Origin of the sequence: Streptococcus sp. IsoGale022 (assembly GCF_031142805.1) — a bacterium.
GTDB classification, from domain to species: Bacteria; Bacillota; Bacilli; order Lactobacillales; family Streptococcaceae; genus Streptococcus; species Streptococcus sanguinis_A.
Genome location: NZ_JAKZJI010000001.1, coordinates 230686 through 288356 on the forward strand (window position 1 = coordinate 230686; position 57671 = coordinate 288356).

60 protein-coding genes and 2 pseudogenes (2 of these 62 only partly in view) are annotated in these 57671 nt (G+C 42.0%); 6 read left to right on the top strand and 56 right to left on the bottom strand.

Annotated elements, in window-relative coordinates:
• The 4 genes in view from RG608_RS01005 to RG608_RS01020 are tightly spaced (at most 13 nt apart) and all read right to left on the bottom strand, a layout consistent with a single transcriptional unit that may run on beyond the window.
• On the bottom strand, nt 1–748 hold the 5' portion of the coding sequence (locus RG608_RS01005) for a carbohydrate ABC transporter permease (protein WP_268686605.1). 86 nt of this gene lie to the left of the window's left edge; only the first 748 of its 834 coding nucleotides appear in the window; its start codon is at nt 746–748; the stop codon falls past the left edge of the window.
• Nucleotides 749–761: 13 nt separating this feature from the next.
• Nucleotides 762–1628 (bottom strand): sugar ABC transporter permease, encoded by an 867-nt coding sequence (locus tag RG608_RS01010; RefSeq protein WP_308946430.1) that lies wholly within the window; start codon nt 1626–1628, stop codon nt 762–764.
• A 13-nt stretch (nt 1629–1641) separates the two neighbouring features.
• Entirely contained in the window at nt 1642–2901 is a 1260-nt protein-coding gene (locus tag RG608_RS01015) for an extracellular solute-binding protein (RefSeq protein ID WP_268686604.1), read from the bottom strand.
• A gap of 12 nt (nt 2902–2913) precedes the next feature.
• Nucleotides 2914–5076 (bottom strand): alpha-galactosidase, encoded by a 2163-nt coding sequence (locus RG608_RS01020; RefSeq protein WP_308946431.1) that lies wholly within the window; start codon nt 5074–5076, stop codon nt 2914–2916.
• Between the two features lie 102 nt (nt 5077–5178).
• Between RG608_RS01020 and RG608_RS01025 the strand changes: the two genes are divergently transcribed.
• From RG608_RS01025 to birA, 3 genes are all read left to right on the top strand, one after another.
• Nucleotides 5179–6009, top strand: coding sequence for an AraC family ligand binding domain-containing protein (locus RG608_RS01025; RefSeq protein WP_268686602.1), 831 nt, complete (start codon nt 5179–5181; stop codon nt 6007–6009).
• An 82-nt stretch (nt 6010–6091) separates the two neighbouring features.
• On the top strand, nt 6092–7093 hold the full coding sequence (locus RG608_RS01030; protein ID WP_061592857.1) for a LacI family DNA-binding transcriptional regulator: 1002 nt from the start codon (nt 6092–6094) through the stop codon (nt 7091–7093).
• A 16-nt stretch (nt 7094–7109) separates the two neighbouring features.
• Nucleotides 7110–8045, top strand: coding sequence for a bifunctional biotin--[acetyl-CoA-carboxylase] ligase/biotin operon repressor BirA (gene birA / locus RG608_RS01035; RefSeq protein WP_268686601.1), 936 nt, complete (start codon nt 7110–7112; stop codon nt 8043–8045).
• A gap of 52 nt (nt 8046–8097) precedes the next feature.
• Here birA and RG608_RS01040 read toward each other — a convergent pair whose 3' ends face one another.
• From RG608_RS01040 to RG608_RS01075, 8 genes are all read right to left on the bottom strand, one after another.
• Nucleotides 8098–8289, bottom strand: coding sequence for a DUF3272 domain-containing protein (locus tag RG608_RS01040; protein ID WP_002895701.1), 192 nt, complete (start codon nt 8287–8289; stop codon nt 8098–8100).
• A 38-nt stretch (nt 8290–8327) separates the two neighbouring features.
• Nucleotides 8328–9998: a DNA polymerase III subunit gamma/tau gene (dnaX, locus tag RG608_RS01045; protein WP_308946433.1), complete on the bottom strand. Its 1671-nt coding sequence runs from the start codon at nt 9996–9998 to the stop codon at nt 8328–8330.
• Complete coding sequence (locus RG608_RS01050; protein WP_308946435.1) at nt 9998–10495, bottom strand: GAF domain-containing protein; 498 nt, start codon at nt 10493–10495, stop codon at nt 9998–10000. The genes dnaX and RG608_RS01050 overlap by 1 nt, the downstream gene beginning before the upstream one ends.
• Nucleotides 10496–10634: 139 nt before the next feature.
• On the bottom strand, nt 10635–11735 hold the full coding sequence (locus RG608_RS01055) for an alpha/beta hydrolase (RefSeq protein WP_308946436.1): 1101 nt from the start codon (nt 11733–11735) through the stop codon (nt 10635–10637).
• 10 nt (nt 11736–11745) lie between these two features.
• Nucleotides 11746–12156, bottom strand: a complete 411-nt coding sequence (locus RG608_RS01060) for a helix-turn-helix domain-containing protein (protein WP_308946437.1) — start codon at nt 12154–12156, stop codon at nt 11746–11748.
• A 12-nt stretch (nt 12157–12168) separates the two neighbouring features.
• Nucleotides 12169–12789: a Type 1 glutamine amidotransferase-like domain-containing protein gene (locus RG608_RS01065; protein ID WP_268686596.1), complete on the bottom strand. Its 621-nt coding sequence runs from the start codon at nt 12787–12789 to the stop codon at nt 12169–12171.
• An 11-nt stretch (nt 12790–12800) separates the two neighbouring features.
• Complete coding sequence (locus RG608_RS01070) at nt 12801–13415, bottom strand: class I SAM-dependent methyltransferase (protein WP_268686595.1); 615 nt, start codon at nt 13413–13415, stop codon at nt 12801–12803.
• Nucleotides 13412–13993, bottom strand: coding sequence for a GrpB family protein (locus tag RG608_RS01075; protein ID WP_268686594.1), 582 nt, complete (start codon nt 13991–13993; stop codon nt 13412–13414). Before RG608_RS01075 ends, RG608_RS01070 begins: the two co-directional genes overlap by 4 nt.
• Before the next feature lie 193 nt (nt 13994–14186).
• On the opposite strand from RG608_RS01075, the gene RG608_RS01080 reads away from it, so the two are divergent.
• Complete coding sequence (locus tag RG608_RS01080) at nt 14187–14948, top strand: DNA/RNA non-specific endonuclease (protein ID WP_308946438.1); 762 nt, start codon at nt 14187–14189, stop codon at nt 14946–14948.
• 65 nt (nt 14949–15013) lie between these two features.
• Here the strand turns inward: RG608_RS01080 and RG608_RS01085 are convergent, their stop codons facing one another.
• The 20 genes and pseudogenes from RG608_RS01085 to udk all read right to left on the bottom strand — a co-directional run bounded on the left by RG608_RS01085 (nt 15014) and on the right by udk (nt 31293).
• Complete coding sequence (locus tag RG608_RS01085) at nt 15014–15751, bottom strand: DUF3307 domain-containing protein (protein ID WP_268686592.1); 738 nt, start codon at nt 15749–15751, stop codon at nt 15014–15016.
• Nucleotides 15748–16413 (bottom strand): SatD family protein, encoded by a 666-nt coding sequence (locus RG608_RS01090; protein ID WP_268686591.1) that lies wholly within the window; start codon nt 16411–16413, stop codon nt 15748–15750. The genes RG608_RS01085 and RG608_RS01090 overlap by 4 nt, the downstream gene beginning before the upstream one ends.
• Before the next feature lie 91 nt (nt 16414–16504).
• The gene (locus RG608_RS01095) at nt 16505–16822 is read right to left on the bottom strand and encodes a TfoX/Sxy family protein (RefSeq protein ID WP_268686590.1); all 318 of its coding nucleotides are present in this window, start codon (nt 16820–16822) and stop codon (nt 16505–16507) included.
• 154 nt (nt 16823–16976) lie between these two features.
• The gene (locus tag RG608_RS01100) at nt 16977–18497 is read right to left on the bottom strand and encodes an ABC transporter permease/substrate-binding protein (protein WP_268686589.1); all 1521 of its coding nucleotides are present in this window, start codon (nt 18495–18497) and stop codon (nt 16977–16979) included.
• Complete coding sequence (locus RG608_RS01105; RefSeq protein WP_268686588.1) at nt 18490–19218, bottom strand: ABC transporter ATP-binding protein; 729 nt, start codon at nt 19216–19218, stop codon at nt 18490–18492. The genes RG608_RS01100 and RG608_RS01105 overlap by 8 nt, the downstream gene beginning before the upstream one ends.
• A 14-nt stretch (nt 19219–19232) precedes the next feature.
• Nucleotides 19233–19316, bottom strand: a pseudogene (locus RG608_RS11625) (polyketide cyclase); the annotation flags it as partial.
• Nucleotides 19317–19483: 167 nt separating this feature from the next.
• A complete protein-coding gene (locus RG608_RS01110) occupies nt 19484–20263 on the bottom strand; it encodes an L-threonylcarbamoyladenylate synthase (protein WP_268686587.1) in 780 nt (259 codons plus the stop codon).
• Nucleotides 20264–20362: 99 nt separating this feature from the next.
• Nucleotides 20363–20953: a 3-isopropylmalate dehydratase small subunit gene (gene leuD / locus RG608_RS01115; protein ID WP_002930202.1), complete on the bottom strand. Its 591-nt coding sequence runs from the start codon at nt 20951–20953 to the stop codon at nt 20363–20365.
• Nucleotides 20954–20962: 9 nt separating this feature from the next.
• Nucleotides 20963–22345 carry a 3-isopropylmalate dehydratase large subunit gene (gene leuC / locus RG608_RS01120; protein WP_308946439.1) on the bottom strand — a complete coding sequence of 461 codons (1383 nt, stop codon included), beginning with the start codon at nt 22343–22345 and terminating at the stop codon, nt 20963–20965.
• Between the two features lies 1 nt (nt 22346).
• Nucleotides 22347–22613, bottom strand: a complete 267-nt coding sequence (locus tag RG608_RS01125; protein WP_002904327.1) for a DUF1294 domain-containing protein — start codon at nt 22611–22613, stop codon at nt 22347–22349.
• A complete protein-coding gene (gene leuB, locus RG608_RS01130) occupies nt 22610–23647 on the bottom strand; it encodes a 3-isopropylmalate dehydrogenase (protein WP_268686585.1) in 1038 nt (345 codons plus the stop codon). The genes RG608_RS01125 and leuB overlap by 4 nt, the downstream gene beginning before the upstream one ends.
• A 12-nt stretch (nt 23648–23659) precedes the next feature.
• A complete protein-coding gene (locus tag RG608_RS01135; RefSeq protein WP_308946441.1) occupies nt 23660–25228 on the bottom strand; it encodes a 2-isopropylmalate synthase in 1569 nt (522 codons plus the stop codon).
• A gap of 523 nt (nt 25229–25751) precedes the next feature.
• Complete coding sequence (locus tag RG608_RS01140) at nt 25752–26063, bottom strand: hypothetical protein (RefSeq protein ID WP_002933992.1); 312 nt, start codon at nt 26061–26063, stop codon at nt 25752–25754.
• An 11-nt stretch (nt 26064–26074) separates the two neighbouring features.
• Nucleotides 26075–26386 (bottom strand): hypothetical protein, encoded by a 312-nt coding sequence (locus RG608_RS01145; RefSeq protein WP_002900542.1) that lies wholly within the window; start codon nt 26384–26386, stop codon nt 26075–26077.
• Nucleotides 26370–28127: a DUF2974 domain-containing protein gene (locus tag RG608_RS01150; protein WP_308946442.1), complete on the bottom strand. Its 1758-nt coding sequence runs from the start codon at nt 28125–28127 to the stop codon at nt 26370–26372. Before RG608_RS01150 ends, RG608_RS01145 begins: the two co-directional genes overlap by 17 nt.
• A complete protein-coding gene (locus tag RG608_RS01155; protein ID WP_268686582.1) occupies nt 28120–28554 on the bottom strand; it encodes a hypothetical protein in 435 nt (144 codons plus the stop codon). The genes RG608_RS01150 and RG608_RS01155 overlap by 8 nt, the downstream gene beginning before the upstream one ends.
• A gap of 150 nt (nt 28555–28704) precedes the next feature.
• Complete coding sequence (locus tag RG608_RS01160; protein ID WP_268686581.1) at nt 28705–29160, bottom strand: hypothetical protein; 456 nt, start codon at nt 29158–29160, stop codon at nt 28705–28707.
• Nucleotides 29161–29238: 78 nt separating this feature from the next.
• Nucleotides 29239–29685 carry a hypothetical protein gene (locus RG608_RS01165; protein ID WP_268686580.1) on the bottom strand — a complete coding sequence of 149 codons (447 nt, stop codon included), beginning with the start codon at nt 29683–29685 and terminating at the stop codon, nt 29239–29241.
• Between the two features lie 141 nt (nt 29686–29826).
• Nucleotides 29827–30495 carry a YoaK family protein gene (locus RG608_RS01170; RefSeq protein WP_308946443.1) on the bottom strand — a complete coding sequence of 223 codons (669 nt, stop codon included), beginning with the start codon at nt 30493–30495 and terminating at the stop codon, nt 29827–29829.
• A 162-nt stretch (nt 30496–30657) separates the two neighbouring features.
• On the bottom strand, nt 30658–31293 hold the full coding sequence (udk, locus tag RG608_RS01175; RefSeq protein WP_032909529.1) for a uridine kinase: 636 nt from the start codon (nt 31291–31293) through the stop codon (nt 30658–30660).
• Nucleotides 31294–31372: 79 nt separating this feature from the next.
• Here udk and RG608_RS01180 point away from each other — a divergent pair, with 79 nt between their 5' ends.
• Nucleotides 31373–32383, top strand: coding sequence for a Gfo/Idh/MocA family protein (locus RG608_RS01180; protein ID WP_268686578.1), 1011 nt, complete (start codon nt 31373–31375; stop codon nt 32381–32383).
• On the top strand, nt 32373–33464 hold the full coding sequence (locus RG608_RS01185; RefSeq protein WP_268686577.1) for a DEAD/DEAH box helicase: 1092 nt from the start codon (nt 32373–32375) through the stop codon (nt 33462–33464). The genes RG608_RS01180 and RG608_RS01185 overlap by 11 nt, the downstream gene beginning before the upstream one ends.
• A gap of 93 nt (nt 33465–33557) precedes the next feature.
• On the opposite strand, the gene RG608_RS01190 is transcribed toward RG608_RS01185, so the two are convergent.
• The 24 genes and pseudogenes from RG608_RS01190 to RG608_RS01305 all read right to left on the bottom strand — a co-directional run.
• Nucleotides 33558–34955, bottom strand: a complete 1398-nt coding sequence (locus tag RG608_RS01190) for a polysaccharide deacetylase family protein (protein ID WP_268686576.1) — start codon at nt 34953–34955, stop codon at nt 33558–33560.
• 61 nt (nt 34956–35016) lie between these two features.
• On the bottom strand, nt 35017–35403 hold the full coding sequence (locus RG608_RS01195; protein WP_002895748.1) for a VOC family protein: 387 nt from the start codon (nt 35401–35403) through the stop codon (nt 35017–35019).
• Between the two features lie 113 nt (nt 35404–35516).
• Nucleotides 35517–36455, bottom strand: a complete 939-nt coding sequence (locus tag RG608_RS01200) for a ketopantoate reductase family protein (protein ID WP_268686575.1) — start codon at nt 36453–36455, stop codon at nt 35517–35519.
• A gap of 15 nt (nt 36456–36470) precedes the next feature.
• A complete protein-coding gene (locus RG608_RS01205; protein ID WP_124764847.1) occupies nt 36471–37862 on the bottom strand; it encodes a cell wall metabolism sensor histidine kinase WalK in 1392 nt (463 codons plus the stop codon).
• The gene (locus RG608_RS01210; protein WP_002895755.1) at nt 37852–38526 is read right to left on the bottom strand and encodes a response regulator transcription factor; all 675 of its coding nucleotides are present in this window, start codon (nt 38524–38526) and stop codon (nt 37852–37854) included. Before RG608_RS01210 ends, RG608_RS01205 begins: the two co-directional genes overlap by 11 nt.
• Before the next feature lie 103 nt (nt 38527–38629).
• Complete coding sequence (locus RG608_RS01215; RefSeq protein WP_268686573.1) at nt 38630–39112, bottom strand: hypothetical protein; 483 nt, start codon at nt 39110–39112, stop codon at nt 38630–38632.
• Between the two features lie 180 nt (nt 39113–39292).
• A complete protein-coding gene (locus RG608_RS01220) occupies nt 39293–40108 on the bottom strand; it encodes an SDR family oxidoreductase (protein ID WP_268686572.1) in 816 nt (271 codons plus the stop codon).
• A 3-nt stretch (nt 40109–40111) separates the two neighbouring features.
• Nucleotides 40112–40438 carry a multidrug efflux SMR transporter gene (locus tag RG608_RS01225; RefSeq protein ID WP_268686571.1) on the bottom strand — a complete coding sequence of 109 codons (327 nt, stop codon included), beginning with the start codon at nt 40436–40438 and terminating at the stop codon, nt 40112–40114.
• Nucleotides 40439–40493: 55 nt separating this feature from the next.
• Nucleotides 40494–40778 (bottom strand): helix-turn-helix domain-containing protein, encoded by a 285-nt coding sequence (locus RG608_RS01230; RefSeq protein ID WP_002906772.1) that lies wholly within the window; start codon nt 40776–40778, stop codon nt 40494–40496.
• Nucleotides 40779–41045: 267 nt separating this feature from the next.
• Nucleotides 41046–45236, bottom strand: coding sequence for a GbpC/Spa domain-containing protein (locus RG608_RS01235; protein WP_268686570.1), 4191 nt, complete (start codon nt 45234–45236; stop codon nt 41046–41048).
• A 163-nt stretch (nt 45237–45399) separates the two neighbouring features.
• Complete coding sequence (locus RG608_RS01240) at nt 45400–47940, bottom strand: M1 family metallopeptidase (protein ID WP_268686569.1); 2541 nt, start codon at nt 47938–47940, stop codon at nt 45400–45402.
• A gap of 165 nt (nt 47941–48105) precedes the next feature.
• On the bottom strand, nt 48106–48432 hold the full coding sequence (locus RG608_RS01245) for a hypothetical protein (RefSeq protein ID WP_268686568.1): 327 nt from the start codon (nt 48430–48432) through the stop codon (nt 48106–48108).
• A gap of 8 nt (nt 48433–48440) precedes the next feature.
• A complete protein-coding gene (locus RG608_RS01250) occupies nt 48441–48737 on the bottom strand; it encodes a hypothetical protein (protein ID WP_268686567.1) in 297 nt (98 codons plus the stop codon).
• Nucleotides 48738–48747: 10 nt separating this feature from the next.
• A pseudogene (locus tag RG608_RS01255) lies at nt 48748–50087 on the bottom strand (hypothetical protein).
• Complete coding sequence (locus tag RG608_RS01260; RefSeq protein ID WP_308946448.1) at nt 50078–50641, bottom strand: hypothetical protein; 564 nt, start codon at nt 50639–50641, stop codon at nt 50078–50080. The pseudogene RG608_RS01255 and the gene RG608_RS01260 overlap by 10 nt, the downstream one beginning before the upstream one ends.
• A gap of 322 nt (nt 50642–50963) precedes the next feature.
• Entirely contained in the window at nt 50964–51587 is a 624-nt protein-coding gene (locus tag RG608_RS01265) for a hypothetical protein (protein WP_002900569.1), read from the bottom strand.
• A gap of 188 nt (nt 51588–51775) precedes the next feature.
• Complete coding sequence (locus RG608_RS01270; protein WP_002900570.1) at nt 51776–52309, bottom strand: hypothetical protein; 534 nt, start codon at nt 52307–52309, stop codon at nt 51776–51778.
• Nucleotides 52310–52462: 153 nt separating this feature from the next.
• The gene (gene phoU, locus RG608_RS01275) at nt 52463–53116 is read right to left on the bottom strand and encodes a phosphate signaling complex protein PhoU (RefSeq protein WP_002895767.1); all 654 of its coding nucleotides are present in this window, start codon (nt 53114–53116) and stop codon (nt 52463–52465) included.
• A 14-nt stretch (nt 53117–53130) separates the two neighbouring features.
• A complete protein-coding gene (pstB, locus tag RG608_RS01280) occupies nt 53131–53889 on the bottom strand; it encodes a phosphate ABC transporter ATP-binding protein PstB (protein WP_009660526.1) in 759 nt (252 codons plus the stop codon).
• A gap of 75 nt (nt 53890–53964) precedes the next feature.
• Complete coding sequence (gene pstB / locus RG608_RS01285) at nt 53965–54768, bottom strand: phosphate ABC transporter ATP-binding protein PstB (RefSeq protein WP_002895769.1); 804 nt, start codon at nt 54766–54768, stop codon at nt 53965–53967.
• A gap of 10 nt (nt 54769–54778) precedes the next feature.
• Entirely contained in the window at nt 54779–55663 is an 885-nt protein-coding gene (pstA, locus tag RG608_RS01290; protein WP_002895770.1) for a phosphate ABC transporter permease PstA, read from the bottom strand.
• Nucleotides 55653–56570 (bottom strand): phosphate ABC transporter permease subunit PstC, encoded by a 918-nt coding sequence (pstC, locus tag RG608_RS01295; RefSeq protein ID WP_002895771.1) that lies wholly within the window; start codon nt 56568–56570, stop codon nt 55653–55655. The genes pstA and pstC overlap by 11 nt, the downstream gene beginning before the upstream one ends.
• Nucleotides 56567–57448 (bottom strand): phosphate ABC transporter substrate-binding protein PstS family protein, encoded by an 882-nt coding sequence (locus RG608_RS01300; RefSeq protein WP_268686565.1) that lies wholly within the window; start codon nt 57446–57448, stop codon nt 56567–56569. Before RG608_RS01300 ends, pstC begins: the two co-directional genes overlap by 4 nt.
• 130 nt (nt 57449–57578) lie before the next feature.
• A protein-coding gene (locus RG608_RS01305; protein ID WP_308946450.1) for an RsmF rRNA methyltransferase first C-terminal domain-containing protein crosses the window boundary here: on the bottom strand, nt 57579–57671 show its final stretch. Its footprint extends 1212 nt past the window's final position; the window shows 93 of its 1305 coding nt (coding positions 1213–1305); its start codon lies beyond the right edge, outside the window — the gene reads right to left on this strand; its stop codon occupies nt 57579–57581.

Consider the following 57671-nt stretch of genomic DNA (forward strand, 5'->3'; position numbering starts at 1 on the left):
CATAAGAAGCAAAGCTAGGTCCATAATCATTAAAGTATTGACCTGTGTAGTTATATTGGAAGAGTGGCAGAGTCCACATCTTGGAGTCTTTATTGAGTACCAAGAGAGGAAGCATGAAGTCATTCCAGAACCAGAGGGCATTGATAATCATGCTTGTCGCATGCATGGGTTTCATCATAGGAAAGATAATCTTGAAATAAGTAGTAAACTTTCCAGCACCGTCAATTTCTGCTGCTTCATCCAGACTGTCTGGAATGGAAATCTTAATGTAGCCTACATAGAGAAAGAGAGTCTGTGGAACAGCGTAAGCAAGATAGAGGATAATTAATCCCCAAGTGTTGGCTAATCCTAGCTTACTCATCATAACTGTAATAGGAATCATGATAACTTGAAAAGGAACGAAAATCCCTAAAATCAAGAGAGTATACATAATACCAAAAGCTTTTCTCTTAGACATATTACGAGCGATAGAGTAAGCAGCCATGGGAATAAAAATCATGACAACAGCCAAAGATAGAACCGTGATTACAATCGAATTCCAATAGTAGCCTCCGATACCATCAGCCAAAAGGCGTTGAAAATTTTCTAAGGTCGGTTGAGTCGGAAATCCGAAAAAATTATTAACGATGTCTTTGGTAGACTTAAAGGAACTGAATATCGTTGCTAAGAGTGGAATTAAAATGATAATAGACCCCAGTGTTAGCAAGATATATTTACTAAAATTAGCTTTTCTTTCTGCATTTTTCATCGGGCTTCTCCTCTTAGATTTCAAATTTCTTAGATACTCTCAACTGGATAATAGAAATAACCGCAATCAAGAGAAACAAGATAACAGCAATGGCATTGGCATAACCAAATTGATTGCTCTTAAAAGCATAGTTGTATACCAGAAGTCCTAGAGAGGTGGTCGCATTATTCGGACCGCCGCCTGTCATGGCAAAGACCTGGTCAAATGCTGTCAAACCACCTTTTAGAGCCAAGATAAAGACCATGGAAACGCTTGGTAGCAGATAAGGAAGTTCCACCTTCCAAAAGATTTGTTTGCTGCTAGCTCCATCAATTCGAGCTGCTTCAGTAATCTCAGTCGGGATAGACTGAAGACCAGCTAAGAAGATGATAATAGGCATGACTACCCCTTGCCAAAGCAAGACGAAGATTGCTGCAAAGATTGCACCGCCATTCGTTCCTAGAAGGCTGGTTTTAAGAAATTCAATTCCTAAGGCATTCCCTATAGCTGGCAATCCGTAGTTGAAAAGTTGCTTAAAGATAAGAGCCACAGTCAATCCAGATAGAACAGCGGGGAAGAAAAACCAAGCTCGAAAGAAAGTCTTTCCCTTTATCTTCGAGTTGAGAGCTCGTGCTATCCAGATTCCCAGCATAATCTCACCAACCACCATACAAATAGTAATGATCAATGTAAAGCCTATCGCGTTCATAAACTTAGGATCGCTCATGAGAAGCATAAAGTTATTGAGTCCGACAAACTTATAATTATAGGTCAAACCAGTCCAGTTTGTCAGGCTGTAGAAGGCACCTTGAAACATGGGCACATAGAAGAATACAGCCTGTAGTACAAGGGGAACAAGGACAAAGAGCCAGCCCCAATATTTCTCAATCAATTTTTTCATAGTAGATCTACTCCTACTCTACGTCTGCTTTCATCGGATTGAAGAAGGCATTTAGTGCTTTCGCCATATCCTCTTTGTCTCCAGTTGTAATATAATTTCCAGTCAAGGTATAAAAATCACTTTCACTGGTCCAGTCTTGAGCTAGCCAAACGAGGTGTCGGTCTGTAAATGCCAGTTCAGCAAGACCGGCTAGCGGTGCATCTGACCCAGCTTCCTTGACACCTTCAATAGCTGTTGGTGAGCCGTCCACATCATAATATTTCTGCATAACTTCTGGACGTGACATATATTCAACAAAAGCATTGGCTTCTTTCTTGTGCTTACTACTTGACGAGATAGACCAAGCTAGGTCTCCTGCTCCAATGGTCAAGCTTTGTCCTTTTTGCTTTCCAGGGAAAGGGAAAGTTCCAACATTAAACTTAGGATCTTGCGCATTGATTGCTGTGATAGCCCAAGAGCCATTTGGAGTCATCAGTGCATCGCCTCTAGCGAAGGCACCGACAACATCAGTATAGCCTGCTCCTTGCCAGTTGGTTTGCATGGCACCTTTTTTGCGGAATAAATCTAACAGCCTGAAATCATCTTTAAGCACTGAATCTGAAGACTTGATGGCATTTGGCTTGGAAAAACGTAGGTAATCATTCGCTTCCTTACCACCTCCTGTAGAAGTGGCAAGAGCTAATTGATGATAACCATTCAAGGTCCAAGTATCTGCTCCTGCAATGGCAAAAGGTGTTTCCCCTTTTGCTATAATCGTATCAACTAATTTTTCAAATTCATCCCAAGTCTCTGGAACTTTCAATCCCAGTTCTTTAAATTTATCTTTGTTGTAATAGATACCATAAGCATTAGCAGTATAAGGAATATTGTAAATCTTTCCATCTATCGCATATTTATTTGCATAATGATTCTTAACTCGCTTGAGATAATCTTTATTAGATAAATCTTCAAAGTACCCAGCTTTAGCCCATTCTTGGAATTCAATAGACTGTGGAAAGATATTGACAACATCTGGGATATCTCCAGCCAGAACGCGCGTTTTGAGTACTTCCCCAGCGTTAGGGACGTTCACCACTTTCACATGCACATTCGGATTTTCTTTTTCGAAGTCTTTGGCAATCTCACGAAGGGTATCAACCATTTCACCCTTCTGATTGAAATACTCAATCGTTACCTTACCATCTGTTGACTCCCCTTGGCTGCTGCAAGCTGACAGCCCCAAAAGGGACAGTCCTGTAATAGCAGCTAAGCTCATCTTTTTATACCATTTCATGGTCTAGCCTCCTTATTTTTTAATAAAATACAACTGTCTGCTAAGATAATCTCCTTGCGGAAGATTCATAGTGATACCAGCATACATGAGTTCTGCACCTGAGTAAACTGCGCCATTTCCCTGTAGCTCATAAAGCCCTTCTTCCTCTAAGTCTTTTAGTTTCAAGGTTGTTTCCATCGTTTCCACAACTGATAAGACTCGGACGTAGGTTACAATCGTTTGATCTTCATAGTTAAATTGAACTGCTGCTTCATTGGAGCCAACATCTGGATTGATTAGCCTATACTGACGTCCTAGCTGGACCACTGGCCGTAATTCTTTATACAACTTCACCTGGTCCGCAATCGCCGCTTTCTCCTCATCTGATAGACTAGTCAAATCAAGCTCATACCCCAGATTTCCCATCATAGCCACATGACCGCGAGTTGTCAGCGGAGTAATTCGTCCCATCTGATGATTAGGCACTGCCGACACATGGGCACCCATTGAAATAGTCGGATAAAGATAAGAAGACCCATATTGGATTGGCAAACGAGCTATGGCATCGGTGTTGTCACTAGCCCAGACTTGAGGGAAATACCGCATCATACCAAGATCATTTCGTCCACCACCACCTGAACAGGACTCAAAGAGAATATTCCCATATTTCTCTGTCAAATATTTTACAATTTCATAAAGCCCCAAGATATACTTATGCGACTGCATTTTGGTCGCCAGATAGTCAGTGCCATTCCCAAGATTGGTAATATTACGACTCATATCCCATTTTATGTAGTCAATATCGTGCTGACTCAACAGCTGATCCAGTGTTTCTTTGATATAGGCTACCACATCTGGATTAGCATAATCCAATACGAGTTGATTGCGAGAGTAGGTATGATCCCGATCGGGTACTTGAATAGCCCAGTCTGGATGTGCCCGATACAGCTGACTGTCTACGGAAATCATTTCTGGCTCAACCCATAAACCAAATTGCAATCCTCTGCTATGAACTTCTGCTATGAGCTCCGTCAAACTGCCACCTAGCTTATCTTCATTGACAAACCAGTCGCCCAGAGCCCGATTGTCATCAAAACGGTTGCCAAACCAGCCATCATCGAGAACAAAGAGCTCAATACCAACTTTCTGTGCCTCATCTGCTAACTCTAGCAACTTCTCTTTTTTGAAATCAAAGTAAGTTGCTTCCCAGTTATTGATTAAAATTGGCCGCTCTCGCTTCGCAAAAGCTTTAGGAATGATATGCTCTTGAACAAAAGCTTGGCTCTCATGACTAAGACCAGTCAAACCCTGAGCCGAATAATTCAACAGAGCAACAGGACTATAGAAAGTCTGCCCCGCTTCCAGTTTCCAAGCAAAGTTATCTTCATTGATACCGATACCCAGCCGAACTTCATTCAACTGACTTTGCTGAATCCAAGCTTCAAAGTTTCCGCTATAAAGGAGCTGAATTGCCCAAACTTGACCAGCCTCTTCCGTCGTTTCATTATCACAAAGGATAAGGCTTGGAGTCTGCGCGTGACCAGAAGCTCCTCGGTTAGAAGCTATTTTGAAAATTCCCTGTTCTAGCTTGTGACGACGAACTGTTTTTTCCCTAGCATAAGCTCCCTGTAAACTAATCACATCATAAGTACCTGCCGGCAAATCTGCCATTAAGCTCAAGTTCTTATGTATGACTGCTGCCTCTCTACCGATATTTTCCAGCTTAGTAAAGGTTGCAATGGTATTGCTATCCTCAAAAGCTGTGTAATAAAGAGTGAGGCGTAAGTGAGCTACTGTATCTTCTAAAATAAAGGCCAGTGTTTCTGCATCTTCTGTACTGTGAGGGCTAGGCAATCCTGGAACTTCCAAACCTCCCTTAATCAGCTGACTCTCAACAAACCGAAAATCTGTTACTTCATTATTAGCATGTTGGACTTGCAGAGAAGGTTGCCGGAAGTCTCCTAAACCATGCTGCCCCAAAACCTGCCGCTGGGTATCTAAGCTAAAACTCCGCTCATTCGACCTCGGATTACCAGAAAAAGCATGATCTCGCTCAAATACTGTATTGGAAAAATGATAGGATTCTATTTTTCTGCCTAAGTGTTTAAGCAAAAGGTAGCCATCCCTTTCCTCAATGATAAGACTAGAATTTTTTGTATTGATGTAGAATAGATGTTTGTCTATTTTGATAGCCATTTCTGAACCTCCATATTTACTAATATTTTACCTTATGAAATCGCTTCCTAAAATAGAATTATGTTAGGGAAATATGGTAAAATGTTAGGTAGGAGGTGAAATATGCTAGTTTTTTCAGAATACCAAACCGGAACAATTGATCTCGCACTTAGCTTCTACGGATACGAAGAGTGCACACCTAGCTACTCTTTTGGACCAGCAATTAGAGATACCTATGTGCTTCATTACGTTACCAAGGGGAAAGGAAGATTTCACTACAAAGGGAAAATTGTCGATTTAAAAGCGGGAGATCTCTTTCTGCTCAAGCCAAATGAACTTACCTTTTATCAGGCAGACAAAGAAGAACCTTGGTCCTACTACTGGCTGGGAATGACTGGAGGTAGGGTTTATGACTACTTCAATCACTCACAGATTTCCGAAGACTGCTACCTACTTGCTAACCAGGAACGAAAAACAGATAGGATTGGGAAAATTGTTGAGAACTTAGTTTACTTCGCCGAGCAGACCAAATCTAACCAACTAGCTCAACTCCACATTATGGGCCAACTTTATGAACTCATCTTTCACTTGGGCAGCGTTGCCTGTAAGCCCCAAACAAATACCCTATCTGCAAGCCAGCAACTCTATCTAGCCTGCAAGCAGATAATCGACACTCAATATCCCAATCCTAACCTCACCATTCAAGATATGGCAATTAAGTTATCCGTTCATCGTAGCTACCTAACAACCATTTTCAAGGAAGAACACCAAAGCTCACCAAAAGAATATCTAGACTATGTCCGAATGCACCGAGCCAAACAACTCCTAGAAAGTACTCACGAACCTATCCAATTTATCGCCTATTCTGTCGGTTTTTCAGACCCACTTTACTTTTCAAAGGCCTTTAAAAAATATTTTGGCTTTTCACCAAGCTCATTTCGAGAACAAAGTTAAGTTTTACTAAACATATCTTTGTTATTTACTAATTTTTGAGTTATAATTTATGTAGACAGTAAATTAAAAAGGACCAAATCAAATGGCTACTATCAAAGATATCGCCCAGACTGCTGGTGTTTCTCCCGCAACTGTTTCGCGGGTTTTGAACTATGACAAGTCCATGTCTGTCAGCGATGAGACGCGTAAAAAGATTTTCGATATAGCTGAACAGCTCAACTACAAAAAAAGCAAAAGGCAGAAAAAGACTTCACCTAAAACCCATCGCATTGCCATTGTTGAATGGTACACAGAGATGGAAGAGCTGGATGATCTTTACTACTACTCCATCCGCTTAGGCATTGAAAAGAAAGCCCAGAAACTGGGCTATGATATCGTACGGATTTTCAACAACGACTCTCTGAGCCAGCTAGAACAGATTGACGGCATCATTGCCATCGGAAAATTCAGCACCAAGCAAGTGCAGGAGCTGGAGCAATACAGTCCTGCTTTGGTTTTCGTGGATAGCGATACGCTCGACCAAGGCCATAGCTGTGTGACAACGGATTTTGAACATGCCGTTACTCATGTTCTCGACCATTTTCTTGAGCAGGGCATTCGAGAAATCGGTATGATTGCTGGACGCGAAGAGACAGCAGACGGGACGACAAGTCTTGACGATCCGCGCTTGGCCTGCTTCTGCCGTTACCTTAGTGACAATGGTCTTTATCAGCCGGCCTATGTCAAGATAGGCAAATTTTCCTCAGAGTCGGGCTACCAGTTGATGAAAGACCTCATCAACCAGCAAAAAGAGCAGATGCCCAAAGCACTCTTCATAGCCAGTGATGCTCTGGCAATCGGTGCCCTCCGTGCTCTTCAGGAAGCGGGAATAGCTGTTCCCCAAGATGTCCAGATTATTTCCTTTAATGATACCTCCATTGCCAAATATGTCTATCCGCCTCTCAGTACTGTGACAGTCTTTACAGAGGAAATGGGCAAGCAAACTCTGCAGATGCTGGACCAGATGATTAAAACTGACGAAAACTCTATCCCTTACATGATTAAGCTCTCTACTAAGCTGTCACTAAGAGAAAGCAGCCTTTAAGCTAGAAAGACCTCCTATGAAAACCTACGAAAAACTCTTTGACATCCTCAGCCAGGCTGACGACTATGTCAACGGCGAAAAAATAGCCCAAGAATTGGGCATTTCACGAACTTCTATTTGGAAGGCCATTCAAAAATTGGAGAAAGAAGGCATCCAAATTGAATCCGTCAAGAACCGGGGCTATCGATTGACAGCGGGTGACTTGCTAATTCCTGATTGGATTGAGACACACTCACCTGTTCAGGTCTCCTTCAATCCTGACTGCCAGTCCACTCAGATGGATGCCAAGGCTGGCATGGAGGCTGGACGCCCTGCCAACACTCTCTATCTGGCCGCTGCCCAGTCTGCTGGCCGTGGCCGCTTCGGTCGTGCCTTCTTTTGCCCCAGTCAAGGCGGCTTTTACATGTCTCTCCACCTCAAGCCCAACCTCCCCTTCGACCAGCTCCCCTCCTATACTATCTTGTCCGCGGGAGCTATCTACAAGGCAGTGAAAAATCTAACCCTCATGGAAATTGATATCAAGTGGGTTAATGACATTTACTATCGAAACAAAAAAATTTCCGGCATCTTGACCGAGGCTACAACTTCTATCGAGACGGGTCTCGTCACCGATGTCATCATCGGTGTTGGCTTTAATTTTTTCATAACAGACTTTCCAGCCGACATCAAAGAAAAAGCTGGCTCCCTCTTTGAAGAGAAACCAGCCATTAGTCGCAATGAGCTCATTGCTGAGATTTGGAAATGCTTCTACGAAAGTGACCCAGAAGAGCTCATCTATCTCTACAAGCAGCAATCCTTGGTGCTGGGACGGCAAGTAAGCTTCAGCCAAAAAGGCGCAGACTACCAAGGTTTGGCCAAGGACATCTCAGACAGCGGGCAACTCTTAGTCCAGCTGACAGATGGTCAGGAAATCTGGCTTAATAGCGGCGAAGTTTCTCTAAGCAGTTGGTAATCAAAAAAATCATTTCAAAAGGACTAAGTCATAAGACTCAGTCCTGTTTTCATTATTTCGGTCCTAAATGTTTATCGATTTCATCCACAATCCGCCCCATGACATAGGAAATCTGCAGATTGCGCAGCACCAAAACTGCCCAGAAAGCAGCCATAAAATAGCGCCCCGCCATGATGGATTCATTGAAAAAATAGGTTTCTAAGGCCGTAAAAACAGCCATTACAATAAATTGTCGTCTGTTCATAGATTTATTATAACACGAAAACCTAGAAAAATCTTTTTTTAGTCCTCTTGAATGGTAATTTTTTCTGCTAAAAAGTCAAATCCCTCTGGAATCAAGCTTTCCTCTTCCTTCTCTTCAACCTCTGCCTTACCATTGCGGCTGCGAGCCGAAAAATCCGCCCGAATCTTGGTCCACTCTTCCAATGAAATAGCCAAAATCTCTGGTGAAAATCCTGCCGCATTGCTGAGGATATTGCCAAACATGGTATTGAGATTGTCCCGCTTCATGGTCTGCTCAGCGTTAAAATTAGACTCAAAAGCTAAAATAGCATGGCTTTCGTTAGCCGCCACTGGCTGCGAGCCTGCCAGCAAGGCCTTATCAGCTCCAGCCAGACTTTCAATAATCTCACCCCAAGCATTCTGCAGCTTAGTCAGATTGCTGCGAGCCAGACTAGGATTGTCAAGAGCCTCCTCTAGGATAGCATTGACCTTATTGCGGTCTGCTCGGTAGCCCTTAGATTTCTGCGGTCGAATATCCGAAGTTTTGACAGCTGCTGCAGGTTTCCCATTGCCATTAGTCAGCTGCTGCTTAAGGCTATCAATTTCTTGCCTCAGTCCCTTAAGCTCATCGGCTAGATTATCTGGAATCGCTGCCGCTGCAGGAAGGCTGCTGGTCTCTGCCAGTCGAATGGTCATCATTTCTGTATAAATCTTAGGCTGCAGGCTGTTTTTGATATCTGCCAAACTCTTGGTCGCCATATCAATCATGGCAAATAGGGTATCCTGCGGTGTCTTTAGATTTTCCAGAAAGAGCTCACTGGCATGATGATTCTCCCCGCCAGTTCTGACAATAATCAAGTCACGCAGATATTGCAGGAGGTCCGTCACAAAACGGGCCATGTTTTTTCCGCTGTCAAAAATCAGATTGAGATTATCCAAGGCTGCAACTGCATCATGAGCAATCAAGGCTGCTACATAGGCATCCAATGCTCCTAAGCTGATAGAGCCGGTGATTTCTTCAGCTGTGTCTGTAGTCAAACGATTTTCCTGAGTTAAGCTAAGAGCCTGATCGAGGATAGACAAGGCGTCTCGCATACCGCCCTCAGCTCGACGGGCAATAATCTGCACACCTTCTTGCTCAAAATCAATGCCTTCCTGCTCTAAAATCCACTCAATATGAGTAATAATGTCCTGCGTCTTGATAGATTTAAACTCAAAACGCTGGACACGGGAAAGAATAGTTGCTGGAATCTTATGAAGTTCTGTCGTCGCTAGGATAAAGACTACGTTTTCTGTCGGCTCTTCCAAGGTCTTGAGTAAGGCGTTAAAAGCTCCAGTCGAGAGCATGTGCACCTCGTCGATGATATAGACCTTGTGCTTGGCTAGGCTGGGCGCATAAGTAGACTTGTCCCGAATATCACGAATCTCATCTACCCCATTATTTGAAGCAGCGTCGATTTCGATAACGTCTTCAAGGCTCCCCTCAGTGATAGCCTGACAGATATAGCAGTCATTGCAGGGCTCGCCGTTCTTTTGATTAGGACAGTTCATAGCCTTGGCAAAAATCTTGGCAACACTGGTTTTTCCTGTTCCACGTGGGCCAGAAAAGAGATAGGCATGGCTTATTTTGCCTTGCTCAACAGCCTGCCGCAGAGTAGTGGAAACTACCTGCTGACCCACCAGCTGACCAAAGGTCTGACTGCGGTACTTTCGATATAAAGCTTGATACATTAGGCTTTTTCTCCAAACATTTCAAAATTCCAAGTCGTTTTTTCAAGCAAAATCTGGACGAACTTTTCCAGATATTCCTGATCTACCTTATCATAATCACCTGTCAAGGATGAGTCTAAATCCAGCACTCCAAGAAGGCGGCCGTCTTTTACCATGGGCACCACAATTTCGCTCTTAGCCCGGCTATCACAGGAGATATAATTGGCATGCTGGGTCACATCATCTACGATAATCGTCTGCTCTTTTTCCGCAGATTCCCCACAGACACCCTTGCCTAGCGTAATATGGACACAGGAAACACCGCCCTGAAAAGGCCCCAAAATTAGCTCCTTCCCATCAAAAAGATAGAAACCAGTAAAAACCGAATTAGGAAGAGCTTGATTAAGCAGGGCGCTAGCGTTCGACAGATTTGCCAAAGCATTGGTCTCACCTTCCAACAAGGCTTCTAGCTGAGCCAATAAAAGTTGATAATTTGAATTTTTTTCTTTTGTGTTCATAGAGTCTATTATATCAAAAAAACAGTCTGATGACTGTTTTTGAAATAAAAATAAGAAGCACAACTAAAATATACTTTAAACTTTTCGTCAAGTGAAAATCCCAATAGATCAAGTAAAATAATCTCTCACCTTTAAGATTCTATTTACACCTTTTTTGTAAATCATCAATCGCCCGAATAAAAATCTCAGGTTTTTCAACATGAATATCATGCCCACTCTTGATATTATCTATTAGATGATTGTTCAACAAAAGTTTGTCTACTTGCTTAGCATCTTTGTCATCCATAGCACTCAAGAGAACCCCATTTTTATCATAGTATTTTTTCTGATTCAAAGGCCGAGCCACATGAAGCAATATAGATGGACATTGAACTTTTTTCAAGATTTCTTCCTGTTCAAATCCCTTGAACCAAGAAAAATCATAAAACGTTGTGCCAAAACGAAGATCGTAATTTCCTGTTCCATCCTGTAAATTAGCTGTTAAGTCATAGATGAGATTCACTTGTAATTCTGGCGGATAGTACCAAATTCTAGGAATCTTTCCTGGATGATTTTTCATATAGTTCAGAGCTGGTTTTTTGACAATTTTATTAAAATTTTTCTCACCAAAAAGTTTTTTTAAATAAGTATGTTCTAAAAAATAGACAGTATAATTTTTTTTACCGCTTTTTAAGAAATCATACATATCTTTAAATCCTAACCAAGAAAAAGTAGAAAATGCTCGACTAGGCTCTGTTGAAAAAAACGGTGCATCTTCTATCAATAGTCCTCTAACAGTATCAGGAGCTAGTGCAGCTACCATTGTTGCAAGAAGCCCTCCTGATGAATGTCCTGAAATGAACACAGGAGCTTTTATAATATTATGAATAAACCAAATGAAATCCTGACTATTTTCCAGTACTGAATATTTAGCAGGATTTTTACTAGACCCACCATGTCCATAACAATCTACTGCATATACATGATATCGCTTAGACAATTCTCCAAAAACCTTGGCGTAGTCCTCCCAAGATACTTGCTGGCCATGGATCAGGAGTAAAGGAGGACCATTTTTGGGACCTTCGCCATAATTTATAAGAGATCCATCTGGTAAAGTCACTTGCTTTTCTATCATCCCAGCTTGTCGGATATATTTAAGATTAGCCTTATCATAGTGAAGATTACGATAAGCAAACCACCCTGCACTTACCAATATAACAGCTATCAATATCAAAATAACTAACATCATTGTCCTTTTCATTCATTGCCTGCTACTTTTCTGAAAAATACTTAGGAGTTTCTAGAAAAAAATTCGGATCTAATAACGCCAATCCTTGATTTTCATCTCCTAGCAAAAGAAGCTGATCTCCCGCTTTTATTTGAAAAATATTTCGTGACCGAGGGGGTAAGTGGATTTCACCACGCTCACCCACCGTTACTGTTCCAAAAATATATTTCCCTTTGATACTAAGAGTTGTCAATAAATTGCTCTCTAAATGTACTAGTTCATCCAAACTCACATCAAAAAAATCAGCTATTTGAGAGGAATAAATCACATCTGGAACGCTTTCTCCTGCTTCCCATTTTGCTATAGTCTGCCTTGATACACCTATTTCCTCGGCCAGTTTTTCCTGAGAAATATTCTCTCTTTTTCTTAAAATAGCAATATTTTTAGAAATCATTGCAAAAATATTTTATTCCTCCTCCAAAACCTTCACTTCCTCATCCTCCACCAGCACTGCTTGGCGATTATTAAGGGGCAGCAAATTAAGCTTGTCTCCATAAGTATTTAGGATTGCCTGAGCACTTTCAGCAAAGGATTCTTCGCCAACATGAGGCAGGACATAAAAATCTGCCTCATGTAACGCCACCGTATCAGACAGTTCCCCTGCTACTTCCTTATCGTCCATAAGTCTGATATAGTCAATATTCTCAGCAGTGATAACAGCGCCAGCAGATTCTCCCACATAGACCATGCCGTCTGCAATTTGTTCTTTTATCAAGAACGAAAGCTCCTTTTTCTTTAACTCCTGCAGAAGATAAAAGGTATTGCCACCAGAGATATAGAGAAGCTTACTTTGGAAAATTTTTGCCTGAGCTGTTTCTCTATCACAAGCTGAAATATCCAAGACTTCTACTTGAAATCCCAAGTCCTCAAAGGTTTGCAGGGCTTCGTCAATATAACCCCTATAGTCTTCTACATTTCCAGCCGTCGGGATAAAAAGTACCTGATTGCCCAATTGCTTTTCAGACGCATATTGTCTGAACAAGTCCTTGACTCCCGCAAAATATGAACATAAAAATAATTGTTTCATAGGATACCTCCTTATTTTTTCTTAATTTTATAAAGAATCCATTGACCATTTCTTTGGCTATCGATGAGATGCAAGTCCAAATTAGACAAATAATGCTCCAGTTTTTCTTGCTTTCTAAAGTCTGGTAGGTAGTAAGCTAATTTGCTCCATTCACATGCCAGTAAGATGATTCCATCAGGCTTGAGAATTCTCTTTAATTCCAAAACAGCTTGAGTTAAATCTGACCAATGAAAATGGGTCTGAAATGCTGTAATCAAATCAAATTCCTCAACCGGAAGATTTGTATTCTCAACATTTTTCACCTCAAATGCTAGTCCAGGCCTAGCAGATTTTTCAGCTGCTCTGATGGCCGTAGAAGAAATATCAATCCCCAACACTTGGCTATTAGGAAAGTGCTTTTTCAAATATTTCGAGGAAGCTCCATTTCCAACTCCAACATCCAAAATAGCATTATATCGTTTCTTATGATTCAGCTGACTGACCGCCCAAACAACCATGGGCAGATAAACGCGATTCCATAATTTCATCATCCATAACCCAACCAAGCCGGACGGCCTTTTTGATTGGTACATTAAGTAAAGGAAAGCAAGAATAATCAAAAGGCTAATTATTGCTAGATAACTCATACGTCTTCCCTCTCATATCTTCCGCTATAAAGCCTTTTGGCTTCTTCTGTATACTTCTTGATAAAATTTGTTTTCGCCTCTGTATAGGCATCACGATTGTGCTCGTATTGCTTACACAAGGACAGCTTGAGCTTTTCATAGTCTCTAGCTACAGCAGGGTGTTCCTGCAAATAGTCTCTAAAGTACAGTTCATCATGATCGCCTTCATAGCGCAGATGCAGATGAAAAACCCGTTCGGCAAAACCACTCGGTGTGTAGCCTTTATTAAATGACATCCGCCCTTGGCTTTCTGACATGAGCAGATAACCATTTTTCAGCAGCAAGTCTCTCATTACCACCATATCTGTTTCTTTGGGGATTTCCAGCATGATATCCACTATAGGCTTGGCCCAGATGGTCTTTACCGATGTTGAGCCAATATGACTAAGACGGACGATCTGATGTTCTGTCAAAAAACTCAAAAGCCGAAGCCGTTCCTCTGCATACCAGTCTTTCCAATCAGCTTGATGCTCTCTCAGGAAAATTGGAAAAAGCTGCCACAGCTCCTCGAGTGACATTTCCTCTAAAGATGGACTCATAAGCACCTCCTTATGTAATTTATACAAGCGCTTTCTCTAGTTATGATTATAGGAAAAATACGCATCCGAGTCAAACCTCGCACTTATTGAACAGATATTTATTTTTGTAATATTTTTGAAAAGTTTTAGTTGTCAAACAATCTATTTTTTAGTAGAATGATGTCGGAGATATATTATTTAAAAGGAGTTCTTTATGAAAAAGTTTAGGTTTGGCACTTGGCTTGTCCTGTCAGCCAGCTCTTTGTTGTTACTTTCACAGGCTCTTCCTACAGAAAATGTTGCTGCGAATCAGAAGAACCAGATTAAGGTCCAGCTGCTCAACCATAGCGATGAAACAGCTATCGGCACTCTGGAGTTGAATGGAGAGTATCAGCTAAAGCTTGGGAAAAAAGACAAGTACGGTCGGGCTACTGCTGCTCATGTTCAAATGCAGGAGCAACACAAAGCTAAAAAGAAAAAGGAGACCAAGGTCACATACAATCCCATCGGTTGGCACAATTACAAATTTTATTACGGAAATGGAGATGATCGGGCTTGGCTCATGAATCGCGCTCACCTGATTGGCTTTACTTTCAGCGGCCTCAATAACGAAGGGAAAAACCTCGTTCCGATGACCGCTTGGCTCAACTCTGGCAGTTTCCAAGGACTGGATGACAATAACCCAGATAGCATGATCTATTATGAACATCGCTTGGAGCGCTGGTTAGAGGAAAATCCTGATTATTGGCTGGATTACAAAGTTACTCCGATTTATACGGACAATGAGCTTCTTCCACGCAAGATTGAGCTCCAGTATGTCGGATTAGACTCAGAAGGCAATGTTGTCAGCATTCAGCTAGGGGGTAAGGAAACAATAGATGAAGACGGAATGTCTCATGTCATCTTGGACAATGTCTCTGCAAACGCAGAGATTGACTACCAAACGGGCACTGCTGTCAATAGCATGATTGAGTAGAATTACAGATAAGAACTTAAAAACAGACCAGCCTTGCTATGATGATCTGTTTTTTTTATTTATTTTTACCAATAAAGACAGCCGTAAACAAGCAGGACTGCAATCATACTAAAAAGCGAGCCAATCAGGTAGTATTCAGCAAAGGACTGGCTTTCTGAAATCTTATTATAGCGGGCGATAGACTTAGCCGTAAAGACTAGCCCAATGGCAGTAAACTGCCCGAAAATAAGAGAAAGTCCCATAATCAAGCGCTCTAAAATCCCAATAATGGCTCCAGCCCCCGCAATAGTCTCTCCGCTGTCTTCTCCTGCCTGATACTTACTGAAGAAGAGTTTAAAGAGGATATTAACCGGCTTACCAGTAAGGGCGAAGAAAAAGAGAGCCTGCAGCATGAGGTAGCGCTCAGACAGCCAATTAGTTGCTGGAATTTGCTGCTGACCTAAGAGAAAATAAAGAGCAAAAATGCTAATCAGATGCAAGACCTGATCCAGTATAAAGGCAAACTTTTGAGCATGATGCTGGACAATCGATGAATTCAACCTATTCTTCAGGAAGTCAATAAGCGCATGACTGAGCCAGACTAAGGCGAAATATAGAAGATACTTAGGTAGGATTATCCCTAATAACAACAGAGGCAAGAGAACAATTCCCAAATGGAGAATTAAGAAATTCATCCGCCGACTTTTAAGGTCAGCCATTTTCTGACTTTGAAGCTGAAAATCAGCTAGTACATGAGCCAGCAAAGTCAATACAAGAATCGGATTCTGCATGAAAAATTCTGAAAATCCCATAAAATTTGTCATTGTTCAGCCTCCTTTGCTGCCTGTAAAATCATTCTCATAGCTAAACGGCGATTTCTCAGATAGATCTTCAGTCCAGACGACTTGAGCCGCTTACTAAGCGCACTGGGACTAATCTGCAGCAGCTCTGCTATTTCCCCATGAGAAAAATTCTCGTCATAGATATATTCCATGAGCATCCGCTCCAGAACCTCTCTCTGACTGGTGTTCCACTTGCTCTGGATGAATGAAGTAGCTGCCAGCACCGTATTAACCGCCTGACTGAGCTCTTCGTCTTCCAAGGATACAGCTATACGGCTGCTGCCGTAGTCGTTCTTCTCGTGAATAGCCTCAATGGCTGCGCGTGCCCTCCAGTAGGCCGGACCGTCGGCACCAATACTCTGCTCCCGATTGATGTCCGTCACAATCTCCCCCAGGCCAAGCCCGAAGCGAATCGGATGAGGAAAGCCCAAGGCAATCTGATCAAGGAGCTGCATGATCTCTGGATTTGGCCGCAGCAAAGCCTGAAACTCATCTCCAGTCGTTACCGTGAAAGGCGACACCAAATAATCCTGATAATCCTGATTTAGCACTGCCATCATGTCCTGCAGGTCCTTCTGAGCCTGCTTACGATTTTTCAGCTGTTTGGATTCAATTAAATCTCCAATAAGAGCAATATAAAGCATACCAAACCTCCTTTAAGTCCATTATAAAGGAAAATTTTAAAAATGTCTATTTGAACGGCAACTTTTTAGAATATCTATTGTAAAAGAAAGTCTATTTTTTCTTTTTAGATGCTGGTAAGGCAGGATAGGCAGCTTCAATCAAACTGCAGAGAAAGGCAGCATCTTCTACTTCTTTTATATGAAGCATTGATTTTGCGCCTGGATAAGGAGACTCATAAATCGGATTTTCAAAAAATTCCAGAGCTGGCTGGACCGGCTTGAGCAGCAAGCGATTGTCATAAATCCCGCCGAATAAGCGACCTCGATAATAAAGCAAATACTCTCCCATCATCTTGCGAAAGCTAATTTCTTGCCCTAAGCCCTCCAGTTGCTTCAGGATAAAATCCAAATATTCTTGACTAGATGCCATCGAAACACCTCCATGAATTGATACTTTATTATACCAAAAATGGATGAAGATTTCCTGGTTAAAAGATAATCACATCTCCTTCAATCTGTAGTCTGTAGTCTGTCTATCCTCAAGTAAGCAAAAAGCTAGACCTTACAAGTCTAACTTTTATTTCTTATTTTTTTAAAAGTCCTTCCTTGACCAGATAGTCACGCGCGACAGCTTCCGCTTTTTTGCCCTCAATGCCAACTTGATAATTCATCTGGCTCATCTGGCTTTCCTTAATTTTACCAGCCAGCTTATTGAGAATACCTTCCAATTCAGGGTGTTTTTCTAGCAATTCAGCCTTCAGGAGAGGGGCTCCTTGATAAGGAGGGAAAAGGTGCTTATCGTCTTCTAAAACTTGTAAATCATAACGCGCAAGTTCTGCGTCAGTCGAATAGGCATCCGTGATTTGAATATCACCCGACTGGATAGCTTGGTAGCGAAGAGCTGGCTCCATGGTCGCTACATTAAGATTAAGGCCATAGAGAGATTGCAAACCCTTGTTTCCATCTTCACGGTCGTTAAATTCCAAGGTAAACCCTGCCTTGAGCTTGTCTTGGACTGCTTTAAGATCAGAGATGGTTTTAAGATTGTATTCTTGAGCGATAGTCTTTGGCACTGCAATAGCATAGGTATTTTGATAAGCCATGTGATTGAGCAAGATTAGATTATCCTGTTTTTTGATTCCATCACGTGCTGCTTCAAAAACCTCTTCAGCATCATTGCTGACCTTGGGAGCAGGCTGTAAAAGAGTTCCAGTAATCGTACCGGTAAACTCAGGATAGATATCAATATCACCTTTTTTCAGTGCTTGATAAAGGAAGTCAGTCTTCCCAAAATTAGGTTTGACTGTCACAGTCATATCCGTATTTTCCTCGATGAGGAGTTTATACATATTCATAAGAATTTCTGGCTCTGGACCCAATTTCCCAGCAATAACCAGATGATCCTTCTCCTGCTTGGGAATTAGACTGGGTGTGTAAGAAGCGCCTAGTCCGAGGATTAAGACCGCAAAAGCTGTAAATACCGTCCGAAGCTTAGCTCTTTCCATCCATTTAAGGAGACTGTTGAAAAGAATGGCCAAAACTGCGGATGAAATAGCTCCAATCAAGATCAGACTGGCATTGCGACGGTCAATTCCTAGAAGGATAAAGGAACCTAGTCCACCAGCTCCGACAAGAGCTGCTAGAGTTGCTGTTCCGATAATCATTACCGTTGCTGTCCGAATTCCAGAAACGATGACGGGCATTGCTAGAGGCAGTTCAAACTTCTTGAGTCGTTCCCACTTGGTCATCCCAAAGGCGATTCCAGCTTCTTCTAAACTAGGATCAATCCCATTCAAAGCCGTGACAGTATTTTCTAAAATCGGGAAAATAGCATAAATCACCAGAGCAGTCAGTGCCGGCAGTGTACCAATCCCCATGAGGGGGATAAAGAGTCCCAGCAAGGCCATTGAAGGAATGGTTTGAAAGATTCCCGCAATTTGCAGCACCCAATTGGCTACTTTTTTATGACTATGAAGATAGATAGCGAGCGGAATGGTCAAGAAGATGGCCACAAGTAAGGTCAGAAGAGACAGCTGGAGGTGTTGTCCTAAGGCTGCCAACCATTCGCCAAAGCGATCCTGAAAGGTAGAAAACAAATTAGCCATGTTGAACACCTCCAAACAAATCTGCTACGAAGTTGGTTGCAGGTGCAGATAAGATTTCCTCAGGTGTCGCCACTTGACGAATCTCTCCGTCCTGCAAAACAGCAATCCGATTCCCCAACTTTAAAGCCTCGTCCGTGTCATGGGTCACAAAGATTGTCGTCATCCCAAACTGGTCATGGATACTCTTGGTCAAGCTCTGCAATTGCTTACGCGAGATGGCATCAAGAGCTGAAAAAGGCTCATCCATCAGCAGGATTTTGGGTTGGGCGATAATGGCACGGACAATGCCCACCCGCTGCTGCTCACCACCAGACAGCTCACTCGGCATACGCTGAGCATAGTCTTCAGCAGGCAAGCCTACTAACTCCAGCAATTCATCGGTCTTCTGCTGAATATCTGACTTGCTCCATCCTTTCATTTCAGGAATGAGAGCAATATTTTCTGCCACCGTTAGATTGGGAAAGAGGGCAATCGCTTGTAAGACATAGCCTGTAGAAAGGCGCAGCTCACGCTCATCATAGTCCTTGATTCTCTTATCATCCATATAGATATTTCCATCTGTTGGCTCTAAGAGGCGGTTGATCATCTTGAGCATGGTTGTCTTACCGGACCCAGAAGGACCCACTAAAATCATGAACTCTCCATTCTCAATTCTTAAGTTGACATCTCTCAAGACATCCTTTTCTGTATAGCGTAACGCTACATTTTTATATTCAATCATTGTTTGTCCTCATTTTAAAACTTCCCTCGGTTGGTCAAGTCTTCTACTTTTGGCATGACTTCCTTATTATCCCAATGCTCAACAATCAATCCATTATCATCCAAAACGAACGGTTCCATTGTAACATTTGTGATTTCAACTATCAAGAATTTTGTTCTATTTGGAAATAATTTTAAACTTGGTAAAGATTTTAAACTAAAAATTCCAAACAAAAAAGCCCAGTGTAAAGAGGAAATATCCCTCCCACACTGAGCTTCTTTTTATCTTAGTAATATTCACCCTGACGGTAATCCCATGAGTTGAAAGTATCGGACAGGTGCATCATGATTTTGTCAATGTCCAAGCCTTTGCGGATGACCACTGGTGCTGGTGAGATAGAACGTTGGCCACCTTGTTCTGGAATCAGTTTTCCATCCTTGTCCACCATGGAGACCATAACGCCTTGCTCATAGCGAGTTTCAATTGTCTTATCTGGCTGGATAGAGGCTACATAGTCATCTGCTTCAATGACTAGGTCAACAGCGTTTTCGATGCGTTCGCCAATTCCTTCGACCTTGCCGCGGTTTCCTTTACCGGATGGGTTGGCTGAGGATGCATAGACCATCTTGCCTTCTTCCCAAAGCTTAGCTGCCAGCTGCTCGCCCGCCTTACCAAACTTAATAACAAAACAGCTAGTGCCACGAACATCTGTCATCAGTTCTTCCCGACCGTCGCCATAAGCTTTGAGCTTTTCAAAAGCTTCTGGCTTCCATGGAAGGATACAGCCCAAGAGGATATCTTTATCCCAATGCTTTTGATAAAAAGCTTCAATTTCCGGATTCAGCTGAGCCAAAGCACGGAGCTCATCCATACTGCCACAGAGGACAACACCTGGCTTATTACGGTTACGAGCCTTAGCTTCGAACTTACGCTCCAAGCCAGCTTTATCGCTGGTCATGATGATGTAACCCACCTTGGTCGGGCAAACGATACAGCCGCCATCGCCTTTCAAGATGTCATAACCTTCTTGTGAAAGCTGTCCGTTCCATTGAATGTGTTTTGTCATAAGTTTCTTCCTTTTCTATTAAATTAAGATTTATTTTACCATATATTTTTATCGGAGACAAGGTTTTTTCAGAATTTTCTCAATATAGCAAAAATAAGGTTACTGCCAATAAGATGGACGATTTTTTTCATATTTCGTAATCAAATCCTCATATTGCAGCGTAATGCCGATGTCATCCAGACCGTTGAGGAGCTTGTGCTTCCATTCTCCATCAATGTCAAAAGAGAATTCTCCCACCGGTGAAAAAATCTTCTGCTGCTCCAAATCCACCGTCACTTCATCCGTTGGCTTCAGATTAGCCAAGGCTTGCCGCACTTCGAGCGGCTGGACGATAGGTAGCATACCGTTATTAAGCTCGTTATTGTAGTGAATATCCCCGAAAGATCCGGCAATAACTACCTTGAAGCCATAGTCAGCCAAGGCCCAGGCAGCGTGCTCCCGAGAGGAACCCGCTCCAAAATTGTCCCCTGTAATCAGAATAGTCGCCTTGCGGTACTCCGGTCTATTAAAGACGAAATCAGGATCTTCAGTGTACTGATTATCCAGATAGCGCCAAGCGTACATGAGGTACTTGCCAAAGCCTTTTTTATCAATCAACTTGAGAAACTGCTTGGGTAAAATTTGATCCGTATCGATATTATCGTTCATGAGGGGGACTGTTGTCCCCGTGTAGATTGTAAATTTTTCCATAAAACTTCCTTACTGGACCTCCGGTAGCTGGCGGACGTCTACAAAGTGCCCAGCAATAGCTGCCGCTGCTGCCATAGCTGGACTGCAAAGATGGGTTTTAGCACCAAATCCCTGACGATCCTCAAAGTTCCGATTACTAGTAGAGGCACAGTGGACTCCGTCCGGCACCTTATCTGGATTCATTCCCAGACACATGGAACATCCTGGATCGCGCCACTCAAAGCCAGCATCCATGAAAATCTTATCCAGTCCCATCTTTTCAGCAGCCCGCTTGACCGGACGAGAGCCTGGTACGACGATAGCTGTTAGATTGGGAGCGATATGCTTGCCAGCGACAAACTTAGCTGCCAGCTGCAAATCGCTGAGTCTAGCATTGGTACAGGAGCCGATAAAAATATAACCTAGATCAATATCTTCTGCTTTCTTACCTGGGGAGAGGTCCATGTAATTGTATGCCCGCTCGTCGTTCATATCACGGATTTCTGGGAAAGCCGCGCCGAACTCAACTCCCATGGAAGGATTGGTCCCCCAAGTCACCATAGGTGCCAGCTCGGAGACATCAATCTCAATGACCTTATCATAGACAGCATCAGGATCACTGACCAGAGTCTTCCAATCAGCTACCGCTGCCTCAAAGTCCTTGGGAGCACCCGGCCGTCCTTGAACATAACCATAGGTCTTCTGGTCGGGATTCATAATGCCCATCTTAGAGCCAAACTCTATGGACATATTACAGATAGTCATGCGTTCTTCCATGGTCAGATGCTCAATTGCATCACCAGCATACTCGACCACATGACCAACACCTGCAGCCACACCATATCGGGCAATCAAAGCTAAGATAAAGTCCTTGGAATAGACACCTTTAGGTGGCACTCCGGTAAATTTGACCAGCATTTTCTTAGGCTTGACCTGCCAAATGGTCTGCGTGGCAAAAACGTGCTCTACCTCCGAAGTACCAATTCCAAAAGCAATAGCTCCAAAAGCTCCGTGAGTGGCCGTGTGACTGTCGCCACAGACGATGAATTTGCCCGGCTGAGTCTTGCCCGTTTCGGGTCCAACCATATGGACAATTCCCTGCAACTCCGATCCATGAGCTGCATGCTCGATGCCAAAATCCTTGACATTCTCAGAAAGTTTATCAATCTGAGCCTTGGAAATCACATCCCGAATATCATAGATATTGACCGTAGGAACATTATGGTCAAAGGTTCCAAAGGTCAAATCCGGCCGTCTAACCTTGCGCCCTGCATCTCGAAGGCCTTGAAAAGCCTGAGGGCTGGTTACTTCATGAATATAATGCTGATCCACATACATAAGCTGGGGCTGACCTTCTTCACCTGTTATCAGATGCCTTTCCCACAGCTTATCAAAAATCGATTTTCCAGCCATACTAGCTTCTCCATATGTAATATAAAATTCCGATTTCCACTATTATTCCGCAAATCCAAGCCAGCCAGAAATACCATTTTCTGGTCTTGTGGTGAAAGAGGCGACCGCCTAATAAAGCTCCCAAACCTCCAGCTACAAGAGCTGACAGTAGCAAAGTCTTCTCGGGAATGCGGTAGTGATTTTTTTTAGCCTTTCGCTTATCCCAGCCATAAAGCAGGAAAACGATAAGGTTCCATAGCAGGCAAATACCCGTTAATATCCATTTCATAAGTTATTAATAATTGCCTCCGTCATTTGAGCTGTTCCTGCCTGACCACCCAGATCTCGGGTTAAAATCCCCTGAGCCAAAGTCTTCTCAACCGCTGCTTCAATCGCTTCTGCAGCTTCAAGCTCCGCAAAGCTATCCCGCAGCATCATGGCCACAGAAAGTATCATGCTGATAGGATTGGCAATCCCCTGCCCCGCAATGTCGGGAGCCGAACCATGGATGGGCTCATAAAGACTTGTCCCAGCAGCCGAATGACTGGCCGATGGCATAACTCCCAGCGTCCCTGACAAGACACTGGACTCGTCTGAGAGAATATCCCCAAAGAGATTTTCTGTTACTACGACATCAAACTTAGAAGGATTGGTAATCATGAGCATAGCAGCGCTATCCACCAATTGGTGCTCTAAGGTCACATCTGGATAATCCTTAGCCACCTCATCTGCTACTCTACGCCAGAGTTTAGATGTCGCTAGCACATTTTGCTTGTCAATACTGGTCACGCGCTTTCTGCGACCACGTGCAATGTCAAAGGCCTTACGGACTATTCGCTCCACCTCTTCATAGCTGTAGTCGTTGATATCCCTCGCAGATTTATCCTCCAAAACATGCTCACCAAAGTAAATCCCACCAGTCAGCTCGCGCACGACCACGAAGTCCACGCCAGCAATTCGCTCTGCCTTCAAAGGCGACAAATGCTTGAGAGCATCAAAAATCTTAACTGGACGGATATTGGCATAGAGTTCAAGTTCCTTGCGTAGAGCCAGCAAGCCTTGCTCCGGCCGAACCGGTGCATCGTCATACTGGGGGCTGCCGATAGCTGCTAGGAGAATAGCATCCGCCTTCTTGGTCGCTTCTAGAGTTGACTGAGGCAGAGGATGACCTTCCGCATCAATACCAGCACCTCCAAAAGCTTTCTCCGTGATATGATAAGTAAAACCGAACTTGTCCGCAACAGCAGCCAGTACTTGGAGACCAGCTTCCATGATTTCTGGCCCGATACCATCACCCGCCAGAGCTACAATTTCTTTTGTCATAGTCGCTTCCTTCTAATTATTTGCAGGCAGATCGCGGTAGGATACCTGATGGCCGATTTCACCAGCATTTTCCTTTTGCACAAAGGTGTTGGCATGGATATAGGCAATGGCACTGGCCTTAAGAACATCAAAGTCAATACCAGAGGAGTTGAAAATTGTATCTGTATCTGTATTTTCAACAGCTACCAAAACACGAGCCTGAGAGTCAATACCATCCGTTACCGCTTCGATGTTATAAGACAAAAGCTGGACAGACTGGTTAAAGAATTGGTCAATCGCATTAAAGATGGCTTCAACACTTCCTTTACCTTCTGCCACACAGCTGACCGTCTCACCATCACCATTAACCAGCTGCACATCCGCAGTGATGGTATGGTCGTCATTGGTCGTCAACTGCAGATCATCAAAATGGAAGCCTTCAGGATTTTCGACGGTCGTTCCGGCAATCAAAGCTCGAATATCAGCGTCAGTGACTTCATTTTTCTTATCAGCCAAGACCTTAAACTTAGCAAAGAGATCATTAATTTCAGATTCCGCAAAATCCAGAGCCAGTTCTTTGAGTTTTTCGACAAAGGCATGGCGGCCAGAGAGCTTGCCAAGCGGCAGTGAATTACTCTTGACTCCAACCAGCTCAGGTGTAATGATTTCATAGGTCAGTGGATTCTTAAGGACACCATCCTGATGGATACCGGACTCATGAGAGAAGGCATTGCCACCAACAACCGCCTTGTTCTTAGGCACTGGAATACCTGAGAAGCGGGATACCAACTCAGAAGTGTTGATGGTTTCATTAAGGACGATATCCGACTCAACCTGATAATAGTCTTGACGAATTTCTAAGGCAACTGCTACTTCTTCCAGCGCTACATTTCCAGCCCGCTCACCGATTCCATTGATAGTCCCCTGAACACGACCAGCACCGTGCTTGATAGCCGTCAAAGTATTAGCCGTTGCCATACCAAGGTCATCATGACAATGAACACCAAATACCACCTTATGATCAGAAGTCACATTTGCCACTAGGTAGTCGAAAATATTTGCAAACTCTTCCGGAGTAGTAAAGCCGACTGTATCTGGAATATTGATATAAGTCGCACCTGCATCAACCGCTGTTTGTACCACCTGAAAAAGGAAATCAAGCTCTGTTCGCGTCGCATCCTCTGGTGAAAACTCGACTATATCGAACTTGGAGCGTGCGTAGGAGACATGCTCTTTCACAGCTTCTAAAATCTCTTCCTTAGACTTTTTCAGCTTGAACTCTCTGTGAATAGGACTGGTCACAATGAAGACATGAATCTGTGGATGCTTGGCTTCCTTGAGCGCTTCATAGCAGGCGTCAATATCGGACTTGACCGAACGCGCCAGTCCAGTAACAGAAGCTTTTGTGATGACTTTAGCAATCTCCTGCACCGCCGCAAAAGAATCTGGACTCGCAGCTGGAAAACCGGCTTCAACGACTGAAATCCCCCACTTCTCTAACTGCTTGGCAATAGCAACCTTTTCCTTGATAGAGAAATTCACTCCTGGTGTCTGTTCGCCATCCCGGAGGCTGGTATCAAAAAACTCAACTTTGCGTGTCATAGACAACTCCTTTTCTAAGATACATAGACCATTTAGGAAAAACTCTTCCCCAATTTCTAGGTCGTATTCAATGACTGAGACAGTATGAGACAAATTGATTTCAGAAAAATCAAGATGTAATCCCACTCCCGTCGCTCCTTTAGAAACCATTTCTTCCTCATCAGAGCTTGAGGTAAGATAGGTGAAATAAAAAACATCTCACTTGAGGAACAAGCGAGATGTTGATTTACTCCCGCTTGGTAAGCCAAACAGGACTAATGCTTTTGCACTAGCCCGAGTAACGCAACAACAAAGCAAAGTTTGAAGATTGGGTTGACTTCATGTTTGACTAACTCCTTTTTGAGATGGTTTCTTATTGTTTAGTATTTTAACACAGTATCATAAACCTGTCAAGAAAAAGTCGATATTTTCTGAAAATTTTTAATATGCTGGATTATTTTTTGGGATTTAAAACTATAAATACGAGAAATGAGAAGTAAAGTAAGTCTCACTTCTTCTATTTTTTCAGCAATCGTAGCATAGTTTATTTACTCACTTCATCCAGCTTATTCTGAAAGCGTCTGTTCTCCTGATAGCGAGCTTCTAAAACATCATCTATGCGCTTTTTATATTGCTGATGGTATTGATCCAGATTATCCTCTATTTGAAAAATATAAGGTTGAGCCGCTGTCAAAGGAACCTCTCTACATGCATAAGAAATTGCCTCTAAGAGTTTGTTCGTCTCTCTGTCAAACTTATAGTAGTATGTATCTAAGTCTGTCTCTACTCGCTCAAACTCACGCATTTTTAGAGCATGTTCATCTTCCAGTTCCTGAAGCTTCTTTTTATCCAGCATTGCCTCACCTCCTATCCCTTAATCGGGCTATCCAAAGAAGGCATCTGCATCGTCTGAGTTAGATGAGTTTCAGCAGCTTGCGCTGCCTTCCCTTCAAATCCACCCTTAATATCATTGACATAGTTAGTAGAAGCATAATTTTTCATATCCAAAGCTGCCGCCTGTAGCTGAGCTGCCAGATCTAATCCTTTTGCAAGGATAAGCAGCTCTTTGGCCACTATCAAAGCCTTGATAGCCTGCCTCTCCTGCTCCTTCATCTTTTCTTTAAACTGTCTCTCTAACTCCACTCTAGTTACGAGCGCATCATCATTTGGTATAAGCATTTTCAATAACCCTCCATGATCCTTTCACATCTGCTAAGAGATTATTGAAATCCTCAGCTTGCTGAGTATCGACTGCTGCAAAATCTCCACTAGCTCTGACCAAAGTCGTTCCTAACTGTTCAATCTCTGTCAGGAAGCCTTTTGCGGATGTGTTTGTATTTGTTTCAACCGAATCGTCCCAGTAGTGCTTTATATCAAAATCAATCAATAAACTCTCCACTTCTGAGTCACTCAAATAAGTAGCAAGGCCAGCTGCCTCTGTTCTTGCGTCATTAATTATCTTTTGGACAGATTCCTTGGCATCCGACATTAAAGTTTTGACATGCTTAACTTTATCTTCTATCTCAAAGATAGCCAACTGAGCTGCAGTCTGAAGGAGACGAGCACGAACTAAAATTCTCTCTTCACCTGTAAGATTACCATTTCTAAGCTGTTTCTGATAGCTTGGAATCATCTTCTTGTCCCACTTAATCGACTCTCTACGCGCTTCGTCAATGATAGCTTGATAATCCCGCTTAAATTCATAGAAAGCAGATGTAGAAATACCTGCACGCGCAAAATTTGCTGTTCCAAAAGAAGAAATGTCAACAACAGTATTTATTAACTTTATCGCCTCGTCATCAGTCAAACCTTGCATACGAAGCAAATCTAAAAATTTCGCTTCTAATCTCGCAAGCTTCTCCCCTGCTCTCAGAAGTTCTGGATGAAAATCTTCTGAAGCGACTAAAAATCCCCCCTTGCCGTCTGCCTGAAAAACACCAAAATCATGAGCACTATCAGCCATATAGTCAAAGCGAGTATAATGAAGAGGCACAACTATATGAGCTGTTCCCAATTCCTTACGAGTTGGCTTTTCTCCAGGTTTCTCTAAATTATAGATTGTATTCTCACGATTGAGCATACTAACAATATCAAAAGGATTGACATAGTATTCCACTTTTTCGCTGATTGCTTTAATCCTATCATCATCAACTCCCATTTTTTTCAAACTATCGGTAGTATCCGGTCCATCGAAAAGAACGACCTTTCCAATTTTATCGAATTCTTGTTGACTCAGATTAGCTATTCCTTGAACTGTCACCATAGTCCCCAGCGAGTGGGCTGTAAGATCCATCGTAGCTTGGGGAGCTTTCTCGCTCATTTCTGCAATGGTGGCTTTCATTCCCTCTGTTGCTAGTCTAGCCTGAGGTATATGCGAATCAAATAAAGCAAAATTAGCATCATTAATAAGCCAGTCATTCAGATTTAAAGGCTTAATTCCTTCTTTCTTAACTCTCTCAATATTGAAACCATCACTACCTCGAATAGCCATATAAGTATGCTTTGTATCCTTACCTAAGGTCGGTGTATCTGTTAGAAAATATGCATTAAAACCAACTCTCTCATTAGTTAAACGACCTTTCTGGTAAGGTCCTAAACCTGCTTTCTCTTTATAATCAGCAATTTTCTTATCATTATCATCCACAAAGGGTAAATCCAATCCCTTTTCAACATGCAAATCTGGATCCGGCTGCAGGTAAACTTTGCCATCATTATCGAGTTTCTTACCTCCAGGGGTGATTTCTTTCCCATACACAACATCTTGGGAAAAATCAAATGGGATTGATCCCCCCGAATCTAAGATTTCTTTTCTCTGCTCAGGCAACCTCTCATAAGGGAAAAGGTTTGGGCGTCCCCTATAAGAAGACTGCGCTAAATCTGCATAAAAATTATCAAAGTTTTTTAAATTGCTGTTACTCAAACAAATCACCTCCTATACTTAAAGGGCTAACTATTCCAATAGTATCAATTAGAACTTTTTCATTTTCAATATCAATTACAACACTCCAGCTTGATTTTTCTATATTATTAAAGCCTCCATAAAGCTGAATAATATCCCCTCCGCCTTGCGGTGTTCCATTTCCTATCTGATCCCATTGTGTTTGATCCCAATCAATTTGAACAGTTTCTATCTTAGGATTCAAAGATTTAATATAATCCTCAATATCCTTCTTGTGCTTTTTAAGATAAGCTAACTGTGTTTCATGTGGGTCTTGCTCTTTCTTTTTCTCCTGCTTGGTTCCGTCTGTAAACAAATTTTTATTTTGAACTGTCATGATTGTCCCTCCAATAACTAGAGTAACTATTACTGCTACCACAGATAGAATTGCTATTTGTTTTTGTTTCATCTTCTAGCCTCCTTGTGCATAATAATAAGTTACCATTATTATATCATGAATGCATTAAAAAAATACTTTTGAAAAGTATTCGCGTTAAATTAGAAATTTACAAACTGTGCTAAATCTGCATAAAAATTATCAAATGTTTTTAAATTACTATTACTCATATTTGTCCCATCCCCCATTTTTTAATACACTAGGTGGATTTAGCATTCCAATTAAATCTATCGAAGGGATAGCATTCTCATTTTCTAGCGGAAAATCTACTGTAAAATCAGAATCTTTTATATGATTGAAAGTTCCTTTCAACGATAGATTAAAACCCGCTCCTTGAGGAGTCCCATTCCCTATCTCTTCAACAATTAAACTATCCCAAATAAGCTGAACTGATTCAATCTTTGGATTTTTAGACTTTACAAACTCTATAATTTTCTCCTCATGCTCTTTCAAATAATCCAATTGCTTTTCATGCGGATCTTGCTCTTCCTTTCTCTCCTGCTTGGTTCCGTCTGTAAACAAATTTTTATTTTGAACTGTCATGATTGTTCCTCCAATAACTAGAGTAGCGGTTAGCGCTACGATTGATAGAATAGCTATATTTCTTTTTTTCATCATTTGGCCTCCTTGTAAATATGAGAAAATGACAGACCGCGCTAAATTGCATAAAAATTATCAAAAGTTTTTAAATTACTGTTACTCATAAATATCCCACACATTCCCTTCCAAGATTCTTATCGGCTGCATTTCATAAATAACCAGCTCCTCAGGAACTTCATTTGAATCGTAGTTTAAGGGGATTCCTAATGTAAATTCAGTGTCTTTGTTACTATTTATTCTACCGTCCAAAGTTAAAATATATCCACCGCCTTGTGGGGTGCCGTTCCCTATATCTTCGACTTTCATACTGTCCCAATCAAATTGAACACTTTCAACTTTAGAGTTTAAAGCTTTAACAAAGTCAGCCAACTCTTCTTCATGCTTTTTAAGATAAGCTAGCTGTTTTTCATGTGGATCTTGCTCTTTCTTTTTCTCCTGCTTAGTTCCATGTGTAAACAAATTTTTATTTTGAACTATTATAAATGAACCTATAAATACAAGTATTATTGATACTACAAGTAACGTACTTTTGATAGTCTTCATCTCAAATCATCCTTTCAACTACTGACATTATTATAGCATGGATGGGCTGATAGAATCTCATCTTACCTTTATTGAACAATACTGGAGCAATCAAAAGAAAAACACCTAACTGTTAGTTGGACAATTAATTATTAAGTCACTTCATCTCCTCACATACTGAACACCTCGGAAAAGGAGAAAGGCTGTTAGAATCAGGGAAACAAGCCAGATGGTCTTCAAGAGGTAAAATTGGATCAGATAGGTAGAGATGATGGCTCCGACTACAAAGCTTGCTAACAGGGCTACAAAGAAAAGGCCTTCTTTCAAATCTTTCCCTTCCTTGTTTCGAGCATAGTTGCCAAAAGCTACCATGGTTTTCTTGATATTCCCCGTCATAAAGGAGTTGTTATAGACAATGCCATCCACCTCGCCAAAAGCCGTCGCAACCAGGCCCATGCAGAAAGCCAGTGGCGGCACGATATAGAGATGGGGCACATTTGCTGGCAAAAATCCAACGGCAGCTGTCGTCAATATCAAAGGAAAAACGCTGGACAGTCTGCGCCAAGAATGCTCAAAATGATGCTGAAAAACAGTCATCAAAAAAATCCCCAGCATAAAAGCCAACATAGTTGCCAATTTCACTTCGATTCCTCTTGTCTCTTGATTGATGAGTTCAACCGAAAGGAAAACGACATTTCCCGTCTGACCTGCCACCAAGGTGCCTCCCCTCTCAATGAAGGTATAGGCATCGATAAATCCTGCACAAAAGGTCAAGAGGCAGGCAAAAAATTTTGAACGAGAGTGAAACTCTCTTTTTACAAATTGTTTCATAAATCACCTACAAAATAAGGGAGTGACCAGACTCCGAAAATCATAGATTTCAGTCCGTCCACTTCCCCTTGCTAGATTATATTTCAAAAATCTTGCAGCTACTGCGATCGCCAGATTAACAACTATTATTTCCTCAAATGACAGAGCAGAAAGCTACGTGTGCTAGCCTTCTCTGGCTTCCTTAAGGATTTTTTCAATCTTGGTCGTAATCAGGTCAATAGCCACCTTATTAGAAGCTCCCTCTGGAATGATGACATCCGCATAGCGCTTGGTCGGCTCGATGAACTGATGGTACATAGGCTTAACGACACCCAAATACTGCTCAATAACGCTATCCAAACTGCGACCGCGCTCTTCCATGTCCCGCTTAATCCGGCGGATAATCCGAACATCATCATCTGTGTCCACAAAAATCTTAATATCCATCAAATCTCGCAGGCGCTGGTCCTCTAAGACCAAAATCCCCTCAACGATGAACACATCCTGAGGCTCCTGACGATAGGTCTTTTTACTGCGTGTATGCTCCGTATAGTCATAAGTGGGAATATCCACTGGCCGACCAGCCAAGAGCTCCTTGATCTGCTCAATCATCAGGTCCGTATCAAAGGCAAAAGGATGGTCATAGTTGGTCTTCACCCGCTCCTCAAAAGTCAGATGCGTCTGATCCTTATAGTAGGAGTCATGCTCAATCATGGCAATATTTTCGTTTGGAAAATTAGCCAAAATTGCTCGAGAAACACTGGTCTTTCCGCCTCCGGAACCACCAGTCACACCAATAATAATAGGTCTATTTTGCATTATAAGCTCCATCTCTTGTTATCTTATCTATTTTACCGCAATTCATGTTATAATGAAAGAGCTAAAATAAAAAAAACACATGCTTAAAAATAGAAAAAAGGAGGTTTTTATGTTCAAACTTGGAATCATCGGAACAGGTTCTATTTCTCATGAGTTCATCAAGGCCGCTCACTCAACAGGCGACTATCAGCTGGCAGCAGTCTACTCTCGGACTTTGGCTTCTGCTGAGCGCTTTGTGCAAAACTATGAAAATACAGCCGTCTATACTGAAATGTTGGAATTTCTGTCGTCCGATATTGATGTCGTTTATATCGCCAGTCCCAACAGCCTGCATTTCAAGCATGCCAAGGTAGCCATTCTGGCTCGTAAACATGTCATTGTTGAAAAACCAGCGGTTTCTCGTCCCAAAGAATGGCGAGAATTGGTCAAGTTGGCTGACGAGCATCAAGTCTATCTCTTTGAAGCTGCCCGCAACTATCATGAGCAGGCCTTTGATACGATTAGTGATTTCCTCAAGGACAAGACTGTCTTAGGAGCTAACTTCACCTATGCCAAGTATTCTTCAAAAATGCAAGCTCTGCTTGCGGGAGAGCAGCCCAATGTTTTCTCAGCTAAGTTTTCTGGCGGCGCTTTGATGGATCTGGGTGTCTATCCTGTCTATGCGGCTATCAGACTTTTTAGCCATCCTCGCTTCGCTCGCTACAGTGCCCAACAGCTAGCCAATACGATTGATTTAAATGGAGCCGGCTGTCTTATCTATCCAGATTTTCAAGTTCAGATTCAGGCCGGTAAAAATATAAACAGCAATCTGCCTGCAGAGATTTACACAGATCAGGGAACTCTGACTTTAGACGGGATTGAATTTATCAGCTCTGCTATTTTCCAAAATCTGGACGGTCAAGAGGAGGTACTGCCTATCCAGCGTGCTTCTCACACCATGCTGGAAGAGGCTCAGGCTTTCGCACGAGTGCTCAAGGGTGGACAGGATGCGGCTTACGAGAAATGGTTGGATGCGGCAGCGGCTGTTCATGAAAGCTTATTTGCCATGCGCAAGGACGCTGGCATTAGATTTGAGGTTGATGATGATTAAGGAACAATTTCCCCCGAGCTGGCAAAATCAGCTGGCTCAGCTAGGCTTTGAAAATTTGACAGCTATTCAAGAGAAGATGTTTGGGCCTATTTCTGCAGGCGATACCGTGCTGGGAATCAGTCCGACTGGTACTGGTAAAACTCTGGCCTATCTCTTTCCAAGTCTGCTTAGACTAACACCTAAAAAAGCCCAACAACTCTTGATTTTAGCTCCTAATACTGAGTTAGCTGGACAAATCTTTGAGGTCTGCAAGACTTGGGCGGAGCCTTTAGGTCTGACAGCTCAACTCCTGCTCTCCGGTTCCAGTCAGAAGCGACAAATCGAGCGCCTTAAGAAAGGTCCGGAGATTATCATTGGAACGCCTGGGCGGATTTTCGAGTTGGTCAAGCTCAAGAAAATCAAGATGATGAATGTTGAAACCATCATTTTAGATGAATTTGACCAGCTGCTCAGCGATTCTCAGTATCACTTTGTAGATAAAATCACCCACTATGCGCCTCGTGACCACCAGCTGGTATATATGAGCGCCACTGCTAAGTTCGACCACGATAAGATTGCTGAAAACACTCTAGAAATCAGCATTGACGACCAAGTTTTGGACAACATCCAGCACTTTTACATGCAAGTCGAAAAACGTGATAAGGTGGACTTGCTCCGCAAGTTATCCAATGTTGAAGATTTCCGTGGACTGGTCTTCTTCAACGCTCTGTCAGACCTGGGCAGTGCCGAAGAAAAACTCCAGTATCGTGAAGCCAACGCCGTTTCTCTGGCCAGCGATGTCAACGTTAAGTTCCGCAAGGTGATTTTGGATAAGTTCAAAGAACACCAGATTACTCTCTTGCTAGCCACTGACTTGGTTGCTCGTGGCATTGATATTGACTCGCTAGAATGTGTCGTCAATTATGAGCTTCCGCGCGATTTAGAAACCTATACCCATCGCTCTGGCCGAACCGGCCGCATGGGCAAGGAAGGCTACGTCATCACCCTCATCAGCCATCCTGAAGAACTGAAAACTTTGAAAAAATACGCCACCGTCCGAGAAATTATATTAAAAAATCAAGAACTTTATGTAACGAGTTAAACTGAAAAAGCTTTGGAAATCTAATGTTTCCAAAGCTTTTTGCTTTTACTCATTGCCAACAACGATTTCAAACATCTAACCCCAAGGACCGTCTTAGTCTCTGCCGTAATAAATACGATGCGGCTCTATTTGGCCTTCCAGCAGCTCATCGACCGTTACCAAAGTATAGCCGTTACTCTTCAGATATTCGAGGACACTTGGCAGAGCGTCAATACTGGTCTGGTGAATATCATGCATGAGGATAATTGAACCTGGCTGGGTTTTAGCAATCTCTTGCATAATAGCTTTAGTATTGCGTGTCTTCCAGTCTAGACTGTCCACATTCCACATGATAAAGGACTGGTCAACCGAATTTTGGATTGTAGCATTAATAGCTCCATAAGGAGGCCGCGTAATCGTTGGCTTGATGCCTATGACATTGTTAATAGCGGTCTGGGTATCAAGGATTTCTTTTTGGGCTGACTCCAGAGGTAGTTTGGTTAAGACTGGATGGTCCCATGTATGAATCCCAATCTGATGACCTTCATTGTGCACGCGCTTGACAATCGCTTCATTACCAGCAATGTTTTGCCCAACCATAAAGAAGGTCGCCTTGGCACCATATTTCTTGAGGATATCCAGAGCCTGCGGTGTTGTCTTAGGATCAGGACCGTCATCAAAGGTCAGAGCAACCATTTTCACATGCTTCTTAGCCTCAAAACTCTGATAAGCTGCCAAGTCATCGCCAGTCAGATAGTCCGCATTGATCTGGTCATAGAAGCTAGATAAAGGAACGTCAATACTGGTTAAGCCTTGCACTTCCTTGCTCAATTTAATAGAAAAATGGCTGTACTCATAACGGAAGGACCACTGGCCCAACTCCGTTCCATTGAGGGTGTTGAGAATTTCCGTCTGCACCGCCTCATCGACCTGTCTAAAGGTCAGCTGGCTGGATATTTCGTTGATGAAGATTTCCTTAGCTGCATCGGGATCCTGAAAGAGCTTATCCAGAGTGAAACGGCTGCCGTCTGCACCAAGGTAGCTGTCAGCAACTTCCCGCTCTTCTCCTTTACTGATTTTCATCTCTTTGACATGATAGTCCTTGCGATGCACCAGTACTTCTTTGACATCCTTCAGGCTCGTTTCTTTTTCCTCAGCATAGTAGAAGGTCAATTCTTCAATCTTATCGCCCTTCTTCTGATTATCCTTAATCGTCTGGCTATCTGCGTCCATCTGCTCCTTGACGCTTGCCATAACCTGACCATCCAGCAGAGGATAGAAGGACTCCACATAGTGGCTGCCAATCATCTTGCTCTGCTTTTCAGTATTTTCAGCGTGGAAGGTCTCTTCTTGGGCAATCAGTACACTAACCTTCTCTTGCAGTTCCTTTTCTTGGAAAATAGCGTAAATTTTTACAGCACCCAGAAATAGAGCAGCAACAAAAGCTAAACCTAGCAAACTGAGAACAATGAGTGTTTTCTTACCGTGTTTCTTGTTATTTTGTCTTTTCATACACCTGTCCTAAATGAATAAAAATCATCATTTATCTTGCAAAATTAACTGCAGCTAGATGTTAGAGACTCTTCTCACGAATGACTTCCACCTTGTAGCCATCAGGATCTTTTACAAAATAATAATTAGGCGGGTTGCCAGGAAGGCCCTTTGGATCTGTCACTTCATAGCCTTTGGCCTTGTGCTCAGCGTGCAGACCTTCCAAGTCTGGCGTGCTAAGTGCCACATGAGCAAAGCCGTCCCCAATCACATAAGGACCATGGTCATAGTTATAGGTCAGTTCAAGCTCATAATCATCGCCTTCCAAACCTAGATAAACGATAGTAAACTGATAATCTGGAAAATCCTTGCGGCGCAGCTCCTTAAAGCCAAAAGCCTCTGCATAAAAAGCGATAGACGCTTCCAAATTCTCAACACGCAAACAAGTATGTAACATTTTTGATGCCATAATTTCACCTCATTCTTTCTTGTTTATTATTATACCCTATTTTAGGCAAAACTTATATTAAATTTTTAAAAAAGTAAGTAGAAGCCAGATAAAAAGCAAGCCATTAAGGCCTGCTAAGAATTGTTTTTCAAAAAATGTTCAATGAAGTCGCTATACGAATTCCATTGAGGCATGGGAATGCTTTCCTTTTCAGCACTTCTTTTGATTTCAAAATATTGATCAACCCACTCGGCATAGCCTGAATGCATATGATTTGTGACCATTTCGGCAACCAAAGGCTGACTCAACATGAACTTCATTACTGGAACCAAGAGAAATAAGGGCAGGGATAGATATTTAGTAGGTTTATAACGATGTTTAGGAATGCCATATCGCTGACAGAGTTCTAAACCTTCTCGCCAAGCGCAAATCATCTTTCGAATTGCTTTTTTATCTTTCAAGAGTGCATCAAAAGTCCCCGCTTCTGCAACTGCACCTGCCATTACCGCCTCCTGAAGGCAGTGAACCTTCATCCAAGAAGCCAAGTTAGGCATAGCATCAATGCCTATCCCACTAGCTGTGAAGATAGGAGACAACTCTGCTGTGTAAGAATCATCATCAAGTAACGTAGCTTCTTTGAAAATGATAGCTTGGATCCGACCATCACTCTTTCGCCCTCCTCCAACAGAAGAAGGAAAAGCTAACGACACCTTCTTTCTTTTCAAATAAGAAGGAATCTTGGAGTTGATATTCCAGTTATTCTGTAAAATAAGTAAATGAGCTTTTTCCTTTATATCCGCCAAATGATTCAATGCCTGCTCTAGTTGCAAACTATTTACCGTTAAGAGAATCAAGTCATAGTCTTGAGCGATACTCGTCACCAATGGCGGCTGGAAATGATGTTCTTTATAGACCTGTTCGTCTTTCCTTAAATCTTTAATAGAAAGTGTGAAGCCTTGCTCTAAAGTCGACAGCTTATGCTCTCTAACTAAGACAGTAACTTGATGTTGATTAGAAAGTAACCAAGCGTATGTCAAACCGATTGTACCAGCACCATAAACCAAAATGTTCATATTAGGCCTCTCCCACTATTTAACAGAACGCTTTTTCGTTTCTTTCAATAGCAGTTTAACTTCAAAGACCGTACCTTTTGGTTTGTTGTCCTTGACATAAATAGAGCCCTTGAAAGCATCGACAATCTGCTTGGCCAGAGAAAGCCCCAGACCAAAGCCACCTTTCTGACGGGTCCGAGCCTTGTCCACCCGATAAAAGCGATCAAAAATCTTCTTCTTATCTTCATCGCTGATACCAGGGCCATTGTCCGCCACTCGGAAAATAAGGTAACGATCTGTCGAAGTAGCCATGACACTGATTACACCATCATCATCTGTATACTTGATAGCATTATCAAATAGAATAGTCATCAGTTGTTTGAGAAAAATTTGATCGGTCACAATAGGGTGCTTGATCATATTTTCTGAATGAAAGGCTTTTTTATTCTCCCTTGCGATAATACAGTAATTAGCAAAGGTCGTATCAAAAAATTCTGGTTCAACTTCACCATATTGAGGCTTGATGCCATCATCACGACGAGCCAGATTGAGCAGGTTGGTCGTCAGCAAGCGCATATTCCGTACTTCATCCAAGCTAGAAGCAATATTTTCACTGCTCTGCATAATTGTAGCTTCAGGCTTACGAAAAAGCGTCTCTAAGCGGCTCTGCAATACTGCCAGAGGAGTCCGCAGCTCGTGACTGGCATTTTCCACGAAAGCCTTCTGCTTCTGGATACTTTCCAGCAAGGGCTTAACACTCATCCGAGCCAGATAGATACTGGCAATCAGGGAAATTCCCCAAAAGCTGACCATGACCATGGCAATCAACTGCTCATGCTTGCCGCTGGTCTGCTCCAGCTGACTGATACTAGTCATGACCACAGCATACTTGATATCAGGATACTCATTATTAGGGTCAATATCAAAGAGATAAGCCCGATAGCTTTCTGTCTGGCCAAAGCTGTTGCCAATCACAATTTCCTTAATCTGATTCAAATAGGACTTGTTAAAGTCCAAAGAATTAAAGTCCAGAAAGCCATCGCTCTTGCTGGTGGAAATATTCTTATAATTATCATCTAAAAGCAGGGCGAAAGTATTAGAACTGAAATTTGGCGTTGTCAGATTGTCAGGCTTAGGTTCTTCGTTTGGATCGCCATCTGGCTCTTTACTGCTTTTAGGACTTTTAGTGTTGACCTTATTGCTCGGATCAGACTGCTGACCTGTCGTCCGATAGGCCAAATCTGCTACCGAACTAGGATCATTACTCAGGTTTTTCAGATTTTCATCAACAGACGTATAAAGGCTGGAGCGCATAACCTGAATAATAATCAAGGTCATGGCTGAGAAGATTAATGTAAACAGCCCAAAATAGCGAATGAAATAAGAGAAATCATCCGCATAAAAGGTCTTCTTGATTTTATTCAGCATCTTTTAAAATGTAGCCGACACTACGAAGAGTATGTAGGTTTTTCGCAAATGCCGTTCCTTTCAGTTTTTTACGAATCTTGGAAACGTACACTTCAACAACGGAAACAGTGGTATCACTGTCAAAGCCCCACAGACGGTCAAAAATTTGAGTCTTAGGCAAGATTACATTTTGATTTTGCAAGAAATAAACCAAGAGGTCGAACTCTTTACCAAGCAACTCAACGTCTTTACCGTCTTTCAATGTTGAATTTGTGGATAGATTAACTGTCACATCACCATAAGAAAGGGTATTCTCGTTGAATTTACCAGCACGTTTCAAGAGCGCCTGGATCCGCATTTTCAGTTCTTCCAAATAGAAAGGTTTTGTCAGATAGTCATCAGCCCCAAGTTCAAAGCCGTGTCCTTTATCATCCAAGCTTTCCTTAGCTGTCATGATGAGAACAGGGGTTGTGACTCCTTTTGCCCGGAGATCTTTCAGCACTTGGAAACCATCCTTCTCGGGCAGCATGAGATCCAGCAAGATGAGGTCATAAACACCGCTCTCTGCTTCATATAGACCTTCCTCGCCATCAAAAACCTGCATTACATCTGCAAAATCATCCAAAAAATCGAAAACTGAGTTTGACAGTCCAAGGTCATCTTCTACCAATAGAATTTTAATCATCTTTCTTTCCTCCAATAAAACGTTCCAAGATTATGTCTTTTGGTTTTTGTTTTATTTGCTATTCTTATTATATCATGACTTGGGTCAAAATCAGTAAGTTTTTCTACGACTGCGACGTTTTATTTTCTTTTGTCGACTTATTATTGTTCTTGTCCGATTGTTCATTTGTGTTCGTTGAAGACTTTTTCTTGTTTTTCTTCCCGTTGTCATTTTGCTGAGCAGAAGAATCCTTGCTCTTGTCCTTGCCCGACTGCTGACCGTCTTGAGGCGGCATTCCTTGGTCTTGACCGTTTTGTCCTGAACCACCATCCTGCGGCGGCATGCCATTACCCGGTCCGCCGTTTTGACCATTCTGACCTGGTTGCGGAGGCATGCTATTTCCTGCATCCTGACCATTTTGTCCCTGCTCTGGTGCTCCAGGCACAGTAGCTGGCTGTTGAATAGCTGATTGCTGACTGTTTGTACTGTGAATAGCTGTCGCAAGACCATAACCGCCCAGAAGTCCGACTGCTAGAGCACTACCCGTTGCAACCGTCAGCCACCATTTGGTACTTTTTTCTACAACAATCATTTTTTCCATATCCATTAAATCTATTACCTTCTTTCTTTTTTAATTTTTCTGACTCATTCTATCAAGCAAGAAGTTAGTGCAGCTTACAAGTCATCCAATACACATCCTTTCACTAGAATAGCATTATCATATAGTTTTTTACTTAAACAGGACTGAATTTTTTCTTAAAAAAGGCTGAAAGATAGGGAAAATGGATTATGAAAAGTGTTTTTTCAATATACGGCTATATTTATCTAATAAAAGAAAATCGGTTAATCTTGAAGACAGAAGATTGAGTTTAGCAAACAAAGATGCTCCTCGCCCCATTAGAATGACTCTTTGATGAGACTTAATACCTTTTAGTAAAGCCAGACAAACTTCGTCTGTAGTTGAAATCTTAATTCCCATCTCTTCCCAAACAGGTTGGTAAGGTTTTTCTGAGGGCGTGTCCGCAGCATTGGGACAAAAATAGGTTAAATACATCTTTTTCTGCTCCTGTTTTAATTCGCGATTCATTGATTCAATAAAAGAAAAAATCCCTGCGCGACTAGCAACATCTACGCTATAGTAAGGGAAAGCAAGCCGCCCATCTGCAAAACCGCCAGAATGCACAATTGTCGCACCTTTTTCATTTGCTAATAAGGGCAGAAAAAACTTGCTAATCAGAATGGCGCCAGATAAATTGATCAATAGTGTCTGCTCTATGTCCTCAAGGGAATGCGCTGACAAAGACTTTCTTACATCAAAACCAGTTGCATTGATAACAATATCTATACATTCCGACCACTCTTGTATCTCTGATACTACATTTTTTAGAGACTCTTCACTTGTAATATCCACTGAGCTTATTGGAATAAAAGACGAAAATTCTTGCACAAACATCGTTAACTTCTCTGTATCTCTTCCTAAGAGATATAACCTAGCACCTGCTTGATGAAAAGCTCGTGTATAGACTCTTCCCAAACTACCACTTGCACCAATAATTACAACCTTTTTATTTTTAAAATAATTATCAAACATATAATTCTCCATTCTCTAGTGAGTCTTTTGTGATAAATTTAATAAAACAAGTCCGACAATAACTAGACTTATCCCTAAAAGACTTACAACTGTTACTTTTTCGTGCCAAAGCAGAATAGATAATATCGTTGTCCCTACTAGACCTATTGCAGACCAAATAGCGTAAGCTAGATTTAACTGAATGCCCTTTAAAGATAGAGATAAAAAGAAAAAGCACAAGCCATAAAACATCAAAGCAAGGCAACCGAAAAATAACTTTGAAAAACCTTGAGATAGTTTTAAAAGACTTGTGGCGGCAATTTCAAATAGAATTGCGAGAGATAAATAAAAATAGTAAAACATTGTTTTCCTCCTAATATTCTAAATAACTAAAAAGTTAGCAGGAAAATCAATAGAACTATCCGAGAGATGAAACAAAGCAAGTCCAAAGTGTACAGGCATTTGTCAAAATCATTGATTTTATGCTCGAATCTTTGGAGATAGATAAAGCATTTCGACCACATAGCTCATCTAATGAAATCTGGTAAAAATCGGCTAGACGAATAAGACTTACACTATCTAGAATCGTCTTATCATTTTCCCAGTTCGAGATGGTCTGCCGAGTCGTCCCTAGTGATTCTGCAATCTGAGCTTGACTATAGCCTTTTTGCTCCCGTATAAACTTCAATTGTTTTCCTAACATTATCTTTTCCTCCTCATCATACTTATTTTTTAGTTGTTTGGCTAGATGAAATTCTTTAACATTAGTGATTATTGTAAGTAAAAATTCTTTGACATGGCTATTATAACACGATTTACGTTCATCTTAAAATACTTGCCTATCTAAAACACTTGATACATCTATCAACCATTTCCTCAAAAAATCCTCAGTAAAAAAGACTGGGACAAAATTGTCTCAGTCTTGATTTATCATGTTCAAAAGCTCTTGATGCAGGAGCTACTTATCTTTTTACGACTCTTTCTTAGAAGAACGGAAGCCAGCTGAAGCTAGCAAGGCCGCAAAGCCAAGATAAGTTAGAAGAGCACTCGAACTGCTTCCAGTTTTAGGCAGTTGCCCTTGAGTGGTTTGGTAGCTGACAGATAGCTGCATCTTACTTGGTTGTTTACTTGCAGATCTTTGATGTTGCCAAGTCTGGTTTGAAAGAGGCTCAAATTTCTGCGCTGTTTGAACAGTAATTTCTGCAGGAGGTGTTGAAACACTAACCTGATTGGACTCTATCCGGTATTGATTATTAATCAGCAAGCTGAAATGATTGGTATAAGTTCTGCCTGGATACAAGAGTCGACCGACTGCTGCTAGAGCTAGGGTCTCGGTCGCAGAATTCAAGTCAGCATTGTAGCGTTCAAGCAGACCTGGTGCAGCAACAAAAGTCAAGACTCTGGTGCTTGGGTCATAAGAAACCTCGTAACCAGGACTTTTCGCTCTGGTTGCTTCTAGATCCAATTCAAAACCTTCTGGCAGGCGATCTTCCAATACGAAAGAATGAATTGGCAGGCGATAAGCAGGCAAAGCATCCGTTACCAGATTAAGGACAGCAAAACTTCCCTGGCTAACCTCTTGTTGATGAATATTCTTCTTGGACTCATTCTCCACCTCTTCTCTGACTTTTAACTGGATAAAGAGCTGGTTAAAGTGATAAGTTTGAGTCGGCGCTTGCGGACGGCTTGGCAAAGCTTGATAGCTAGGCTCAGCCGGCTTTTGAGGAAGCTCCTTATAGTTTGGTTTGTCAGGCTCCTCTATCAGAGGCAGGTCACTTTCTCTGACAGGTGCCTGAGGCTCAGGCTGAAGAACTGGTTCTTGTGGGAGCTGGGGTTCCTGTAGATAGCGTGGCTCCTGAGGCAGGTCCTCTAAAGCAATTTCTTCTTCATAAGCAGGCGATTTCGGACCTTCTCCCGTGCTTGCTTCAGGATCTTTTTGAGGTTTTCCTGGTTCTTTCAAATAAGATGGTCGTTGTGGTTCCTGTGGCAGTGGTTTTTCAACCGATTCTTGCGGAAGGCTCAGCAAGGGCTGCTCCTTCTCATAGGTTGGCTCTTCAACTGCAGTCGGCTCTGTCAATAGAGAAGGGGAGCTAGGTTCTTCTGGCACTTCCTGATAAACTGGCTTTTGAGGTTGAAGCGGCTCAGGCAGATAAGTTGGCTCTTGAGGAAGAATTGCCAGATCTCTTTCTGGTAGGACTGCTGGCTCCTCAGGCCGATTTGGAAGAGGAAGAGGCTGAGTTTCTGTCGGCTGGCTAGGAAGTTCTTGATAGGCCGGCTGAGCTGGCTCTTCTGGCAAAGGTTGATAGACTGGCTGACTCGGAAGAGGCTGCAAGGCCTTGACTTCCTCATAAGCCGGTTCCTGAGGTTGAGCAACTTCTGTCGGAGCAACAGGCTTGATTGGAACACCTTTGGCTTTAATATCTGAGTTAAATACAAACCAAGCAGAACCCCGATTTCGTGAACCAATATCAAAGGAAATGACATCTCCCTGTGCCTTACCTACGATAGCGCCATACCAGTTATAAGGACTGTTCGGCGAGTCCCATTTGTTATACTCAAAGCGAGAGCCTTCCCGCTCAAAGTTAATTGAAATATCAGCGTGAACACTAGTATCTGGGTGAACATTAATGGCAGAACCTGTAATAGGAATATATTCACCATTAAAATTCTTGATATATTCAATTGCAACTTTGTTCGTATTTAAAGATGAGAAGCTGACAAGCGAGCCTGTCATATCAAGCCTTTCTCCAGCCTCATCGAAAAACTCCGCTTGGACATTGACCCGAGAATGGCCATAAAAATCCAAGGTCCAGACAGTCAAGGTCGGATCCTTAACTAAGAAAACTGGAAGCTTATCCTGACTCTTCGTTGATTCTTTCAGAGTATAAGTGTAGACAACTTTAGCGATTTTCTTTCCTTGAATACTGGAATTTTTGATATTGGTATAAGTAGCTACCAGAGGAACATCTTTTTGTAAAATGACTTTAGTCTGATGTTCTTTCCCTTTTAAAACACTGGTCAAAGCAGTTATTCCTTGTTGATCCATTCCCCAAGAACGAACCTCATCAGTCAGCTCATCATTGGTATAGGTTCTAATAGAGGGATCAAGCGTCAAGACAGCCTGGGGCTCAGATTTGAAAACAAAAGGCTGGCTTTCAACCTTACTGAGATAGCCTTCTTCATTTTTCTTAGCTTCAGCTTCCTGCAACTCTCTCTCAAAAGTTACAAGAGCTGCATCATACTTAGTTTTGGCTGTATCATAGGCAGCTTTTGCCTTCTTATATTCTTCCAAGAGCTTATCATAGTCAGATTTTAGGCGGGCATTTTTTTCCTTAATGCTTGCATTTTCCTGCTCAATCACTGCGTTCTGTGCTGAAATAGAAGCAAGGTTTGCCTCATAATCTTCTTTTAGCCTTTGATTTTCTGCTTCAATCCTTGCAAGATTTGCTTGGTATGTCGCTAAGTCTGCCTGATAAGCAGCTAGTTTATTCTTGTTTTCTGTCTCAATCCGAGCAGTCGCCTCCTGGTAGGTAAGCAAGGCTTTCTCATATGCTTCTCGACTTTTCTGATTGCTTTCGGTGATTCGAGCCACATCCTGCTCATATTGAGCTAATTGATTTTTATAAAGCTCTTGTTTTTCCTGATTTTGCTGACGAATCTGGGCGTTTTCAGCTTCAATGGCAGCATTACGGGCTATTACTTCTGCTTTTTCTGTCTCATAGGCAGTTTGCCGCTTCTTATTTTCAGCTTGGACACGCTCAAGTTCAGATTGATAGGCAGTCAAAGCTGCTTGATGATCTCTCGCTTTGGCATCATTGGCCGCCTCGATTTCAGAGCGATTCTTTTGATAAGCAGCTAATTTGCTCTCATAGTCTTTCTCTGCCGCTTGATTTTTTTGACGAATCTCAGCCAATCGCTCTTGATAAGCAGCTAAATCAGCCTGATACTGCTCCTTTAAGGCTATATTTTTCTTCTGAACAGCTAGATTTTGGGCCTCAATCTCTTTGTTCTGCTCTTGGATTTTAGCCAAGGATGTCTCATAAGATTGTTTTGCAGCTTGATTGTCTCTTTGAATGCGTTCTACTTCCTGCTTGTAAGCCCTTAAATCTGACTGATACTGCTGTTCTAGCTCGGCATTGTCTTTCTGAACTCTAGCCAACTCTTTCTCATAATCAGCCATGGCTGCTTGATAAACAGCTTCTTTTTCTGCCTTAACCTGAGCCAATATGGAAACCTCAGTTTCATACCGTTTGACTGCTTCCTGATAGGCCTTTTCAGCGGCCTGATTTCGTTCTGCAATGGCTGCATTTTCTGCTTGGGCTGCTTTGTTGTGAGTTGAGACCTGAGCAAGCTTTTCTTCATAGCGACGCTTTGCTTCTGCATTCTTCTCCTGAGTAGCTTTCAGCTCTGTAGCATAGCTCTCCATAGCATTTTGGTAGTCTGCTTTCGCTTGAGCATTTTCCTGTAAAATCCGTGAACGCTCCTCTAGATAGGCTGCTAAAGCTGCTTGATAGGAGGCTTCTTTCTCTTGATTGATTTTTACTATACGGTTCAATTCTGCTTGATAAGCAGCCCGTTTCTGTTCATAGTCTGCCTGAAGCTGAGCATTTTCAGCTTGAATACGACTGGACTCTTGTTCATAGGAAGCTAAAGCCTTGTCATATTGGTTTTTCAAGACTTGATTGTCAGACTCTTTCTGACTGAGTTCTTTCTCATAAGTCTTCAGTTGCTCTTGATAAGCTGCTGTGGTTTCACGTATTTCCTTGACTTGGGTCGCATAATCTGCTAGCGCTGTCTCCCGTTTACTAGCAGCTTCTTCTGGATTTCTAGCTGTTCCTAAATCAACAGTCGGCTCCTGCTTTAGCTGAACTCCTGCTTTCTCGGCCTCTGCCAAAGCTTGGTCCATTTCTGCATGAGAAACCTCCAAAGGAAGCTTATCTTGACTTACAGGCTCTGACTGAGTAGGGGCAGCAGTTGGCTGGGACGCTTTGGTTGGCGAAAGAGCAGCTTCAGAAAGGGCAGACTGATCTGCTGCTGAAGATATCTTCTCCTCCGCCTGAACTGATCCGGCAGCTACCAACAAAGCCGCACCTAAAACAGCTCCGCACAAGCCCTTAGAAAGACGGCTCTTGCGGAAGCCATAGACTATTTTCTTTTCCATATAAACTCCATTTCTCCTTTAAACAGTTGCCTGTTTATTTCACATACTTTTCTATTTTATCAAAGCAAAGGCATATTAGCAATGTTTAAATACTCAAAATGATAAAGAAAAAGCCTGAGATAGGCTACTATCCCAAACTTTCTAGATATTTTAATTAAAACTATCAGATTGCAGCTCGAATTGCTTTTTCCACTGCTTCTTTCTCGCGACTCACCAATTCAACACGCGCAGCGATTTCCTTGATTCCCATGCTGATGTTTCGGCTAATCGCCATATCGTCCAACTGCGGTTCAAAGAAGTCTTTGTACTCTGCTAATCTCTTCTCTGTCTTGAAGACCACTGCTGGGCTAATGACAAAGCTATCGAAGCTCATGTCGCCACCTAGCGCTGCCTTGATCCAGTCCCAATTCTCACGCGCCCAAGTCCACACTGCTTCTTGAGTAAAATCTCGGCTGAGGAAACGGGCATACCAAGCTGACAAATCCTGCGGTTTCACAGTAAATTTATCCTTCCAAGTCGCTAAAAGTGCATCCAAGGTTTCTTTGTTCTTCGTATAAGAAAGGGCTGTAGAAAGAGCATTTTTGAAGCTTCCATCATTTGAAGCGACATATAAGTCCAGATAAAGCTTAGTCAGCTCCTTGCTTTCATGATGCTTGATTTGGTTGACCAATACCTGCAGACGAATAGCGGCAGGAAGTTTTTCCAAATTATCACGATACTTGTCAAAAATCTGGCTTGCTTGAGCTTTAGCTGTCTCATCGTCAGCCTTAATCATATTACCCACAATTAGCTGACGAACCATCTCGTCCTCATCGCTTTCGCCTGCCTGTTTTTCAAAACCAAGACGGTCGAAATTGCTTTGACTGAGAACTTTCAACAGGGCTTTGTAATCTTCTTCAGTCTGACTGCCCTCATCCACAAAGCGATTCAATCCTTCCAGCACTTGGGAAACAGCCGAAACTACCATATAAGAAGTTTCGTTTGCCAACTTGCTGATAACTGGCAGCAGGTCCGCATAGGAAATCTTACCAGACTCTGCCAGAAGTCGACGCTCCTGCACGATTTGTAGTTTGCTGATATTGTCCAAAGAGCTGAGATTATTCAGAAGAGCATCTAGCAACTCACTCTGATAATCTGTAATATAGTGAGCAGTGTTTTCTGTATTGAGACGCAGGGCTCCTTCATTTTGCGCTGCTAAGGCTGCATAATTAGGAATTTCCAGTCTTTCTGTCGTCAGAGTATCAGGAAGGCCTTGCCAGTTACTGTTGAGCGGTACTGGCCAGAGGCGACCTTTGTCTTCGTGCTCCCCAATGAAGAACTGCTTCTGGCTCAAAATCAAGCAGTCATTTTCGACTTTAGCAGTGACAACTGGATAACCCGGCTGCTCCAGCCAAGCATCCATAAAGGAAGCTACATCACGACCAGAAGCTTGAGAAAGAGCGTCCCAGAGGTCGCGACCGATGGTATTGCCATACTGATGCTTCTCGAAATAGGCACCTAGCCCCTTACGGAAAGCATGATCTCCCAGCCAACGGCGCAGCATGTGCATAAGACGACTACCCTTGGCATAGACAATCGCTCCATCAAAAAGAGTATTGATTTCATCAGGATGCTTGACCTCTACATGGACCGACTGGACGCCATCTGTCGCGTCACGCTTGAGGGCATAAGGAGCACCACTGGTCTGGAAATCTTCAAAAATCTTCCAGCTAGGCTCAATCGCATCAACTGAGACATACTCCATCATATTGGCAAAACTTTCATTGAGCCAGAGGTCATCCCACCACTTCATGGTCACTAGATTTCCAAACCATTGGTGAGCTAGTTCGTGCGCAACAACCAAGGCAACTGTCTGACGGCTCAGAGCTGTTGAATTTTCATCCACCAGCAGATAAATTTCCCGATAGGTCACCAAGCCCCAGTTTTCCATAGCCCCAGCAGAAAAATCTGGCAGGGCCACGTGAAGTGACTGAGGAATAGGATACTTGACTCCGTAGTATTCTTCGTAAAATTCAATACAGCGAACCGCAATGTCCAAAGCAAACTCTAGATTGCTCTCTGGGTGGGCCTTGGTCGCATAAACTCCTACCAAAGTTCCATTCTTGGTTTTAGCAGTAATTCCTTGCATATCACCTGCAGCAAAAGCCAAGAGATAGGAAGACATACGTGGAGTCGTTTCAAACTTCCAAACGCCAGTCGCCTTGCGGTTTTCAACATCAATTTCCGGCATATTAGACAGGGCTAACTCACCCTCTGCTTGGTCAAATTTCAAAGCCAAATCAAAAGTTGCCTTAGCCTCTGGCTCATCCACACTCGGAAAAGCTTCGCGGGCAAAATGGCTCTCAAACTGCGTAGAAATAATCTCTTTTTTCACACCATCTACCGTGTAGTAAGATGGGTAAATCCCTGTCATATTGTCCGTAATCTTACCAGTATAAGTTATTGTCACCACTACAGGACCAGCTGCTTCCAGCTCAATATAAAGAGCTTCATTGTCCTTATCAAGAGTGAAAGGACGAGCTTGGCCAGCCACCTCTACAGCTTCAACTGTCAAATCTTTTTGATGCAGGGAAATCTTACTCGTCTTAGCTTCCCCAGTAATGGTCACCTTGCCTGAAAAAGTCTTATCGGCACGATTCAAATCCAAAAAAAGATCATAGTGCTCAGGAACAAAAGTTTCAATAAAATGTTTAACTGCTTGCATCTGCTTCTCCTCATCTAACGAACAACGCAGCAAGATTACTCCGCCATACTTGTCCGATTATAATCTGTTATTATTGTATCATATTTAAAAGATTTCGTTGCAGAATAAATGCAAACAAAAAGACAGGTAGTACCTGTCAATGTGGTTTATAAAATGGAAGAAAGGTCAAGAGTCCTTCTTTTCTTTCTCAAGTTCCTCTAATTTTTTGTTATAGATTCGATTTTCTTCGTGATAAGTTTTGTTTAGCCGTTCTTCATAACGCTGAATTTTTCTCTCAAAAATTTCCCTGTTTTCCTCTATTTGGCTTAATTCATATGAGGGGACGGTATCAGGACTATTGCGACAAAAAGATAATATCCATTCGCTCATTTGCTCTGAAACATTTTTAGCTTCTCGTCTCATGTCCTGATAATCCCATTCATACTCGCTGACTTTCTTTCGAAAAGCTATATGCTCGTCATCAAGGTGCTTAATTTTTTTCTGAATATCCATACGGCCTCCTATAGGATAGGGCTGACCAAATCAGGCTTTGGAACAGCACCTAGCACCTCTTTGACTGAATCTGCTGCTCCACCTGTGAATGCCCCAGATAAGTCAGCAGGCACTTGAGAAGACGCAAAAGACTTCATAGTCTCAGCTTGACTATCTAGCCAACTCTGCAAAGCTTGACTTTCTTCAAGAAGGACAGCTCTTTTAGCTGAAATCAAGCCACGAATAGCTGTGCGTTCCTGAATCTTTAAATATTCTTTTTTTATACGTTCGGCTTCAACTCGATCTTCTGTATTTGGTTCAATCATACATTCTCTCCTATTTTTTTTCAAAAATCTGGGCACCTTTTTGATCAATCGCTACGATATTATCAGAGGCCTTGTTTAAATTGCCAGCGATTTCTGTCATTTTAGACGTATATGCACTTGCTGAGTCGAGAGTTGAGGCTTCTGTCCCCCCATTCCAAGCTTTGGATAAGGTCAGTTCAGACAAGAGATCTTCCACTTCACCAGATGAAAGGTTGTGAGCAAGGGTATGAACTGCATTACTTAATTCAGATATATGTTCCTCTACTTTTGATTTTGCACTTGCTAACTTATCTTTAATCTCTTGCTCATAGACCTCAGCTTGAAGCAGAGCAGTTTGAGCACTTGTGCGAACGAGTTCCTCTCTTAAACTAATTTTTTTGTCGCCAGAACTAATTCTTAAAGAAGCATGCAATTCATCAATGTATCTCCTATTTATGGAGATTAAATCCTGCTTAGAAGGCTCAGGAGCGAAGCCTCCATATTCTTTTAGATACTCAGAACATAATGTTCAGAATCTTTTTTAGCATAGTCTAATCCAAAATTTGCGGTTACTGGATTTATTTCGTACATTTTTGCTTTATGTTTTGCAATCTTTCTGACTTGCTTTTCGGTCATACCTGAGCAAAAGAGACCATTTTTTTCATACCATTCAAGATCTGGGCTATTACCTTTAATCTTTGGCAACCCAGCATTATGATGTTTTCCCTCTACGGTAAATACTTTTCCATACGTAATGATCCCACCATGGCCATCCCAACTTGTTAAATCCTTCCCTTGATCACTGTATGAATGTAAGTGTTTATTAATATATGCTAATTCTTCATCACTAATACCTCTATAGTCGGCTGTATTTTTTGTCAACGAATTCCACGCACCCCAGTCCATGAAATTTGTAATCTTTTGGACTTTCATTTCCGCAGCTACTTTAGCAACTGCTGGTCCCGCTTGACTGAATCCCGACATATTACTGATATCAACTTCTTGTCCTTTGCCAGCCATTTTTTTAGCACTAGCTAATGATTGATTATAAAATTCTCGAACGTCCTTTGTCTGTTCTGTTAATTGATTTCTTGCCATTACCGCATTGAATACTGATTCTGTAACATGGTTATTAATTTCGTTATTAGGTGATTGAGTACCAGCAACAACAATGGTAGTTTGAGTGTAATCAACTTGTCCATTAATAATTGGTGCTACTGTTACAGCTTGTGTAGTTTTGTTGATTTCCTTTATTACTTTATATTCAATTTCACTTTTATCAGTAGTATAAGTCTGACCTTCATTTTTTTCATTGATTATGTCAAGAACTTCAGTTTGGAGTTCCTGAATTTCCTCGTCTGTTAACGCCATTTGAAATGATCTCCTTTTCTAATTTGAGTATTAAATTTCACTTCAGCACGAGGACTTCCGTTTTGATTCTTTTCTATATTCTTTATTTGTCCAGCTTTGATTAAGGCTGATATATTATTATCAATTCGTTTGCTTGTTGATAATTTTGCTTTTTCCGGCAATATCTCATTATTAGAGATATTGACATAGTCATCATCCACCTTTATTTCAATAACTTCATTGTCAAATCCATCAAAGCTAAGTTGAATACTGCCACTACTTGTAAAACGGCCAAAATCTTCTTCTCCAACAGAACGTCCTAAATAAGCCTTATTACCATGATTGTCATAAATGACAGGCACAATTGTTGCACGAAACATACTCTGCCCATCCCCACCTTGAACAAAAATTGGCGAAAACTCAATTTTACTAACACCAGAGTAATGCTCTTTAATGTAAGTTGCCAGTTGTTCTTCCAACAAACGAAATCCTCGTTTGTAAAGTTTTACTCCTTTATCGTCTAAAACATCACTAACATTATATGGAGAGTTTTTGTGTTCAATCCATTTTGTCATACAATATACTCCTCCTGAAATTAAAACTATAAGAACTGCAATGATCGCAAATTTTTTTTCTTCATTGTTTACCTACCTCACACCTTTATGAAAACGCTTTTATTTTTTAATTATAGTATATCATAATATTTCTAGTCATACCATTATTTCTGGTCTCATTCATTTTTTATAAAAGCGCTCTCAATTATCTGTTTATAATACCTGGAGTCTTTTACATAAAAAAGTTTTATTTCAAATCCTATAAATAACTTCGCTTTCATTCTTTACGTCTTTCTTAAGATCTAACTACATTCTTCGAACCTCTTGATCGGGCAAAGCCACATCATCCTTCCTCTTTACTTAGCTTAACATTGTAAATGATTTCAGCTTCTGGGCTTCCTTTTTCATCTTTCACAACATCTTTTAACTGACCGTCTTGAACCAATAAAGAAATATTTTCATCTGTACTTCTAGCCTTCGTGAGCTTTGCTTCGTCTGGCAAATGTTTTTCATTTGAAACATCAATCTCATTACCGTGTGAGTCCATTAATTCTATAACATCATTTCTTGAACCATCAAAATCAAGAAATATATGAGTAACTAACCCATAGCTATTAGGTGTGTAGTTCTCTATTGTTGTTCCTAATGTTGCTTTATTCCCATATTTATCATAAATTGTCGGACGTACATAGGCATTTAGCATAGAACCACCATTATCCCCTGTAATATAAACCGGAGAAAATTCAATCTTCTCAATACCTTTATAGTGTTCTTTGAAATAGGTTCCATATTGTTCTTCTAAGAGTCGAAAGCCATGCTGATAGAGTTTAGCTGTTTTGGGGCTAAGGTTAGGTTTTGTTACTTTGTTGTACATGTAGATTCCGCCTGACATTACAATGAATAGAATTGTTAAAACAATAATAATCTTCTTTTTCACTAATATACCTCCATTATAACGCGTTTTCATAGTTCTTTTCTAATAGAATAGCATAATACCTTAGTATTGTCATATAAAATCTTTTCATTATTTTTAGCAAACTTCTATCCTCAACTACCTAAGAAAATAGTTGTATTTGTCGCTTAGTTCACGCCACATCATCCTTCCTCTTTGCTTAGTTTAACATTGTAAATAATCTGTGCTTCTGGGCTTCCTTTTTAATCCTTAACAACATCTTTTAACTGACCGTCTTCTACTAACATTTGAATATTTATATCTATACTTTTTGCATCTGTTAATTTAGCTTCTTCAGGGAGTTCTTTAGCATTTGAGACATCAATACTATTATCTTCTGAATCTAACAACTCAATTACTTCATTACCACCTCCATCAAAATTAAGAATTATATGTGAGACGATACCAAAGCTACTTGGATACACATTATTAACTTTAGTGCCAAGAGTGGCTTTATTTCCATGCTTATCATAAATCGTCGGACGTACATAGGCATTTGAGAAAGTTGACCCTTCCTCAGTAATGTAGATTGGGGAAAACTCAATCTTTTCAACCCCTGAGTAATGCTCTTTTATATAAGTTCCTAGTTGCTCTTCCAGAAGTCGAAAACCTCGCTGATAGAGCTTGGTTGTTTTGGGACCTAAGTTAGGTTTGGTTACTTTGTTGTATATATAGATTCCGCCTGATACCAAAACAAGAATAAGAGCAAGTGTCGTAAAAATTTTTTTCTTCATCATTTTCTCCTAAATTCTTCACTATGAAAATGCATTACATCCTTTATATTCTTATAGTGTAACATAGTCGGTCTCAAGTTCCAATGAAAAATGGATACTTCAGCATAATCATGAATATACAAAAAAGACACGAAATAAATCGTACCTTTTTTATCATCACAACTCAATAATTTTACCTGTTTCAAAGTAGACAACCCATTCACAGATATTCTTGGCATAATCGCCGATTCGTTCCAAGTAAGAGATAACTTGGAAATAGTCGCGGCCAGTCACAATCAGTTCTGGATTTTGTTTGATTTCCTCTGTAGCAAGATCGCGAATATCATCAAAGTATTGGTTGATTTTCTCATCCATAGCTGCTACAGCATAGGCTTGGTCTACATTTCCATTGAGGTAGACGTTCAGGGTTTCTTCGACGAAATTCTTAACATCGCGCCCCATCTTGCTGATGGCATCTTCTACGGACTCAATGCGAACTTCTCCCTTCATCCGAACAGTAGCTTTGGCGATAGATACGGCGTGGTCACCCATGCGTTCCAAATCACTGCTGGCTTTCAACACGGTAATAACGGTCCGCAAATCCTGAGACACAGGCTGCTGCAGGGCTATGATTTCTAGAGATTTCTTCTCCAGTTTCACCTCGTATTCATTGACTTCAGCATCGTCTTCAATGACCTGACGAGCCAGTTCACGGTCATGCGTGACAAAGGCACGAACCGTTCGGTTAATCTGCGATAGTACTTCGTTTCCCATCGCGTAGAATTGATTATGAAGTTTTTCTAAATCTTCTTCAAATTGTACTCTAAGCATAAGATTCCTTTCTGTTATCCGAATTTACCAGTAATGTAGTCTTCGGTCTCTTTGTGGGCTGGATTAAGGAACATCTTCTTGGTTTCATTAAATTCAATCAAGTCTCCACCAAGGAAGAAGCCGGTCTTTTCAGAAATCCGAGATGCCTGCTGCATGGAGCGAGTGACCAAAAGCATGGTATATTTGTCTTTCAGACTGTAGAGAGTTTCCTCGATTTTCCCAGCTGAGATTGGATCCAAGGCTGATGTCGGCTCGTCCAAGAGAATGATCTTAGGACTAGTAGCTAGCACGCGAGCCACACAAACCCGTTGCTGCTGACCACCGGAAAGACCGATAGCGGAATCATGCAGACGGTCCTTGACCTCGTCCCAGATAGAAGCACCAATAAGGGAGCGCTCTACTGCTTCGTCCAAAACTGCCTTGTCCTTGACACCATTAATCCGAAGTCCATAAACTACATTTTCATAGATGGTCATAGGGAAAGGATTGGGCTGCTGGAAGACCATTCCGATTTCCTTGCGAAGCTCTACCGTATCTGTCCTCGGACCATAGATATTGTGACTGTTATAAATGACCGTTCCTGTAGTCGTTACTTCTGGATTCAGGTCGCCCATTCGGTTGATGGCCTTAAGCAAGGTTGACTTACCTGAGCCTGACGGTCCAATCAAAGCCGTAATCTCATTTGGCATGAAATCAAGTGAAACGCTATTAAGGGCTTTCTTTTTATTATAATAAACCGACAAGTCCTTGACTTGCAAAATAGGTTCTGTCATACATTTTTCCTTCATTTTATTTTACATTCAACCAAAGACTAAGCTTGTTGAATCGTGATGAATACGGACGGCAGCTTAACCAAAGTGGCCTGAAACATAGTCATTAGTGGACTGAAGTTTGGCATTTTGGAAAATATTAGCCGTCTTATCGTACTCAATCAAGTCGCCCAGATAGAAGAATCCAGTGTAGTCACTAGCACGGGCAGCCTGCTGCATATTGTGGGTCACAATGATAATGGTATAGTTATTCTTAAGTTCAAACATGGTTTCTTCCAGCTGCATGGTCGCAATCGGATCCAAGGCTGACGCTGGCTCATCCATGAGCAGAATGTTTGGTTTGACTGAGATAGCACGGGCAATGCAGAGCCGCTGCTGCTGACCGCCAGAGAGGGTCAGGGCTGATTTGTGCAAGTCATCTTTGACTTGATCCCAAAGAGCTGCTTGCTTAAGCGAAGTCTCCACAATTTCATCTAGAACCTTTCTATCTCTGACACCAGCCCGTTCATGGGCAAAGGTGATATTTCGATAGATGGACTTGGCAAAAGGATTTGGCCGTTGGAAAACCATGCCGATATGCTTACGCATTTCATAAACATTGATTTCAGGGCGGTTGACATCAATCCCCTCATAGAGAATCTCTCCAGTCACATTGGCAATATCAATGGTATCGTTCATGCGGTTGAGGCTGCGAAGATAGGTTGATTTACCTGATCCAGAGGGGCCAATCAAAGCAGTGATTTTGTTTTTTTCAAACTGCATATCAATGCCCTTGATGGATTCCTTTTTACCGTAGTAAACATGCAAATCCTTGGTCGACAGGGCTACCTTTTCTTCAGGAAAAGTAATGATATGTTTTTCATTCCAATTATATTCTGTCATTTCTTCTCCTTTAAGCAGAGGTTAATTTCTTATGCAGATAGCTGCCCAGTTTGCGGGCTCCCAGATTGAAAATCAAAATGAAGATCAGGAGAACTGCTGCTGAACCAGCAGAAACAGCTGTTCCATCAGGAATTGTTCCCTCACTATTGACCTTCCAGATATGGACGGCCAAGGTCTCAGCCTGACGGAAGATAGAGATAGGGCTGGTAACGCTGAAAATATTCCAGTTGGACCAGTCAAGAGCCGGAGCTGACTGACCTGCTGTATAAATCAAGGCTGCTGCCTCACCAAAGATACGACCGGAAGCTAGTACAATCCCTGTCACAATACTAGGCAAAGCTTCCGGGATGACCACATGCAGGACCGTTTCCCATCGGGAAATTCCCAAGGCCAAACCAGCTTCACGCTGGGTATGATGGACATGGCGCAGACTGTCTTCGACGTTCCGCGTCATCTGAGGCAGATTAAAGACTGTCAGAGCCAAGGCACCAGAAATGATTGAGAAGCCATACTCAAACTGGACAACAAAGATCAAATAACCAAAGAGCCCAACTACTACCGAAGGCAGTGAAGACAGAATTTCAATACAGGTACGGACAAAGTTGGTCACTGGACCTTTCTTAGCATACTCTGACAGATAAACCCCAGCCCCCATAGAAAGAGGCACAGAGATAATCAAAGTAATCACCAGCAGGAAGAAGGAATTGTATAGCTGAATCCCAATACCACCGCCAGCTTGGTAAGAAGAGGATTTCCCTGTCAAGAAAGACCAGGAAACATGCGGCAATCCTCTAACTAAGATATAGAGGATGAGAGAGGCAAGGATGGCAACAATGATACTCGCTATTGTGTAGAGAACACCAGTCGCCAATTTATCTAATTTCTTAGCGTGCATAGTTTTTCTTACCTCTTTCTTTTGTAATTAGTTTAATCACACTGTTAAAGGCTAAGCTCATCATCAAGAGCACCAGAGCCAGAGACCAGAGAACGTTATTATCCACTGTTCCCATAACGGTATTTCCGATTCCCATGGTCAAGACAGAGGTCAGTGTAGCTGCTGGTGTTGTCAAAGAGGTTGGAATCACCGCAGAGTTACCAACGACCATCTGGATAGCTAGGGCTTCACCGAAGGCACGCGCCATTCCAAAGACCACAGCTGTAAAAATACCTGAGCGAGCAGCCTTGAGTGTTACCCGCCAAATAGTCTGCCAGCGCGTTGCGCCCATAGCCAGACTTGCTTCACGGTAGTGGCGTGGCACAGCACGCAGACTGTCCGTCGTCATAAAGGTTACTGTTGGCAAAATCATGACAAAGAGCACAAAAATACCAGACAAAATCCCAAAACCCGTACCGCCAAAGACTGTACGGACAAAAGGTACTACGATTTGCAGACCGATAAATCCATAAACAACAGATGGAATACCAACTAAAAGTTCAATAGCCGGTTGCAGTATCTTTGCTCCTTTTGGAGAAACTTCTGTCATAAAGACAGCTGCACCAATTGCAAAGGGAGTTGCTATCAGGGCTGACAGAATGGTAACGATAAAGGACCCTAAAATCATTGGCAGGGCACCGAATTCCTTACCAGAAGGATTCCAGACACCACCAAAAAGAAAATCAAAAACATTAACGCCGTTGACAAAGAAAGTAGATAGACCTTTCTGAGCAACGAAGATTAGAATCATAGCCACAATCACCACAATCAGTGACAGACAGGCAAAAGTCAGATAGCGGCCAAACTTCTCCAAGCGAGAATTCTTAGAAGGCGATAACAACTTTTTGGTTAATTCCTCATTTTTCATTTTGAATCTCCTTCTATTGCTGTGACATTCCCATCAGCGTCCTTGCTGACTTTCATATCGTTGATTGAGATATATCCCATGCTAGTAACAACGCCTTTTTGAACATCGTCTGACAGCATGTATTCCAGAAATTCAGCAGCCAGACCAGTCGGCTTGCCTAGTGTATACATATGCTCATAAGACCAGAGCGACCAGTTATTGGTAGCAACATTTTCTGCTGTTGGCTCGTAGTTATTAAGTTTCAAGGTTTTTACAGACTCGTCAACATAGGCAAAGGCTAGGTAAGAAATCGCACCAGGAGTTTGCGAAACGATATTTTTTACCATACCGTTGGAATCCTGCTCTTGACTCTGCACAGCTGATTTCCCCTCCATAATGACACTGTCAAAGGTTGCGCGGGATCCAGAGCTAGCCGCACGATTGATAATCGAAATCTCCAAGTCTTTACCGCCCAGCTCTTTCCAGTTGGTGATTTCACCAGTGAAAATTTTCTGCAGCTGCTCGGAGGTTAGGTTATCCACGTCAACTTCTTTATTGACAATCACAGCAATACCCGCCACAGCGACCTTATGATCCACCAAGTCAGACGCTTTGATCCCTTCCTTCTCTTCAGCAAAAACATCAGAGTTCCCGATTTCAACAGCTCCTGATTGCACTTGAGAAAGACCTGTACCAGATCCGCCACCCTGCACATTGACCGTTTTACCGATGTTGTTAGAGCCAAAGTCATCAGCTGCTGCTTCAACTAAAGGCTGCAGGGCAGTTGAGCCTACCGCTGTCATGGATTCACCACGGTCAATCCAAGATGAGCAAGCTGATAAGGTGAGTACTAAGCCCAGAGCTGTCAGCGCTAAAGCAAATTTTTTCAATTTGTTCAAAAGATTTCTCCTTTAATAAAATCAAGAGGATGGGAAGTATCTTTAGTATTCTTACTTAGCAGAAAGAAGCTTTTTTTCAATACATTCACATCTTCAACTATATCATATAATACCAGCTTTTCCTAATATTTTATCTAAATCTCAGGCCTTTTGGAAAATAATTTTTCAGGGTTTTTCCAGTGACTTTTGCAAAGCCAAGACCATTGCCAGCCAGGACCAGCTG

Excerpts from the sequence above, each read along its gene's own strand:
- RG608_RS01260 (WP_308946448.1), bottom strand. The coding sequence starts at position 50,641 with ATGACAAAATGGATTGAACACAAAAACTCTCCATATAATGTTAGTGAT.
- RG608_RS01020 (WP_308946431.1), bottom strand. The coding sequence starts at position 5,076 with ATGGCTATCAAAATAGACAAACATCTATTCTACATCAATACAAAAAAT.
- RG608_RS01135 (WP_308946441.1), bottom strand. The coding sequence starts at position 25,228 with ATGACACGCAAAGTTGAGTTTTTTGATACCAGCCTCCGGGATGGCGAA.
- RG608_RS01015 (WP_268686604.1), bottom strand. The coding sequence starts at position 2,901 with ATGAAATGGTATAAAAAGATGAGCTTAGCTGCTATTACAGGACTGTCC.
- RG608_RS01100 (WP_268686589.1), bottom strand. The coding sequence starts at position 18,497 with ATGGCTAATTTGTTTTCTACCTTTCAGGATCGCTTTGGCGAATGGTTG.
- RG608_RS01235 (WP_268686570.1), bottom strand. The coding sequence starts at position 45,236 with ATGGAAAAGAAAATAGTCTATGGCTTCCGCAAGAGCCGTCTTTCTAAG.
- RG608_RS01195 (WP_002895748.1), bottom strand. The coding sequence starts at position 35,403 with ATGGCATCAAAAATGTTACATACTTGTTTGCGTGTTGAGAATTTGGAA.
- pstB (WP_009660526.1), bottom strand. The coding sequence starts at position 53,889 with ATGACAGAACCTATTTTGCAAGTCAAGGACTTGTCGGTTTATTATAAT.
- RG608_RS01070 (WP_268686595.1), bottom strand. The coding sequence starts at position 13,415 with ATGAGTTATCTAGCAATAATTAGCCTTTTGATTATTCTTGCTTTCCTT.
- RG608_RS01140 (WP_002933992.1), bottom strand. The coding sequence starts at position 26,063 with ATGCTGGATAAAAAGAAGCTTCAGGAACTGGAAGATGAACATGCTCTA.
- RG608_RS01065 (WP_268686596.1), bottom strand. The coding sequence starts at position 12,789 with ATGAAACAATTATTTTTATGTTCATATTTTGCGGGAGTCAAGGACTTG.
- leuD (WP_002930202.1), bottom strand. The coding sequence starts at position 20,953 with ATGGAAAAATTTACAATCTACACGGGGACAACAGTCCCCCTCATGAAC.
- RG608_RS01270 (WP_002900570.1), bottom strand. The coding sequence starts at position 52,309 with ATGATGAAGAAAAAAATTTTTACGACACTTGCTCTTATTCTTGTTTTG.
- dnaX (WP_308946433.1), bottom strand. The coding sequence starts at position 9,998 with ATGTATCAAGCTTTATATCGAAAGTACCGCAGTCAGACCTTTGGTCAG.
- RG608_RS01105 (WP_268686588.1), bottom strand. The coding sequence starts at position 19,218 with ATGATTGAATATAAAAATGTAGCGTTACGCTATACAGAAAAGGATGTC.
- udk (WP_032909529.1), bottom strand. The coding sequence starts at position 31,293 with ATGCAAAATAGACCTATTATTATTGGTGTGACTGGTGGTTCCGGAGGC.
- RG608_RS01060 (WP_308946437.1), bottom strand. The coding sequence starts at position 12,156 with ATGATTTCTAAAAATATTGCTATTTTAAGAAAAAGAGAGAATATTTCT.
- RG608_RS01080 (WP_308946438.1), top strand. The coding sequence starts at position 14,187 with ATGAAAAAGTTTAGGTTTGGCACTTGGCTTGTCCTGTCAGCCAGCTCT.
- RG608_RS01050 (WP_308946435.1), bottom strand. The coding sequence starts at position 10,495 with ATGAACACAAAAGAAAAAAATTCAAATTATCAACTTTTATTGGCTCAG.
- pstC (WP_002895771.1), bottom strand. The coding sequence starts at position 56,570 with ATGAAAAATGAGGAATTAACCAAAAAGTTGTTATCGCCTTCTAAGAAT.
- RG608_RS01185 (WP_268686577.1), top strand. The coding sequence starts at position 32,373 with ATGATGATTAAGGAACAATTTCCCCCGAGCTGGCAAAATCAGCTGGCT.
- RG608_RS01240 (WP_268686569.1), bottom strand. The coding sequence starts at position 47,940 with ATGCAAGCAGTTAAACATTTTATTGAAACTTTTGTTCCTGAGCACTAT.
- phoU (WP_002895767.1), bottom strand. The coding sequence starts at position 53,116 with ATGCTTAGAGTACAATTTGAAGAAGATTTAGAAAAACTTCATAATCAA.
- pstB (WP_002895769.1), bottom strand. The coding sequence starts at position 54,768 with ATGACAGAATATAATTGGAATGAAAAACATATCATTACTTTTCCTGAA.
- leuC (WP_308946439.1), bottom strand. The coding sequence starts at position 22,345 with ATGGCTGGAAAATCGATTTTTGATAAGCTGTGGGAAAGGCATCTGATA.
- RG608_RS01025 (WP_268686602.1), top strand. The coding sequence starts at position 5,179 with ATGCTAGTTTTTTCAGAATACCAAACCGGAACAATTGATCTCGCACTT.
- RG608_RS01010 (WP_308946430.1), bottom strand. The coding sequence starts at position 1,628 with ATGAAAAAATTGATTGAGAAATATTGGGGCTGGCTCTTTGTCCTTGTT.
- RG608_RS01245 (WP_268686568.1), bottom strand. The coding sequence starts at position 48,432 with ATGGATATTCAGAAAAAAATTAAGCACCTTGATGACGAGCATATAGCT.
- RG608_RS01190 (WP_268686576.1), bottom strand. The coding sequence starts at position 34,955 with ATGAAAAGACAAAATAACAAGAAACACGGTAAGAAAACACTCATTGTT.
- RG608_RS01220 (WP_268686572.1), bottom strand. The coding sequence starts at position 40,108 with ATGGAGAATTATATGTTTGATAATTATTTTAAAAATAAAAAGGTTGTA.
- RG608_RS01210 (WP_002895755.1), bottom strand. The coding sequence starts at position 38,526 with ATGATTAAAATTCTATTGGTAGAAGATGACCTTGGACTGTCAAACTCA.
- RG608_RS01145 (WP_002900542.1), bottom strand. The coding sequence starts at position 26,386 with ATGCTTATACCAAATGATGATGCGCTCGTAACTAGAGTGGAGTTAGAG.
- birA (WP_268686601.1), top strand. The coding sequence starts at position 7,110 with ATGAAAACCTACGAAAAACTCTTTGACATCCTCAGCCAGGCTGACGAC.
- RG608_RS01055 (WP_308946436.1), bottom strand. The coding sequence starts at position 11,735 with ATGAAAAGGACAATGATGTTAGTTATTTTGATATTGATAGCTGTTATA.
- RG608_RS01225 (WP_268686571.1), bottom strand. The coding sequence starts at position 40,438 with ATGTTTTACTATTTTTATTTATCTCTCGCAATTCTATTTGAAATTGCC.
- RG608_RS01200 (WP_268686575.1), bottom strand. The coding sequence starts at position 36,455 with ATGAACATTTTGGTTTATGGTGCTGGTACAATCGGTTTGACATACGCT.
- RG608_RS01165 (WP_268686580.1), bottom strand. The coding sequence starts at position 29,685 with ATGAAGACTATCAAAAGTACGTTACTTGTAGTATCAATAATACTTGTA.
- RG608_RS01040 (WP_002895701.1), bottom strand. The coding sequence starts at position 8,289 with ATGAACAGACGACAATTTATTGTAATGGCTGTTTTTACGGCCTTAGAA.
- RG608_RS01155 (WP_268686582.1), bottom strand. The coding sequence starts at position 28,554 with ATGAAACAAAAACAAATAGCAATTCTATCTGTGGTAGCAGTAATAGTT.
- leuB (WP_268686585.1), bottom strand. The coding sequence starts at position 23,647 with ATGACAAAAGAAATTGTAGCTCTGGCGGGTGATGGTATCGGGCCAGAA.
- RG608_RS01170 (WP_308946443.1), bottom strand. The coding sequence starts at position 30,495 with ATGAAACAATTTGTAAAAAGAGAGTTTCACTCTCGTTCAAAATTTTTT.
- RG608_RS01110 (WP_268686587.1), bottom strand. The coding sequence starts at position 20,263 with ATGACAAAACACATTCAATGGAACGGACAGCTTTCACAAGAAGGTTAT.
- RG608_RS01250 (WP_268686567.1), bottom strand. The coding sequence starts at position 48,737 with ATGATTGAACCAAATACAGAAGATCGAGTTGAAGCCGAACGTATAAAA.
- RG608_RS01090 (WP_268686591.1), bottom strand. The coding sequence starts at position 16,413 with ATGCTTTATATTGCTCTTATTGGAGATTTAATTGAATCCAAACAGCTG.
- RG608_RS01030 (WP_061592857.1), top strand. The coding sequence starts at position 6,092 with ATGGCTACTATCAAAGATATCGCCCAGACTGCTGGTGTTTCTCCCGCA.
- RG608_RS01230 (WP_002906772.1), bottom strand. The coding sequence starts at position 40,778 with ATGTTAGGAAAACAATTGAAGTTTATACGGGAGCAAAAAGGCTATAGT.
- pstA (WP_002895770.1), bottom strand. The coding sequence starts at position 55,663 with ATGCACGCTAAGAAATTAGATAAATTGGCGACTGGTGTTCTCTACACA.
- RG608_RS01205 (WP_124764847.1), bottom strand. The coding sequence starts at position 37,862 with ATGCTGAATAAAATCAAGAAGACCTTTTATGCGGATGATTTCTCTTAT.
- RG608_RS01265 (WP_002900569.1), bottom strand. The coding sequence starts at position 51,587 with ATGAAAACGCGTTATAATGGAGGTATATTAGTGAAAAAGAAGATTATT.
- RG608_RS01085 (WP_268686592.1), bottom strand. The coding sequence starts at position 15,751 with ATGACAAATTTTATGGGATTTTCAGAATTTTTCATGCAGAATCCGATT.
- RG608_RS01125 (WP_002904327.1), bottom strand. The coding sequence starts at position 22,613 with ATGAAATGGATATTAACGGGTATTTGCCTGCTATGGAACCTTATCGTT.
- RG608_RS01095 (WP_268686590.1), bottom strand. The coding sequence starts at position 16,822 with ATGGCATCTAGTCAAGAATATTTGGATTTTATCCTGAAGCAACTGGAG.
- RG608_RS01180 (WP_268686578.1), top strand. The coding sequence starts at position 31,373 with ATGCTTAAAAATAGAAAAAAGGAGGTTTTTATGTTCAAACTTGGAATC.
- RG608_RS01075 (WP_268686594.1), bottom strand. The coding sequence starts at position 13,993 with ATGAGTCCATCTTTAGAGGAAATGTCACTCGAGGAGCTGTGGCAGCTT.
- RG608_RS01215 (WP_268686573.1), bottom strand. The coding sequence starts at position 39,112 with ATGGATATGGAAAAAATGATTGTTGTAGAAAAAAGTACCAAATGGTGG.
- RG608_RS01160 (WP_268686581.1), bottom strand. The coding sequence starts at position 29,160 with ATGATGAAAAAAAGAAATATAGCTATTCTATCAATCGTAGCGCTAACC.